Origin of the sequence: Kribbella sp. NPDC006257 (genome assembly GCF_040613535.1) — a bacterium.
In the GTDB taxonomy this organism is placed as follows: Bacteria; Actinomycetota; Actinomycetes; order Propionibacteriales; family Kribbellaceae; genus Kribbella.
In genome coordinates this window covers 55,940-110,397 of the sequence record NZ_JBEXSJ010000008.1, presented here as the reverse complement: position 1 = coordinate 110,397, position 54,458 = coordinate 55,940, and the positions used below count along the sequence as shown (strand labels likewise).

Annotated in this window: 57 protein-coding genes (2 of these 57 running past the window's edge); 36 read left to right on the top strand and 21 right to left on the bottom strand. The window is 67.5% G+C overall.

What is annotated here, in order from left to right:
* Window positions 1-523 carry the 3' portion of a YdcF family protein gene (locus ABZ004_RS12335; RefSeq protein ID WP_355679886.1) on the top strand. It extends 62 nt beyond the left edge of the window, so the window shows 523 of its 585 coding nt (coding positions 63-585); its start codon lies beyond the left edge, outside the window; the stop codon is at window positions 521-523.
* Here the strand turns inward: ABZ004_RS12335 and ABZ004_RS12330 are convergent.
* The gene (locus tag ABZ004_RS12330) at window positions 516-1,577 is read right to left on the bottom strand and encodes a type IV toxin-antitoxin system AbiEi family antitoxin domain-containing protein (RefSeq protein WP_355679885.1); all 1,062 of its coding nucleotides are present in this window, start codon (window positions 1,575-1,577) and stop codon (window positions 516-518) included. The two genes, ABZ004_RS12335 and ABZ004_RS12330, sit on opposite strands and share 8 nt — an antisense overlap.
* A gap of 79 nt (window positions 1,578-1,656) precedes the next feature.
* The gene (locus ABZ004_RS12325) at window positions 1,657-2,106 is read right to left on the bottom strand and encodes an HNH endonuclease (protein ID WP_355679884.1); all 450 of its coding nucleotides are present in this window, start codon (window positions 2,104-2,106) and stop codon (window positions 1,657-1,659) included.
* 145 nt (window positions 2,107-2,251) lie between these two features.
* On the opposite strand from ABZ004_RS12325, the gene ABZ004_RS12320 reads away from it, so the two are divergent.
* The 3 genes from ABZ004_RS12320 (at window position 2,252) to ABZ004_RS12310 (ending at window position 4,828) form a co-directional block, all read left to right on the top strand.
* Window positions 2,252-2,659, top strand: a complete 408-nt coding sequence (locus tag ABZ004_RS12320) for a DUF3151 domain-containing protein (protein WP_355679883.1) — start codon at window positions 2,252-2,254, stop codon at window positions 2,657-2,659.
* A gap of 42 nt (window positions 2,660-2,701) precedes the next feature.
* A complete protein-coding gene (locus ABZ004_RS12315; RefSeq protein WP_355679882.1) occupies window positions 2,702-3,448 on the top strand; it encodes a 2-phosphosulfolactate phosphatase in 747 nt (248 codons plus the stop codon).
* A 165-nt stretch (window positions 3,449-3,613) separates the two neighbouring features.
* Complete coding sequence (locus tag ABZ004_RS12310) at window positions 3,614-4,828, top strand: MFS transporter (protein ID WP_355679881.1); 1,215 nt, start codon at window positions 3,614-3,616, stop codon at window positions 4,826-4,828.
* Here ABZ004_RS12310 and ABZ004_RS12305 read toward each other — a convergent pair.
* On the bottom strand, window positions 4,819-5,658 hold the full coding sequence (locus tag ABZ004_RS12305) for a helix-turn-helix domain-containing protein (RefSeq protein ID WP_355679880.1): 840 nt from the start codon (window positions 5,656-5,658) through the stop codon (window positions 4,819-4,821). The two genes, ABZ004_RS12310 and ABZ004_RS12305, sit on opposite strands and share 10 nt — an antisense overlap.
* A gap of 61 nt (window positions 5,659-5,719) precedes the next feature.
* Here ABZ004_RS12305 and pdxY point away from each other — a divergent pair, with 61 nt between their 5' ends.
* The 4 genes from pdxY to ABZ004_RS12285 all read left to right on the top strand — a co-directional run bounded on the left by pdxY (window position 5,720) and on the right by ABZ004_RS12285 (window position 9,413).
* A complete protein-coding gene (gene pdxY / locus ABZ004_RS12300; protein ID WP_355679879.1) occupies window positions 5,720-6,571 on the top strand; it encodes a pyridoxal kinase PdxY in 852 nt (283 codons plus the stop codon).
* Window positions 6,572-6,629: 58 nt separating this feature from the next.
* On the top strand, window positions 6,630-7,115 hold the full coding sequence (locus ABZ004_RS12295; protein WP_355679878.1) for a VOC family protein: 486 nt from the start codon (window positions 6,630-6,632) through the stop codon (window positions 7,113-7,115).
* Window positions 7,116-7,214: 99 nt separating this feature from the next.
* Window positions 7,215-7,817: a class I SAM-dependent methyltransferase gene (locus tag ABZ004_RS12290; protein WP_355679877.1), complete on the top strand. Its 603-nt coding sequence runs from the start codon at window positions 7,215-7,217 to the stop codon at window positions 7,815-7,817.
* Between the two features lie 303 nt (window positions 7,818-8,120).
* Window positions 8,121-9,413: an adenylosuccinate synthase gene (locus tag ABZ004_RS12285; protein ID WP_355679876.1), complete on the top strand. Its 1,293-nt coding sequence runs from the start codon at window positions 8,121-8,123 to the stop codon at window positions 9,411-9,413.
* Window positions 9,414-9,450: 37 nt separating this feature from the next.
* Here the strand turns inward: ABZ004_RS12285 and ABZ004_RS12280 are convergent, their stop codons facing one another.
* Together ABZ004_RS12280 and ABZ004_RS12275 are read right to left on the bottom strand one after the other, a co-directional pair.
* Window positions 9,451-11,379 (bottom strand): serine/threonine-protein kinase, encoded by a 1,929-nt coding sequence (locus ABZ004_RS12280; RefSeq protein ID WP_355679875.1) that lies wholly within the window; start codon window positions 11,377-11,379, stop codon window positions 9,451-9,453.
* A gap of 116 nt (window positions 11,380-11,495) precedes the next feature.
* Window positions 11,496-13,571: a sialate O-acetylesterase gene (locus ABZ004_RS12275; RefSeq protein WP_355679874.1), complete on the bottom strand. Its 2,076-nt coding sequence runs from the start codon at window positions 13,569-13,571 to the stop codon at window positions 11,496-11,498.
* A 176-nt stretch (window positions 13,572-13,747) separates the two neighbouring features.
* Here ABZ004_RS12275 and ABZ004_RS12270 point away from each other — a divergent pair, with 176 nt between their 5' ends.
* On the top strand, window positions 13,748-14,347 hold the full coding sequence (locus tag ABZ004_RS12270) for a DJ-1/PfpI family protein (protein ID WP_355679873.1): 600 nt from the start codon (window positions 13,748-13,750) through the stop codon (window positions 14,345-14,347).
* Here ABZ004_RS12270 and ABZ004_RS12265 read toward each other — a convergent pair.
* Complete coding sequence (locus ABZ004_RS12265) at window positions 14,330-15,439, bottom strand: hypothetical protein (RefSeq protein ID WP_355679872.1); 1,110 nt, start codon at window positions 15,437-15,439, stop codon at window positions 14,330-14,332. The genes ABZ004_RS12270 and ABZ004_RS12265 overlap by 18 nt on opposite strands.
* A gap of 123 nt (window positions 15,440-15,562) precedes the next feature.
* On the opposite strand from ABZ004_RS12265, the gene ABZ004_RS12260 reads away from it, so the two are divergent.
* Window positions 15,563-16,117 (top strand): DUF4232 domain-containing protein, encoded by a 555-nt coding sequence (locus ABZ004_RS12260; protein WP_355679871.1) that lies wholly within the window; start codon window positions 15,563-15,565, stop codon window positions 16,115-16,117.
* Here ABZ004_RS12260 and ABZ004_RS12255 read toward each other — a convergent pair.
* Complete coding sequence (locus ABZ004_RS12255; RefSeq protein ID WP_355679870.1) at window positions 16,114-16,815, bottom strand: SDR family oxidoreductase; 702 nt, start codon at window positions 16,813-16,815, stop codon at window positions 16,114-16,116. The genes ABZ004_RS12260 and ABZ004_RS12255 overlap by 4 nt on opposite strands.
* Before the next feature lie 96 nt (window positions 16,816-16,911).
* On the opposite strand from ABZ004_RS12255, the gene ABZ004_RS12250 reads away from it, so the two are divergent.
* Entirely contained in the window at window positions 16,912-17,502 is a 591-nt protein-coding gene (locus ABZ004_RS12250; protein WP_355679869.1) for a TetR/AcrR family transcriptional regulator, read from the top strand.
* On the opposite strand, the gene ABZ004_RS12245 is transcribed toward ABZ004_RS12250, so the two are convergent.
* Window positions 17,482-18,588, bottom strand: a complete 1,107-nt coding sequence (locus ABZ004_RS12245; protein WP_355679868.1) for a glycoside hydrolase family 88 protein — start codon at window positions 18,586-18,588, stop codon at window positions 17,482-17,484. The genes ABZ004_RS12250 and ABZ004_RS12245 overlap by 21 nt on opposite strands.
* 179 nt (window positions 18,589-18,767) lie before the next feature.
* Between ABZ004_RS12245 and ABZ004_RS12240 the strand changes: the two genes are divergently transcribed.
* The gene (locus ABZ004_RS12240) at window positions 18,768-19,991 is read left to right on the top strand and encodes an alginate lyase family protein (protein ID WP_355679867.1); all 1,224 of its coding nucleotides are present in this window, start codon (window positions 18,768-18,770) and stop codon (window positions 19,989-19,991) included.
* Between the two features lie 44 nt (window positions 19,992-20,035).
* Here ABZ004_RS12240 and ABZ004_RS12235 read toward each other — a convergent pair whose 3' ends face one another.
* Window positions 20,036-20,854, bottom strand: a complete 819-nt coding sequence (locus tag ABZ004_RS12235; protein ID WP_355679866.1) for a siderophore-interacting protein — start codon at window positions 20,852-20,854, stop codon at window positions 20,036-20,038.
* A gap of 116 nt (window positions 20,855-20,970) precedes the next feature.
* Between ABZ004_RS12235 and ABZ004_RS12230 the strand changes: the two genes are divergently transcribed.
* From ABZ004_RS12230 to ABZ004_RS12205, 6 genes are all read left to right on the top strand, one after another.
* Window positions 20,971-22,035, top strand: coding sequence for an iron chelate uptake ABC transporter family permease subunit (locus tag ABZ004_RS12230; protein WP_355679865.1), 1,065 nt, complete (start codon window positions 20,971-20,973; stop codon window positions 22,033-22,035).
* Window positions 22,035-23,087, top strand: coding sequence for an iron chelate uptake ABC transporter family permease subunit (locus ABZ004_RS12225; protein WP_355679864.1), 1,053 nt, complete (start codon window positions 22,035-22,037; stop codon window positions 23,085-23,087). Before ABZ004_RS12230 ends, ABZ004_RS12225 begins: the two co-directional genes overlap by 1 nt.
* A gap of 13 nt (window positions 23,088-23,100) precedes the next feature.
* Entirely contained in the window at window positions 23,101-23,997 is an 897-nt protein-coding gene (locus ABZ004_RS12220; RefSeq protein WP_355679863.1) for an ABC transporter ATP-binding protein, read from the top strand.
* A gap of 237 nt (window positions 23,998-24,234) precedes the next feature.
* Window positions 24,235-25,848, top strand: a complete 1,614-nt coding sequence (locus ABZ004_RS12215; protein WP_355679862.1) for a discoidin domain-containing protein — start codon at window positions 24,235-24,237, stop codon at window positions 25,846-25,848.
* A gap of 1 nt (window position 25,849) precedes the next feature.
* Window positions 25,850-27,106, top strand: coding sequence for an MFS transporter (locus ABZ004_RS12210; protein WP_355679861.1), 1,257 nt, complete (start codon window positions 25,850-25,852; stop codon window positions 27,104-27,106).
* Window positions 27,103-28,086 carry a hypothetical protein gene (locus ABZ004_RS12205; protein WP_355679860.1) on the top strand — a complete coding sequence of 328 codons (984 nt, stop codon included), beginning with the start codon at window positions 27,103-27,105 and terminating at the stop codon, window positions 28,084-28,086. The genes ABZ004_RS12210 and ABZ004_RS12205 overlap by 4 nt, the downstream gene beginning before the upstream one ends.
* An 84-nt stretch (window positions 28,087-28,170) precedes the next feature.
* Here ABZ004_RS12205 and ABZ004_RS12200 read toward each other — a convergent pair whose 3' ends face one another.
* The 3 genes from ABZ004_RS12200 to ABZ004_RS12190 form a co-directional block, all read right to left on the bottom strand.
* Window positions 28,171-28,785 carry a hypothetical protein gene (locus ABZ004_RS12200; RefSeq protein WP_355679859.1) on the bottom strand — a complete coding sequence of 205 codons (615 nt, stop codon included), beginning with the start codon at window positions 28,783-28,785 and terminating at the stop codon, window positions 28,171-28,173.
* 107 nt (window positions 28,786-28,892) lie between these two features.
* The gene (locus ABZ004_RS12195) at window positions 28,893-29,264 is read right to left on the bottom strand and encodes an FKBP-type peptidyl-prolyl cis-trans isomerase (protein ID WP_355679858.1); all 372 of its coding nucleotides are present in this window, start codon (window positions 29,262-29,264) and stop codon (window positions 28,893-28,895) included.
* Between the two features lie 45 nt (window positions 29,265-29,309).
* Window positions 29,310-30,179, bottom strand: a complete 870-nt coding sequence (locus tag ABZ004_RS12190) for an alpha/beta hydrolase (protein WP_355679857.1) — start codon at window positions 30,177-30,179, stop codon at window positions 29,310-29,312.
* A 65-nt stretch (window positions 30,180-30,244) separates the two neighbouring features.
* On the opposite strand from ABZ004_RS12190, the gene ABZ004_RS12185 reads away from it, so the two are divergent.
* Entirely contained in the window at window positions 30,245-30,979 is a 735-nt protein-coding gene (locus ABZ004_RS12185; RefSeq protein ID WP_355679856.1) for a hypothetical protein, read from the top strand.
* 99 nt (window positions 30,980-31,078) lie between these two features.
* Window positions 31,079-31,447: a hypothetical protein gene (locus ABZ004_RS12180; RefSeq protein WP_355679855.1), complete on the top strand. Its 369-nt coding sequence runs from the start codon at window positions 31,079-31,081 to the stop codon at window positions 31,445-31,447.
* Between the two features lie 320 nt (window positions 31,448-31,767).
* Here the strand turns inward: ABZ004_RS12180 and ABZ004_RS12175 are convergent, their stop codons facing one another.
* The 3 genes from ABZ004_RS12175 to ABZ004_RS12165 are packed head-to-tail and all read right to left on the bottom strand — an operon-like array spanning window position 31,768 to window position 34,960.
* Entirely contained in the window at window positions 31,768-33,174 is a 1,407-nt protein-coding gene (locus tag ABZ004_RS12175; protein ID WP_355679854.1) for an ABC transporter substrate-binding protein, read from the bottom strand.
* 20 nt (window positions 33,175-33,194) lie between these two features.
* Complete coding sequence (locus ABZ004_RS12170; RefSeq protein ID WP_355679853.1) at window positions 33,195-34,046, bottom strand: carbohydrate ABC transporter permease; 852 nt, start codon at window positions 34,044-34,046, stop codon at window positions 33,195-33,197.
* Window positions 34,043-34,960 (bottom strand): sugar ABC transporter permease, encoded by a 918-nt coding sequence (locus ABZ004_RS12165; RefSeq protein ID WP_355679852.1) that lies wholly within the window; start codon window positions 34,958-34,960, stop codon window positions 34,043-34,045. The genes ABZ004_RS12170 and ABZ004_RS12165 overlap by 4 nt, the downstream gene beginning before the upstream one ends.
* Window positions 34,961-35,069: 109 nt before the next feature.
* Between ABZ004_RS12165 and purD the strand changes: the two genes are divergently transcribed.
* A complete protein-coding gene (gene purD, locus ABZ004_RS12160; protein WP_355679851.1) occupies window positions 35,070-36,353 on the top strand; it encodes a phosphoribosylamine--glycine ligase in 1,284 nt (427 codons plus the stop codon).
* Between the two features lie 8 nt (window positions 36,354-36,361).
* Here purD and ABZ004_RS12155 read toward each other — a convergent pair whose 3' ends face one another.
* Entirely contained in the window at window positions 36,362-37,027 is a 666-nt protein-coding gene (locus ABZ004_RS12155) for a TetR/AcrR family transcriptional regulator (RefSeq protein ID WP_355679850.1), read from the bottom strand.
* A gap of 154 nt (window positions 37,028-37,181) precedes the next feature.
* On the opposite strand from ABZ004_RS12155, the gene ABZ004_RS12150 reads away from it, so the two are divergent.
* From ABZ004_RS12150 to ABZ004_RS12105, 10 genes are all read left to right on the top strand, one after another.
* Window positions 37,182-38,159: an NAD(P)-dependent alcohol dehydrogenase gene (locus tag ABZ004_RS12150; RefSeq protein WP_355679849.1), complete on the top strand. Its 978-nt coding sequence runs from the start codon at window positions 37,182-37,184 to the stop codon at window positions 38,157-38,159.
* An 85-nt stretch (window positions 38,160-38,244) separates the two neighbouring features.
* Window positions 38,245-38,754 (top strand): SigE family RNA polymerase sigma factor, encoded by a 510-nt coding sequence (locus tag ABZ004_RS12145; protein WP_355679848.1) that lies wholly within the window; start codon window positions 38,245-38,247, stop codon window positions 38,752-38,754.
* Between the two features lie 11 nt (window positions 38,755-38,765).
* Window positions 38,766-39,623 (top strand): hypothetical protein, encoded by an 858-nt coding sequence (locus tag ABZ004_RS12140; RefSeq protein ID WP_355679847.1) that lies wholly within the window; start codon window positions 38,766-38,768, stop codon window positions 39,621-39,623.
* Window positions 39,624-39,674: 51 nt separating this feature from the next.
* Window positions 39,675-41,111 (top strand): adenylosuccinate lyase, encoded by a 1,437-nt coding sequence (purB, locus tag ABZ004_RS12135; RefSeq protein WP_355679846.1) that lies wholly within the window; start codon window positions 39,675-39,677, stop codon window positions 41,109-41,111.
* Between the two features lie 3 nt (window positions 41,112-41,114).
* The gene (locus ABZ004_RS12130; RefSeq protein ID WP_355679845.1) at window positions 41,115-41,471 is read left to right on the top strand and encodes a hypothetical protein; all 357 of its coding nucleotides are present in this window, start codon (window positions 41,115-41,117) and stop codon (window positions 41,469-41,471) included.
* A gap of 1 nt (window position 41,472) precedes the next feature.
* A complete protein-coding gene (locus tag ABZ004_RS12125; protein WP_355679844.1) occupies window positions 41,473-41,871 on the top strand; it encodes a hypothetical protein in 399 nt (132 codons plus the stop codon).
* A 63-nt stretch (window positions 41,872-41,934) separates the two neighbouring features.
* Window positions 41,935-43,155, top strand: coding sequence for a bifunctional glycosyltransferase family 2/GtrA family protein (locus tag ABZ004_RS12120; RefSeq protein WP_355679843.1), 1,221 nt, complete (start codon window positions 41,935-41,937; stop codon window positions 43,153-43,155).
* On the top strand, window positions 43,155-45,188 hold the full coding sequence (locus ABZ004_RS12115; RefSeq protein ID WP_355679842.1) for a glycosyltransferase family 39 protein: 2,034 nt from the start codon (window positions 43,155-43,157) through the stop codon (window positions 45,186-45,188). The genes ABZ004_RS12120 and ABZ004_RS12115 overlap by 1 nt, the downstream gene beginning before the upstream one ends.
* A gap of 99 nt (window positions 45,189-45,287) precedes the next feature.
* The gene (locus ABZ004_RS12110; protein ID WP_355679841.1) at window positions 45,288-45,905 is read left to right on the top strand and encodes a hypothetical protein; all 618 of its coding nucleotides are present in this window, start codon (window positions 45,288-45,290) and stop codon (window positions 45,903-45,905) included.
* A 312-nt stretch (window positions 45,906-46,217) separates the two neighbouring features.
* Window positions 46,218-46,637 carry a hypothetical protein gene (locus ABZ004_RS12105; protein WP_355679840.1) on the top strand — a complete coding sequence of 140 codons (420 nt, stop codon included), beginning with the start codon at window positions 46,218-46,220 and terminating at the stop codon, window positions 46,635-46,637.
* Here the strand turns inward: ABZ004_RS12105 and ABZ004_RS12100 are convergent.
* Complete coding sequence (locus tag ABZ004_RS12100; RefSeq protein WP_355679839.1) at window positions 46,621-47,199, bottom strand: TetR family transcriptional regulator C-terminal domain-containing protein; 579 nt, start codon at window positions 47,197-47,199, stop codon at window positions 46,621-46,623. The genes ABZ004_RS12105 and ABZ004_RS12100 overlap by 17 nt on opposite strands.
* A 47-nt stretch (window positions 47,200-47,246) precedes the next feature.
* On the opposite strand from ABZ004_RS12100, the gene ABZ004_RS12095 reads away from it, so the two are divergent.
* Together ABZ004_RS12095 and ABZ004_RS12090 are read left to right on the top strand one after the other, a co-directional pair.
* Entirely contained in the window at window positions 47,247-48,365 is a 1,119-nt protein-coding gene (locus ABZ004_RS12095) for an FAD-dependent monooxygenase (RefSeq protein ID WP_355679838.1), read from the top strand.
* Window positions 48,362-49,234 (top strand): phosphoribosylaminoimidazolesuccinocarboxamide synthase, encoded by an 873-nt coding sequence (locus ABZ004_RS12090; RefSeq protein WP_355679837.1) that lies wholly within the window; start codon window positions 48,362-48,364, stop codon window positions 49,232-49,234. Before ABZ004_RS12095 ends, ABZ004_RS12090 begins: the two co-directional genes overlap by 4 nt.
* Here ABZ004_RS12090 and ABZ004_RS12085 read toward each other — a convergent pair.
* The 4 genes from ABZ004_RS12085 to ABZ004_RS12070 all read right to left on the bottom strand — a co-directional run bounded on the left by ABZ004_RS12085 (window position 49,231) and on the right by ABZ004_RS12070 (window position 52,333).
* Window positions 49,231-49,719, bottom strand: a complete 489-nt coding sequence (locus ABZ004_RS12085) for a hypothetical protein (protein WP_355679836.1) — start codon at window positions 49,717-49,719, stop codon at window positions 49,231-49,233. The genes ABZ004_RS12090 and ABZ004_RS12085 overlap by 4 nt on opposite strands.
* Window positions 49,720-49,794: 75 nt before the next feature.
* On the bottom strand, window positions 49,795-51,132 hold the full coding sequence (locus ABZ004_RS12080) for a hypothetical protein (RefSeq protein WP_355679835.1): 1,338 nt from the start codon (window positions 51,130-51,132) through the stop codon (window positions 49,795-49,797).
* Window positions 51,129-51,809, bottom strand: a complete 681-nt coding sequence (locus ABZ004_RS12075; RefSeq protein ID WP_355679834.1) for an ABC transporter ATP-binding protein — start codon at window positions 51,807-51,809, stop codon at window positions 51,129-51,131. Before ABZ004_RS12075 ends, ABZ004_RS12080 begins: the two co-directional genes overlap by 4 nt.
* A complete protein-coding gene (locus ABZ004_RS12070) occupies window positions 51,806-52,333 on the bottom strand; it encodes a PadR family transcriptional regulator (protein WP_355679833.1) in 528 nt (175 codons plus the stop codon). Before ABZ004_RS12070 ends, ABZ004_RS12075 begins: the two co-directional genes overlap by 4 nt.
* A 115-nt stretch (window positions 52,334-52,448) precedes the next feature.
* Between ABZ004_RS12070 and purS the strand changes: the two genes are divergently transcribed.
* The 3 genes in view from purS to ABZ004_RS12055 are tightly spaced (each overlapping or abutting the next) and all read left to right on the top strand, a layout consistent with a single transcriptional unit that may run on beyond the window.
* Window positions 52,449-52,700, top strand: coding sequence for a phosphoribosylformylglycinamidine synthase subunit PurS (gene purS / locus ABZ004_RS12065; protein WP_355679832.1), 252 nt, complete (start codon window positions 52,449-52,451; stop codon window positions 52,698-52,700).
* Window positions 52,700-53,371 carry a phosphoribosylformylglycinamidine synthase subunit PurQ gene (gene purQ, locus ABZ004_RS12060; protein WP_355679831.1) on the top strand — a complete coding sequence of 224 codons (672 nt, stop codon included), beginning with the start codon at window positions 52,700-52,702 and terminating at the stop codon, window positions 53,369-53,371. The genes purS and purQ overlap by 1 nt, the downstream gene beginning before the upstream one ends.
* A protein-coding gene (locus tag ABZ004_RS12055; protein ID WP_355679830.1) for a hypothetical protein crosses the window boundary here: on the top strand, window positions 53,371-54,458 show its 5' portion. 985 nt of this gene lie beyond the right edge of the window; 1,088 of the gene's 2,073 nt are visible here — the first part of the coding sequence; it begins with the start codon at window positions 53,371-53,373; its stop codon lies beyond the right edge, outside the window. The genes purQ and ABZ004_RS12055 overlap by 1 nt, the downstream gene beginning before the upstream one ends.

Sequence of the window (54,458 nt, the reverse complement as noted above, 5' to 3'; positions counted from 1 at the left end):
ACACTGGCGAGCGTCTCATCGGGGGTTGGGCTCGGGGGATGAGGCGGGGCCGGAAGCTGTTGTGGTGTTGGGGTTTCGGAATGGTGGTGGGCGGGCGAATGGGGTGAACCGGTGGCGGGTTCGGGCTGGGCTGCGGTCTCAGCAGACCGAACTGGGGCCGAGTCGGTTGGTGTTGTGTGGGGGTGCATTGGGCGGACCGGTTTCTGAGGCTGAGTTGATGGCGAGCTATGCGACGGAAGAGCTTGGCTACGAAGGGGAACTCACGCTGGAAACGACCAGCCGCAGCACCTGGGAGAACGTTCGGAATGTGATCCCGCTGATCGAGGACGCGGCGCGGATCAAGGTGGTCTCGCACTCCCTGCATGCCGAAAAGGCGCGCGTCTATCTCCAACAACTTCGCCCCGACCTCGCCACCCGCTTGGTCCGCGGCGAGGACTACCGCTTCGGTGAATGGCTCCTCGCCAAACCACTCCTCGCAGTCCTCGGCAGACGAAACCTCCGCCACGCAGTACGTACTAGCTAGGGAGGTCTTCTTCGGGGGTGGCGGTGGATCGATGAGGTAGGCGCCTTCGGGGGTGACGGCGGCGGGTGGGGTCGAAGGGGCGGATGCCGGTTCGGCGGGTGGCTCGGGTGAAGGTGGTGTGGATGCGGTCCACCACCTCCGCGGGGTTGTCGAGGTCGGGCCAGGAGATCCAGCAGTATTCGAGTGGCTCTGGCTGGGTTCCGTCGTCGGCGGGACCGTAGAGGTCGGCCGGTGAGTCGGCAGGGGTCGCATGGTCGGGCACCTCTTCGGGGTCGTCGTCGGATTGCCAGCAGGGGAAGGGAAAACGGGTCTCGAACTCGACTACGGTGCGTTCGTCGGGGAACCACAGTGCAGAGCTGTCCCAGCTGAGCTCGTCGGCCGGTGGTGGATGGGACGAAGGCGACGGCAGGCCGGCTTCGGACAGGATCAGCCGCAGCCGCGACTCCGCGACCGAGGCCGACTCCGTCCCGGCCAGCGACAGCACCCGGTGCGCTCGCTCGGCACCCTGGGGCAGCTGGTTCACCGCCCGCTTCAGCGCAGCCGGAGTTGCCAACCCGGAGTACAGGGCGGCCTCGGCCAGGGCGACGCTCGGGGCGAGTTCGGCGACGCTGGCGACCTCCGCGACGGCTCGGGCGGGCGAGGCCATTCGCAACTTGTTCCAGGTCAGGACGCCTGGTCCGACCGGGTCGCGGACATGCCGGTGGACGCCGCCGGCATGGCGTCCTGGCCGGCCGTCCCGGGCAGTGACGTGGACCCGGCCGAGGTCGAGTCCCCAGGTCGGCAGGGCATGCAGCGCCGCGGCGGACTGGTGGCTCGCGGCCAGCCCGCTCTCGCCGTACCGGAGGAGTCGGTAGACCCGGCGGAGGTGCACCATCCGCTCGTCCACGAGGGTGAGCTCTTGATAGGGCGCGTAGGTGTCGCGGCGGATCCGGCGCCAGTTGCCGGTGTCCAGGTAGGAGTCGATGTCCGGGTCGGGGTAGCCACACGCACGCGCATCGGCACGGGTGAACACCCCGCCGCGGATGAGGGTCATCACGCTGAGTTGTGGGTTCACACCCTAGAAGATGCTGCGTTCGCCGCCGATCGCGGCGACTACTTCAAAGCTGTGGAAAAGAGGGCATGAAAAAAGCCCGTCATGTCTGTATGACGAGCTCGGCGCGGGTCGGTACCCAAGGTTGCCAGAGGAGCGGCATGTTGGCCTCGGACGGGGTCCGGTTGCCTTTGCGCTCGTTGCACGAGGCATGGGCGGCCACCGCGTTCAGCCATTCGGTCCGGCCGCCCCTGGATCTGGGTTGGACATGATCCATGGTGTCGGCGTTGTCCAGGCCGCAGTAGGCACAGCGGAACTTGTCCCGCCGGAGTACGCCGTGCTTGCTGTACTTCATCCGGCCGGCCGCGTAGCGCCAGTGGGTGACCACATACCGGACCAGGCGGAGCACCCGGGGGACGGGGAAGGGGCCGATGGTTCGCTCGCCGTGCGCCTCTTCGACCACCGCGACCTCGCGGACCAGCATCCGGATGGCATGCTGGATCGACACGGTGTGCAGCGGCTCATATGACGCGTTCAGGACGATGACACTCATCCGATGCCTCCTTCCGGCCGTAGCTGGGAACCACGGCGGTCTCGACGCAGGGTCTCAAGCATCCGTGGCCGTCCGGTGAACGGTCAACGGATTTCGCCAGACGGTCACGTGCCGGAACGGCTGCGGCATCGGCGAAGATGTGCCTATGGAATTGAACAATCTGCTCTCAGGTCCTCCCGAGACACTACTCCCCGTCGACCCGGCCGCGGCGGAACTCGCCGCCGGGGCCGCTGCGGTGGACCTCGCCGCCAAGTACCCGACCTCCTCGCTCGCCTGGTCGGTGCTCGCCGAGGCCGCGTTCGAGGACGGCCGCACCATCGAGGCGTACGCCTACGCGCGGACCGGTTACCACCGTGGCCTGGACGCGCTCCGGCGCAACGGCTGGAAGGGCCACGGCCCGGTTCCGTGGGAGCACGAGCCGAACCGCGGCTTCCTCCGCTGTCTGGCAGTGCTCGGCAAGGCCGCCGCTGTCATCGACGAGAAGGACGAGGCCGAGCGCTGCGCCACCTTCCTGCGCGACTCGTCCCCCACGGCCGCAGACGTCCTGAGCTGAAAGCAGTTGTGACGGCTGGTGCCGACGGACGATGATCCGTCGGTGACCAGCCCCAACTCGCAGTACGGATATCGCGTCGGCTTCGACTGGGGTCCGGTCGGCGCGGCCGAGGTTCGTGGTGACCTGGTCGCTGTGGTGGACGTTCTGTCGTTCACCACAGCTGTCACAGTCGCCGTGGACAACGGCATCGAAGTCCTGCCCTATCGCTGGCGGGACGAGTCGGCCGCAGACTTCGCCAAGCAGCACAACGCGGCACTGGCCGTTGGTAGAGGCCAAGCCGGTGCCGACGGCATCAGCCTGTCGCCGGCGACCATCCGGCGAGCACAGAACATCAAGCGGCTCGTACTGCCGTCGCCCAACGGCTCGACCATCTCCCAGCAACTCCAAGAGAGCGGATCGACGGTACTGGCCGTCTCGCTGCGCAACGCGGCCGCTGCTGCGAGCTACGTAGCCACCCAGCTAACAGCCGACCAGACGGTAGTCGCCATTGCTGCCGGTGAGAGATGGAAGGACGGCTCGCTGCGTCCCGCGGTGGAAGACCTGTGGGGCGCCGGCGCGTTCCTGGCCGCATTGGCCGACAGCGGCATCGGTCCCTTGTCTCCAGAGGCGAGGGCGGCCGCAGCGGCGTACAGGGATGTCGCCGACGAGCTGCCCGAGCTGCTTCAGAACAGCGCGGGTGGACGCGAGCTCACGGCGTACGGATTCGCAGAGGACGTCGCGATTGCGGCTGAGGTGGGCACGAGTCAGGCAGTGCCGGTACTACGGGGTGGCGTGTTCCGCGTAGACTGAGGGCATCACCAGAATCTAGAAGTACTGCCCGGTGATAGAGCCGGTAGGCGGCGTGCGTCCCCGCTTCCTACCGAAAATGGACGGTTGTAGGCGGCAACGACGGACCGGATGGACTGGACGCCCACGGTCAGGTCACCGCCCCGCCGGGCAGCGGAAGGTACTACCGTGCCGGTTCTCTCCGGACGGATCCGCACGCCCGAAAGGCAGCAGAGCGGCTACAGCGCGGCTCTGCGAACGCCTGGAGCGTGGAAGTTCTATCTAGCCGCTGCACCCGCTCGCATCGGCATCGCCATGACCGGCCTGGGCATCGTCTGGCTGGTCCACGGATCAACAGGCTCGTACGCCGCGGCAGGGACCGTGACTGGCGGGTTCGCCGTTGCGGAAGCGATCGGTGGACCGCAGGTCGCCAGACTGATCGACAGGTACGGACAGAGCCGCATGCTGCCGATCACCCTGTCGCTGCACGCATCCGCTGTCGCTCTACTCATCACCCTGACCCTCTCCATCTCACCCCTGTGGATGCTGGTCCTGGCCGGAGTACTTGCCGGGGGATCCCTACCCCAAGTAGGCGCCCAAACAGCCGCCCGCTGGTCCCACGCCCTCCGAGGCAGTCCAGTCATCTCATCGGCCTTCGCCCTTGAATCACTCGGCACCGGCATGGCTTTCCTGGTCGGCCCAGCGTTGATCGGGACTGTGAGCGCTCTGGTGTCCCCGGTGGCAGGCTCTGGGTTGGCCACGAGCTTGGTGCTGGGCGGGGGCTTCACGCTCGCCGCACAACGCAGTACTGCGCCACCGTCGGCGGCAGCTGGTTCGCAGGAGGGCTCAAATCGCCTGCTACGCAAGGGCTTCCTTGCGCTGGTCGGTACCAACGTCGGGGTCGGCTTGTTCTTCGGCAGCATGCAGGTGTCGGTGACGGCCTTCGCTGTCGGCAGAGGCTCTGCATTACTGGCAGGGCCGCTCTACAGCATCACCAGCCTGATCAGCCTGGCCGCGGGAATCGCCTACGGAGCCAGACGTTGGCGACTCCAGGCAAGAGTTCAGTTCGTCGCAGCGATGGCTGTGCTGGCCGTTACCTGCGTGCCCTTGCTGGTTGTGGATTCGCCGCTGGCATTGGCTCTTGCACTGACTTTGCCGGGTCTTGCGCTTGCGCCGATCCAGGTCCTCTCGTCAGTGCTCGCCGAGTCGGAGGTAGAGCCCGCCGTACTGACTCAAGCCTTCACCTGGCTGAACTCCGGCAGCGCGGCCGGGATAGCTCTCGGTGCTGCTATCGCTGGGCGGGCGGTGGATGCTCACGGGCCTCATCAAGGTTTCGCGCTGGCTCTAGCTGCCACTCTGTTGGCTACAGCTCTGGCAGTAGTGGTTGCCAGGACTCACCGGTAGGAGGATTGGCGTTCGGCTTGGGCTCTGGCTGCGTAGTCGGCGGGGGTCAGACCGATCTGTTCTTTGAACTCGTGGGAGAAGTGGGCCTGGTCGAAGTAACCGAGGGCGACGGCCAGGTCTGCTAGTTCGGCGGTTTGGCCGCCGGCGAGGAGGTCGGCGCCGTCGTGCAGCCGGTAGCGGCGGAGAACCCACTTCGGGCCGACGCCGACGTAGCGGCGGAACAGGCGCTGGAGTTTGCGGATCGGGAGGTTGAAGCGTTCGGTGACCTGGTCGACGCGGGTCAGTGTGCGGTCCTCGCTCATCGCGGCGATGACGGTCCGGACCAGCTCGTACTGCGGGTCGGCGGCGACCAGGTGGTCGGAGAGGAACGCCTCGAAGACCGCACGCCGTCGTACGTCGGAATCCTCCGCGAAGATCAGGTCCGCCAGCCGGTCGGCGTCGGCGAACACGTCGCGCAGCGGCCAGACCTCGTCGCGGAACGAACCCACGTCGAGGCCGGTCACCGCCCCGAACCCGCCGGCCCAGAACTTCACCCCGAAGCACCGGCCACGACCGGTCAGCTCGCGCTCCCACTTGCGGGTGCAGACCCCGTTCACGAACGCGCCGCCCGGCTGCTCGAAGGTGACGTTCACGCTCGGGTAGGGCAGGATCTCGGCCAGATACGGCTCGCGGAGATCCCACTCGACCATCCAGTACCACTCGACGAACCGGTCGATCCCCGGTCCGGCGGCGAGCCGGTTCAGGCTGCGGTGCCGGGCCTGCTCGCGGGGATGCAGGATCCCCTTCTCGCTGTTGACAGACAGTTCGCTGTCGGTCGGTTCACTTGGCACACGGCAAACCTATGACAGCCCGCCGACAATCCGGCGAAGACGGCGGTGCGATGATCGGCCGGTGAAGATTCTCTCGATCCAGTCCGCGGTCGCTTATGGTCACGTGGGCAATTCGGCGGCCGTCTTCCCGCTCCAGCGGATCGGTGTCGAGGTGCTGCCGGTGTACACGGTGAACTTCTCGAACCACACCGGGTACGGCGCCTGGCGTGGGCCGATGATCAGCCCGGACGACGTCCGCGAGGTTCTCCTCGGCATCGAGGACCGCGGCGTCCTTCCGCAGATCGACGTGGTTCTTTCCGGCTACCAGGGTGGCGAGGGGATCGCCGACGTGATCCTGGAGACGGTGAAGCGGGTGAAGGCGGCAAATCCCGCGGCGGTGTACTCCTGCGACCCGGTGATGGGGAACGCGAAGTCCGGCTGCTTCGTCGCGCCGGCCATCCCGGTGCTGCTGCGCGACCGGGTGGTGCCGGCCGCCGACATCATCACCCCGAACCAATTCGAGCTGGGCTTCCTGACCAACACCGAGCCGGACACTTTGGAGTCCACACTCAAGTCGGTGGAGCTGGTCCGCGCGACCGGGCCGCGCACGGTGCTCGTCACCAGCGTCGAGCGCCCCGACCGCGAGGACGGCACGATCGAGATGCTCGCCGTCGATGACAGCGGTGCGTGGCTAGTGCAGACGCCGCACATCCCGATGAAGGCGAACGGTTCGGGCGACGTGACCGCCGCGCTCTTCACGGCGCACTACCGGCGTACGGGCGATCTCGCGGACGCTCTCGCCCGGACGACCTCGAGCGTTTTCGACCTGCTCACCCGCACGCACGAGTCGGGCGAGCGCGAGTTGCAGCTTGTCGAGTCCCAGGACGCGTATGCCGATCCGCGGATGCAGTTCAAGCCCCAGCGCGTCGTCTGACCAGGGCTGTCGCGTTCTTACAAGACCCGGCGAGGGCCGGTCGCGAAGACTGACAGCCATGACGACGAACCAGGTGAACCCGATCCCCGACGGCTACCACTCCCTCACGCCGTACCTCGCGGTCAGCGACGGTCCGAAGGCCATCGAGTTCTATCAGCAGGTCTTCGGGGCCGAGGTGATCAGCAGGCAGGACATGCCGGACGGCCGGGTCGGCCAGGCGGAACTGAAGTTCGGGAACTCGATGCTGCAACTGAGCGACGAGATGCCGCAGCTCGGGCTGCGGGCTCCGAACGGCGAGTGGGTGCACTCGTCGCTCGTGCACTACACGCCGGATGTGGACGCGACCTTCGCCCGGGCGATCGAGGCCGGGGCGCGCCAGGTCGAGCCGGTCCAGACGTTCATGACCGGTGACCGGTTCGGCACCGTGATCGACCCGTTCGGTCACCGCTGGGCGATCATGACGAAGGTCGAGGACGTCTCCCGCGAAGAGGCCGACCGGCGGATCAAGGAGTGGCTGGCCACCAACCCGGAGGGCCTGGAGTAATTCCCTTTGAGGCAAAGCCGGTCAGGGTCCGGTACGCCGTCAGTATTCTCGTCCGCAGGCCCGTGACCGCGGTGGTCCGGGCAGCGGTTCGGGGGAATCATGATCACTGACTGGTCCAGGTCGGACGTGGCCGACAGCTACGAGACCTACGACCCGATCCGGGAGCGGACGCTGGCCCACCCGGTGATGTTCGAGCAGCTCCGGCTGGCCGAACCGGGGGTCCGGACCGTGCTGGACTACGGCTGCGGGACCGGCCGGACGGCGATCCGGATGGTTCGCGAGCACGGGATGTCGGTGATCGCGGCCGACCCGTCGCCGGGGATGCTGAAGGTCGCCGAGGAACGCCGGCTGCATCCGAAGATCTCGTACCAGATGATCGGCGACGACGGCCGGGTCGACGTCTCGGAGAACTCCGTCGACGCGGCGATCTCCTGCTTCCTCTACGTCTGGATCCCCGAGGTGGAACGGGTCCGGACGATTCTCGCCGAGATCCACCGGACGCTGCGGCCGGGAGCCCGGTACGCGATGCTCGAGCTCCATCCGGACGGGCCGGCGCCGATGATGATCAGCGAGGCGCGCTGGCCGAAGGAGGCGCAGCACGGGTTCCTGCGGTCGGCCGGCTTCGGGAACATCCGCTGCTTCGAGCCGACCGAAGCGGCCGGCGCCAACCCGCCGTACGCGATCTATCTGGCCGAGAAATAGGGCCTGGACGCAGGTCAGCGGCCCGCCGGAACCGTCCCCTGCGGCAGTTTCGGCGGGCCGCTGACTAAGAGTGTGCACGTGATCACGGAAAACTGCAAGCCGTCGTGACGAATTGCGTGCTTCGTGACCCCACACTGTCACGTGTCGCCCGTCACGTCTGCCTTCGGCGTGGTAATACGCAGTTCCGGTAGACTCCTGTCGCAAGAGCCTGGAAGCCTCACCGAGTGAACTCTCGATGAACGCGTCCGGGCTTCACCGTTTTCTCAAGCGGCCAAGAGATCAGCGGCCAAGAGGAGGGCTGAGATGCCCGCAATCGTGCTCGTCGGCGCCCAGTGGGGCGATGAGGGCAAAGGCAAGGCGACCGACCTGCTCGGCAACACCGGAGCCGAGATCGACTACGTGGTGAAGTTCAACGGCGGCAACAACGCCGGCCACACGGTGGTGATCGGCACCGAGAAGTACGCGCTGCACCTGCTGCCGAGCGGGATCTTGACCCCCGGGGTGATCCCGGTGATCGGCAACGGGGTGGTAGTCGACCTCAGCGTGCTGTTCGAGGAGCTGGATGCCCTCGAGGCCCGCGGCGTCGACACCAGCCGGCTGGTGGTGAGTGCCAGCGCGCACTTGATCCCGCCGTACAACCGGACGTTGGACAAGGTGGCCGAGCGGTTCCTCGGCAGCCGCAAGATCGGCACCACCGGGCGCGGCATCGGCCCGACGTACGCGGACAAGATGAACCGGATCGGCATCCGGGTGCAGGACCTGTACGACGAGAAGATCCTCGAGCAGAAGGTCACCGGCGCGCTGGAGCAGAAGAACCAGCTGCTGGTGAAGGTCTACAACCGCCGCGCGGTCGAGATCGCCGAGGTGATGGAGGAACTGCTCGGGTACGCCGAACGTCTGCGCCCGATGGTCGCGGACACACCGCTGCTGCTCGGCCGGGCACTGGACGCGGGCAAGACCGTCTTGATGGAGGCCGGCCAGGCGACGCTGCTCGACGTCGACCACGGCACCTACCCGTTCGTCACCTCGTCGAACGCGATCTCGGCCGGCGCGTGCACCGGGTCCGGCATCCCGCCGACCCGGATCGACCGGGTGATGGCCGTCATCAAGGCGTACACCACCCGGGTCGGCGAGGGTCCGTTCCCGACCGAGCTGCTGGACGCGGACGGTGAATGGCTGCGTCAGCAGGGCTTCGAGTTCGGGACGACGACCGGTCGGCCGCGGCGTTGCGGCTGGTACGACGCGGTGATCGCCCGGTACGCCGCGCGGGTGAACGGGGTGAGCGACTTCGTGCTGACCAAGCTGGACACGTTGACCGGCCGCGACAAGATCCCGGTCTGCGTCGCGTACGACGTGAACGGGGTCCGGCACGACGAGATGCCGATGACGCAGACCGACTTCCACCACGCGACGCCTGTTTACGAGGAGTTCGACGGCTGGGACGAGGACATCACCGGCTGCCGGACCTTCGAGGACCTGCCGAAGAACGCGCAGACCTACGTCAAGGCGGTCGAGGCGATCAGTGGCGCCCCGATCTCCGCGGTCGGGGTCGGCCCGGAGCGTTCTCAGATGGTGATTCTCGACAACCGGATCTGATGCTGCACACCACCTCCGGGGTTTCCCGGGGGTGGTGTCAGTTGTGGCCGATATAGGGGATGTCGCGGATCAGCGGATAGCCGCGGACGTCGGTGAGTGCCGAGACCGACGGGACGTGGATGGTTTCGCGAGCCCAGGTCGAACCGGAGCCGTTGGAGGCTCCGATGAAGGCGGCTACAGCGCCGACCAGCAGGAGTACGGCGACCAGCAGGCTGAGCCAGGCCGGCCGGATCGCCGAGCGGAGACCGACCTTGGCTCCGCGCCGCAGGGAGCTGCCGCCGGGACCCCACCAGAGGGCGATGAGGCCGGCGACGCCGCCGGTACCGAAGCCGATCGCGGACAGCGGCTCCCAGTCCAGTCCTCGCGCGCTGGCGGCCATCGCTGTCACGCTGCCACCGACGATGAAGCCCACGATCACCGGCAGGATCAGGCAGAACAAGGTGGTCATCGATGCTGCCAGCAGGTGGACCGGGCTGGCGGCGATGGCGATGACGCCGTCTGACTTGCCCTTGCCGCCGCGCACCTGGCGGCGGCGCATCAGGGCCGTGCTGGCACGGTCGACGGTTCTGGCGAACGCGACGAGCAGTGCGGTGACAACCAGGCCGAGCATCGGGTAGAGCGCCATCAGGCCGGCCAGGGCCAGCATCAGCGACACCAGCAGGAAAGAGCGAGCTGCTTGCTGGTTCGCTGGCGCAGCGGCGTCGCTGGGAGGTTTTGCCGAAGCTACTGGCTGGCCTTGGTACGGCGCAGGCCGGTACGTCGGTTGCGGCTGTGGCTGAGGTTGGTAGAACGGCTGCGGGTAGGCAGGCTGGTACGGCAGGGGCATCGCTGCTGGAGCAGCGGCGTTCGGAGCCGGGCTGTAGTTGGCAGGGTGCACCGGAGCAGCAGCTGCCTTCGCCTTGTGCTGGGCAGCTACGTCTCGGACCTTGTCGCGCAGTGGGGCGAAGGCGGACAACGGTGGAATGACCGCCGGCACCAGGTTGGCGACCTCGGCTGGGTCGTGGCCGGCGACAGCAGTGGCGTCTGCCGGCATCACCCGGGTCATCAACGCGGTAGGTGGGTTGACCTGAGCGGTTTCCTGGGAGTCCGGCGTGCTTGCGGGATCGGGGATCAGTGCGTCCCGGCCCTCGGCGTACCGGTTGAGGCCGGTCATGATCTCGAGCTGGGTCGGGCGGTCCCGGCGATCCGGTGAGAGTGCTGCGGCGAGCAGCGGCTTCAGGCGCGGGTCGAGGCCTTCCAGGTCGGCCTTGCCGGTGTGTACGCGATGCAGCACGACCTCGAACGGTCCCTTGCCGAACGGGCGCCGGCCAGTGGCGGCGTACGCGACAGTGGCGGCCCAGCCCCACCAGTCAGCGGACTCGGAGACCATCTCGCCTTCGATCAGCTCCGGTGCGAGGTAGCCCGGCGTACCGATCACCAGGCCGGTCTGGGTGAGCCGGAGGTCATCGGCGGCCTGGGCGATACCGAAGTCGATCATCACCGGCTTGCCGTTGAGCATCATCACGTTGCCCGGCTTCAGGTCGCGGTGGATCACACCAGCCTGGTGGATCGCCTGCAGGGACTCGGCGAGGCAGCCGGCGAGTGGGAGCCAGCGCTGCGGAGTCAGCGGACCGCGGTCGTCCACCTGCTCGTCCAGTGGACGGCCAGGGATGAAGCGGGTGACCAGGTAGGGCCTGTCGTTGCGTAGGTCGTGGTCGAGGATGCCGGCGACACCAGGGTGGTTGACCTTCTGCAGCGTGGTCGCCTCGCGTTCCAGGCGCGCGCGAGCGGTCGGGTCGTGGGCGACGTGCGGCCGCAGGACCTTCAACGCCACCTCTTTGTGCACCGGGCCTTCGGCCAGGTACACGACCCCCATACCGCCCTGGCCGAGCCGGCGGACCAGCTTGTACGGCCCGATCTGCTCGTCCATCACGGTGGCGGCATCCACGTCTACCGGTGCGGTAGGACGGCCCCCTGTCACTGACATGGAATCTAAGGTACGTCGGCGCAAGCCCACCCGCGCAGTCCGTGACCTACTGCGTTCGGACGATTTCAGCACTGCGGCCGGTGCCCTGGGGCGGTGGGCACCGGCCGCCTCCGTCGTCAAGGAGTCAAGGGCAGCCGGAAGGCCAGCAATCCGGTACCGATCGGGTTGCTGATCCACGGACCCGCACCGAGGTGGCCCTGGTACACGAGTCCCGTCGCGCCAGCAGCTGGGCCTGACAGCGTCAGTACGAGCCTGCCGCCTGCTTGGTACGCCACCGAGCTGACAGTGACTGTCGAGCCTTCCAGCCGGAAGTCCGCAGCAGCTCCGGAGTCCACAGTGAGGGGGTCAGCAGACCGCAGCTGTACTACGAGTTGCGACCCGCTCGCCGTCACACCGGACGGGTTCGGCGGAGCCACGCCCGCCGACGGACCGCCGTACAGGTCTCTGGCCAGTACTGCGAACGTGTGGTCGCCCATGTCTCGGTAGCCGCCGAGGTACGCGTAGTGGCAACGGTCGTGGCCCGACAACCCGTTCGTGGAAAGCAGGGTGACGCCTAGCGTGTCTCCGAACTCACGCTGCGCCTCACGAAGGTTCATGGCCGTGGTGTTGCCACAAGGCGAGGTCCGGACTTGGTAGACGTAGTACCGCGTGCTGGTGCCGAAGTCGGAGCGCCAGTCCTCGATCAGTGACGTGAAGCCGGCAACGTGAACCGCCGCGTTGTCGTTGTCGGATTCGCCTTGGTAGAAGAGCACTCCACGCACGTGGCTGATCACACCGGCCGCTTCCAGTCGCTGCCGGAGCCGGCCGTAGTTGGTAGCCAGGTCGTCAGGGTTGGCGTCGTTGCGCTGGAAGAATGCGATCGGCTGACCACCGTGCGCGCCGTTGAAGAGAGCCACTGGAACCTTGTACGTGTCGACGAGACGGCGGCCCATCCGGATCGCCCACTGGCCCACTGAACCCGGCTGCACAGTCACGTCACCGGTGGCGTAGTTCCAGACCCGGTCGGCGCCGGAGATCGCGGGATCGGAAGTCGAGGTCCCGAGGCTCCGCAGATAAGGCGATTCCTCGCCGTTGGCAGCACCGTTGTACTTCGCTGCCTCGGAGTTCGACTGACCTTGTACTACGTACACGTCGCCCGACACCACGCCCTCGCGACGAGCCACCATGCGATCGATCCCGCTCCCGGAAGCACGCAGCTCGAACGTGTACTCGTGCAGCCCAGCTGTGATGCGTGGTGTGAAGCGGAAGGTGTCGCCGGAGGAGGTGAAGGTCTGTGTCCGGCCGTCGCCGATCACTCGGAGCTGGACTCGTCGGATTCGCGGATCGGTGATTCGGCCGGCAACCGGTACGACGGCGCCTCCGGTGCTGTCTCGCGGTACGAGCTGCCTGTCTTGGGGTGACTCGGTCAAGGTGACCAATGACGGCCGGACGAAAGCCGTCAGCGTGCGCTGTGTGTAGCGGCTCGCGTTGTTGGCGAAGGTCCAGTCGGGCTGACCGGCCAGATTGGTGCCGATGCCGAGCGACAGCACGCTGTTGGTTGACTCGGTAAAAGTATTGACCGAGAAAACCTGCTTGGCGGCGACGTTCGACGGCCGGGCGGCACCGATCTGCGAGACCTGGAACGAGCCGTAGCCAAGGTTCGAGGTGGGGTTGTCGTCAGCGTCGTAGGTGATCGGCGAGGCGTTCGCGACCTGGGTGCTGGCGCTCTCCTGGTACTGGTTCGGCCACATCTCCAGGTAGCCGGTCTGGCCTGTCCCGGTCGTCACGCCCGGCACATTCGACTGGACATCGAGGTCACCGACACGTTGCCGGACCAGCTCACCTGGATGCGTCGGCAGTCCGAGCCTCCGAGCGTCGTCGGTGAACGGCTCCATCGCGGTCCACACCCACTGCGGTCCGTCGGGACCGTTCAGCTCGAGGCAGTAGCCGACGCGGTCGAAGTTCGAACCGACATCGGCGGTGCGGTCGAGGCTGTACGGCGGTGTGGTGTTCAGGTAGTTGGCCCGCTCGGGCAGGTCGAGTTGCAGGACTGGGATGAAGCCGGTGGCGGCCGCGTCGCACGAGGTGGAGGCGTCGGGAGCGGCAGCGGCAGGAGTGACCACAGCGGTGAGGGCGGCGGCGGTCGCACTGACCGTGGTGACGATGGTGACGATCGACCCGAGGTGTGCGCGGACGGGCGCAGGACGAGGCATGGCGGACCTCCGGAGGGCGGGATGTCTCCACCATGGGTAGCGAACCGATCACGCTTCGTCGAGCAGTATGCGCCGAGCGGTCAGATCGGCGCGCCCAGCGGTCCTGGCCGGAATCTGTCGATAGCCGTCTTCTCAGTCACTGTCCAGAGCGAAGCCGGTCCTGTTGGCTAGGTGCCATGCGGATCGAGATTCTGGTGTTCGACGGTGTGGACGAGATGGACGTGATGGGGCCGTTCGAGGTGTGGAGCTCGGCGTCCCGGCGTACGGAGCTGGAGTTGGCGTTGGTCGGTCTGGACGGGCCGGTCGAGGTCGAGGGGATGAACGGGCTGCGGTTCAAGGCGCCGGAGGGCCTCGGTACGCCGGACGCTTTGTTCGTCCCCGGCGGCGGCTGGATGAACCGGGCCGAGCGGGGCGCCTGGGCCGAAGCCCGCCGCGGGGTCATGCCGGGCAAGATCGCGGAACTCGCGCCGAGCCTGGCGTGGATCGGCTCGGTCTGCACCGGCGCGATGCTGCTCGCCGAAGCCGGCTTGGTGAAGGGCCGCCCGACGACCACCAACCGGAACGCGTGGGCGGAGCTGGAGGCGTTCGGTGCGGACCTGAAGAAGAACCGGGTCGTCGACGACGGCACCCTCGTCACCGCGGGCGGGATCACCGCCGGTATCGACCTGGCGCTGCACATCGTCGAACGCGAGTTCTCCGCCGAGACAGCCGACCGCATCGCGGCCTCGATGGAATACACCCGAGACCGAGACCTCTATCTATCGGCGGCGGAGTAGCAGGCCGCGGCTGCCGGGTTTGCGGAGGTAGGCGCGGCCGCCGGCGATCGGTTCGACGCGGGGGAGGACCAGGTCCACCTCCTCCTCGACCGACCAGGCGATCGGCCAGACGAGTCGCTCCAGCGCAGTCGGTTCGAGCGCGACGAACAATCGGTCGGTCGGGAAACGGCTGAGCAGTCCGAGGTCCTGCCCGCCGTACAGGAGCTCGATCAGCAGGTACGCCGATCCGGTCAGCCGCCGCGTCGTACCGAGCTCCTCGAAGCTGTGCGGATGAACCCGCAGCTCACCGGCGCCCGGACCGAGCAAGCGCAAACGCTCCAAGTACAAGGGATTCGGCTCGGTCGCATCAACGGTGTACTCCGCCTCGAGCAACCGTCGTGTCAACGCACCTTCGCAGGCGCCGACCTCGATCACGTGCCCTGCCGCCGGATCCAGCTGCGCTCGCACCCAGGCGGCCGTTGCGTCCAGCCGTTCCAGCTCGTACTGCGAGGTCCTCAGCTCCCAGGGATCCGCATCCCCACTGCCGGCCGCGAACAGCCGGCCTCGTTCGTCCGGCGTGGAGCTGAAAAATCGTTCCACAGCAGGGATTCGGTGCGTGGGCAATGCGTCATCGTCTCCGGCGTCGAGCTGCAGCAACTCAGCGCAGTACAGGTTGACGAAATCCAGCTTGGCCTCGACCAACGGCGGATCCAGCGGCCGATGAAGATCGGTCGTCCACTGGAACCGCTCGGCATCACCGACCGCGTGCAGCACCGGCGCACGGACCAGGCCGGCCAGCTCGTAGCCCCACCGGCGCCGGCGTTCCCGTGCGTCGGCCGGATTATGTGTCCAGATCGTGGCGGCTACATCGCCCGTCTCCAGCGCGATCGCATCCGCCGCGGCGCCCGGCGAGAACGGCTTCGCCCCGGCGCCATCACCTTGCAAGAGTGTGGAGAGTGCCGCCAGCCGCCCCGCCAACGGCACTCCCCCCGGCATCTTCAGATAGACGCCGCGATCGGCGACGACGAGGTGGACCTCGCGCCCGGGGTCGAGGACCGACAAGAAGCCGGCCACAACATCTTCCGGACGCACCACCGCGACGACATCGATCACTCGCAGAAGTTTATGCAAACTCTCTACGAAAAGATGACTACGGCGTGTCGCCGAAACAACTGTCAGCTACTCCTCAGGCAAACCGACGGCCAGACCGACCCTGTGGCGGCATAGGTTCGACTGATGATCTGGAGGGTGTCGCTCGGAGCGCTGCTTTTGCTGGTGGCCGGCTGCGGGACCGAGGCGGCGCCGCGTTCGTCGGAGTACGAGATTCCGCCGCCGGCACGGCAGACCGTCACGCCGATCCCGACGCTGACTCCGACGACCTGTCCACCCTCCGGGGCGGCCGTCACGGTCAGCGTTGTCGATCCCGCTCTCGGGCACCGGGCCGTCACCGTCACGCTGACCAACTGCGGGTCGAAGACCCTCACGGTCGAGGGCTACCCCGAAGTCGCCGTACTGAATGAGAAGCGCAAAGCGTTCAAGCTGACGGTCGCCCACGGATCTTCCTATCTGGCGACCGATCCAGGGCCGAGCAGGATCCGCCTCGCGAAGGGCAACGCGGTCCTGGCGACAGTTGCCTGGAGCAACACTGTGACCTACGGCGACAACAACAAGGGTTCGTACTTCGCGATCTCCTGGCGCAAGGGAGTCGCGCCGGTGATCTGGCCGGAGTACGTCGACATCGGTACCACCGGCAAGATCACCCTGACCGCCTGGAATCCCAAGGCTGCTTAGCCGTTGAGCTGCGGGTAGAGTGCGGTGAGGTCGGCGGAGAGGCCGCTCTTGACGTTCCTGCTGACCTCGTCAGCGATCACCTCGTGGGCACCGGACTCGATCCCGTCCAGGGCCTGCTTGGCGATGTCTTCCGGCTTGGACTTCGGGTCGGTGACACTGGCGGTCATGTCCGTGTCGACGTAGCCGACGTGAAGGCCGGTGACGCCGATGCCGCGGCCGAGCAGTTCCAGTCGCAGTCCGTTGCTGACGCTCCAGAGTGCTGCCTTGCTGGCCGGGTAGGCGCCGCCGAAGCTTATCCAGGACAGCACCGAGTGCATGTTCAGGATGTGTCCGCCGCCGTTGCGCTCGATCACCGGCGCGAAGGCGCGCACGATGTTCAGCGGGCCGAACAGGTTCACCTCGAACACGCTACGAATCTCGTCCTCCGGCGACTCGAGCAGGCTGCGGCCACCGGTGATCCCGGCGTTGTTGATCAGCACGGTGACGTCGGGGGCCGCGGCGACCAAGGCGTCGATCGAGGCCGGGTCGGTGACCTCCAGCGGCAGTGTGACGACGCGCGGGTCGGTGCTCGGCTCGGGCTTGCGGGCGGTGGCGTAGACCTTCTTCGCGCCGCGGGTCAGCAGGTCTTCGACGAACGCCTTGCCGAGGCCGCGGTTGCCGCCGGTGACGAGGACGACGGCGCCTTCGAGGGTGGTCATTGCATGCTCCAGGGGTGAGATGATGGAAACCGATCTGTTTCCACAGACTAAACCGATCGGTTTCCAAACGCAAACCCAGCCGGTACGCTCGATCTCATGAACACCCAGGCGACACCCCGCGAGCGGCTGCTGGACGCCGCGGGCGAACTCTTCTACCGAGACGGCGTGAACATCGGCGTGGACGCGCTCTGCAAGGCGGCCGGCGTCTCGAAGAAGTCGATGTACCAGCTGTTCCGCTCGAAGGACGAACTGATCGCCGAGAGCCTCGCCAATGTGGGGCCGGCCTATCAGCAGACGCTGGAGCCGGGCGTCGAGGACGGGGATACGCCGCGGGAGCGGATCCTGGCGGTCTTCCGCAACCTGGACCGGGCGACGGCCGGTCAGGAGTTCCAGGGCTGCCCGTTCGTCAGTACGGCGCTGGAGTTGAAGAACCCGGAGCACCCGGGCAGCGTCGTCGCCCGGCACTTCAAGCAGCGGCTGACTGATTTCTTCCTCGGCGAGCTGGTGGCCGCGGGCGCCGATGACCCCGAGGGTATGGCGATCCAGCTGACGATGGCCTTCGACGGCGCGAGCGCCCGGGCCGTCGTACGGGCCCAGGCGCTCGGCGGGGTCGGGATCAGGATGGCCGAGACCCTGCTGGACGCGGCCGGAGTCCGCGCCCCGGAGCTAGCCGGCCAGGCCCGCTAGTTCGGAGCCGGCGAGGAGGAAGCCGCCGACGCCGAAGTCGGCGGTGGAGTCGTAGGTGATCGGCTGGCTCGATTCGGGCCGGTCGCCGACCTTCTGGACGTAGCCGAGGAAGCCGTCGGTGTGGACCGCCGTCGCGACCATCCCGTTCCAGGCCCGCGCGGCCATCGGCTGGTACGCCGAAGCCGCCACCAGGCCGGTCCTGATCGCGTACGCCGTGGCGAAGGCGAAGAACGCCGTGCCGCTGGTCTCCGGACCCGGCAGGTGCTGCGGATCACCGAGGTTGACGTTCCAGAATCCGTCGGACCGCTGGATCGGCCGCAGCGCACCGATCAACTGGGTCAACGTATCGCGGTATTCGGCGGCGTTCTGGTGATTCGTGGCAAGCGCCTTCAGCGTCTTCGCATGGGCTGCCGCGACCCAGCCGTTGCCGCGTGACCAGAGCACCGGCTTGCCGTTCGGCGAGACGATTTTGCCGGGCAGGAACCGGTCGTCGCGGTACCAGAGCCCGCTGGACGCGACCCAGAGACCGCGGGTTCGCTTGGTGTGGTTGTAGAGCTGGTAGAGCTTCGTCGCGTACGCCGGATCGCCTTGGAGGCGGCCGATCCGGGCGAACGACGGCATCGCCATGTGCAGCGCGTCGTCCCACCACCAGTCGTCGATCTTCGAGCCGGCGACCATCCGGTGCAAGGTGTCGATTGCCGCCGACAACTTGTTCGCGGACGGTTCCACTTCGTAAAGATCGACATAAGCCTGAATGCAATTGTGATTGTCGGCATGCCGGGTGGTGACCCCACCAGGAATTCCGTACGACGCTTTCTCGGCCCAGCTCCTGGTGTAGTCGAGATAGCGTTTCTCGTTGGTCAATCGGTAGGCCGCCATCAGGCCCGAGAAGAAGGTGGACCGGGCCCAGCCGTTGTCCCCGGGATCGGGGTGGGTGGCGATCCATTGGTCGGCCACCCGGCGTACCAGGGTGGTGATCTGGGCCTTGGAGGGAAGGACAGCCGAGGCGGCGGTGGAGGCTACGGAGGGTAGTGCCGGGGCGGCCAGAGCAGCGGTTCCGAGACTCAGGAATGCGCGTCTTCTCATGGGACAGAACCTCGCTTTGTTCCATTGCGGATGGGACAAATCTTTACTTTGTTCCAGCAGGAAATCCTGGTGCTGGGATATTGACGGCTCCCTGCTCCGTCGTCAAACTTCCGAAAAGACTCTTCGGTATGCGGGGGGAATCGAGGAGTCGACCGCCCCCAACACAAGGACATCCGCCCATGAGAAAGAAAGTCCTGGTCCCCGCGATCGCCGCAGTGTGCGCTGCCGTGATCGCTGGTGCCCTCAGTAATCCGGCCAGCGCCGCCCAGCAGACCGCCGTTCAGGCCCCTGTCGCAGTCAATGCCCCGCTGGCGCCGGCCACCTTCACTCACCCGGGTGTCGGCGTCAGCCGCGCGCAGCTGGACTTCGTTCGGGCCAAGGTGCAGGCCGGCGCCCAGCCGTGGACGAACGCCTACAACCAGGCGAAGGGCAGCAACTACGCGTCGCTGAGCCGAACGCCGACCCCGCGCGCCACCGTCGAGTGCGGCCCGTACTCCCAGCCGAACTACGGCTGCACGAACGAACGCGAGGACGCGATCGCGGCGTACACCGATGCCGTGATCTGGTACATCACCCGTGACGACCGCTACGCGCAGAAGGCGATCGCGCTGATGGACGCCTGGTCGAACACGATCCGGGACCACACCAACAGCAACGCGCCGCTGCAGACCGGCTGGGCGGCATCGTCATGGCCGAAGGCCGCCGAGATCATCAAGCACGTCTACGGCAACTGGCCGAACGCCGGCCGGTTCGCCACGATGCTGCGCAACGTCTACGTTCCCGAGATCATCAACGGCTCGAACTCCAACGGGAACTGGGAGTTGACGATCATCGAGGCGCTGCAGGGGATCGGTGTCTTCCTCGAGGACAAGACGATCTACGACAAGGCGATCTCGCTGTTCAGCTACCGGGCGCCGGCGTACGTGTATCTGGAGTCGGACGGCGCGCTGCCGAAGACGGTGCCGAGCCAGAACCTGAACACCCGCGACAAGATCGTCAGCTACTGGCAGGGCCAGGGGACGTTCGTCACCGGGCTGACCCAGGAGACCTGTCGCGATTTCGTGCACACCGGTTACGGCATCTCGGCGATCTCGCACGTCCTGGAGACCGGCCGGATCCAGGGCATCGACATGTACCCGCAGTACGGCGAACGGCTGCGGCAGGCGCTCGGCTTCCAGTCCCGCTGGGAGCGGAATCTGGAGCCGGTCCCGTCCTGGCTCTGCGGTGGCAGCGTCAACCGCGGCCTCGGCCCGATCACCGAGGTCGGCTACAACGCACTGCACACCCGGCTCGGCATCGCGATGGCCAACACCCAGGCCCTGACCGAGTCCAGGCGTCCGGCTGGTTCGAACAACCTGTTCGTCGCTTGGGAGACGCTCACCCACGCGGAGAACCCGAGCTGACCGACCCGTTGCCCGGAGAGCCGCTGGTGGGTTCTCCGGGCGACTCAGATCTGAGGTTCGCCGCGCTTCCAGTAGCCCTGGAAGGAGACGGCGGCCTTGGGCATTCCGATGGTGCTGACGAGATGCCGGCGGACCTGCTTGATCATGCCGGATTCACCGGCCACCCAGGCATAGTCCACATCGAACGGCAGGCTTGCGGCTTTAAGGGCCTCAGGCAATGATCCGTCGCCGCGCGTGATCCAGGTGACGTCCACCTCGCCCGGGCTCGGCAGCGGCCGGATGTCCTTGGCATCGGGAACCTCGACGAAGACGGCGGCCCGTACGCCGGGCGGCAGCTGCTCGATAATCCCGGCCAGCGCGGGCAACGCGGTCTCATCGGCGACCAGGACTCGGCTGACGCTTTCCGCAGGCGGCACGTAGTCGACGCCCGAGTTCAGCATTCCCTTGATGCTGGTGGTGTCGACCGAGAACGGCACGATCAGGCCGACCTCGTCACCCGGCTGGGCGTCGCTCACCCAGGCCGAGGCGGGGCCGTTCACACCGTGCAGGACGAACTCGATGTCGAGCTCGGCGACCGCGGGACGCAGCGCCCGGACCGTGTAGGTGCGCATGATGAAGCGCTCCTCGGCCGGCATCGAGCACCAGTGCGCGTACCACTCGGGGCCGACCGGCAGCCGGAGTTCGCCGCCGTCCGGCGGGGAGAGCAGGACCTTGATCCGTTGATCCGGTCCGGCGATGACCACCTCGGCGAGCCGGGGCGCCACGAAGGTCACCCGGCGCAGGTGCGGGCTGAGGTCCTCGATCGACGCCACGGTGGCGAGGACCGAGTCGAACGCGATCGGGCGCTCGAGCAGTGTCGTCATACCGGTTCTCCGATGTAAGTACTGACAAAGCAGGGACCTCAGGTGCGACCCGATGGCGTGCGGGTTATCCTGTGGCATCTAGAGGTTAGCCTTACCTAAGAGGATATATAAATCCAATGCCCTCGCCGTCCGCAGCCGCCGCCACCCGGCCGGCGACCGCCGTGGTGCCCCGGCACCGCTCCCGCCGCACCGCCCTGCTCCTCGGGCTGGTCGGCTGCGCCGGGCTGCTGTTCGCGGTCTGTCTGCTGAGCGTCGCCGTGGGCTCCAAGCAGATCGCGCTGTCCACCGTCTTCGACGCCATCCGGCACTACGACTCGTCCAACACCGATCAGGTGATCGTGCACTCGCTCAGAGTGCCGCGCACCCTGATCGGTCTGCTGGTAGGCGCCGCGCTCGGGCTGTCCGGAGCGCTGATGCAGGGCGTGACGCGGAACCCGCTGGCCGATCCGGGCATCCTCGGCGTGAACGGCGGCGCGGCGCTTTTCGTTGTCGCGGGCATCTATTGGTTCGGCCTGACCAGCCTCACGGCGTACGTCTGGCTGGCCTTCGCGGGCGCGGCGGCCGCCTCGTTCGCGGTCTACGCGCTCGGTTCCCTCGGCCGCGAGGGCGCGACGCCGGTCAAGCTTGCGCTCGCCGGGGCCGCGCTGACGGCGATGCTCGGTTCGCTCACCACCGCGTTGCTGATCGGGGACGTCAACACCTTCGACCAGTTCCGGTTCTGGGCGGTCGGTTCGCTGGCCGGCCGTGGTTCCGACATCGTCGGCCAGGTCGCGCCGTTCATCTTGGTCGGCATCGTGCTCGCGCTGGTCTCGGGTCGCGTGCTCAATGCGCTGTCGCTCGGTGACGACGTGGCCCGGTCGCTCGGCCAGCGGGTCGGGGTGGCGCGGATCTTCACCGCGGTCACGGTCGTGCTGCTCTGTGGTGCCGCCACCGCCGCGGCGGGACCGATCGGTTTCGTCGGGTTGACCATCCCGCATGTCGCGCGGCTGGTGACGGGGCCCGACTACCGCTGGATCCTGCCGTACTCGATGCTGCTGTCACCGATCCTGCTGCTCGCCTCGGATGTGATCGGCCGCGTCGTCGCCCAGCCGGGCGAGCTCCAGGTCGGCATCGTCACCGCGGCGATCGGTGCTCCCTTCTTCATCGCCCTGGTACGCCGCCGCAAGCTGGCGGATCTCTGATGGCCACGGCGACGACCCAGAACTCACCGGCTCAGGTGATTGCGCATGCCCGGGCTGCCCGGCGGGTCCGGTCGGTGGTCGTGATCGCCGTCCTCGCCGCGGTGGTGTTCGTGATCTTCTGCGTCTCGCTGTCGCTCGGGGACTTCAAGATCCCGGTGATCGACGTGGTGAAGACCTTGTTCGGTGGCGGCGACCGCGCGACCGAGTTCATCGTCAACAAGCTCCGGCTGCCGCGCGCGCTGACCGGCGTACTGGTCGGCCTCGCGCTCGGGTTGTCCGGGGCGATCTTCCAGAGCATCGCGCGCAATCCGCTGGCCAGTCCGGACATCATCGGCGTCACGTACGGCGCGAGCGCGTTCGCCGTGTTCGCGATCGTCACCCTCGGTCTGACCGGCACCGCGGTGGCCGCGCTCGCGATCGTCGGAGCACTGCTGACGGCGATCATCATGTACCTGCTGGCCTGGAAGCAGGGCGTCTCCAGCTACCGGTTGATCCTGGTCGGGATCGGCATCGGTGCGATGGCGACCAGCCTCACGTCGTACCTGCTGACCAAGGCGCGGGTCGAGATCGCCCAGCAGGCACTGATCTGGCTGACCGGCAGCCTGAACGGACGGGATTGGTCCCAGGTCTGGCAACTGTTGATCACGCTAGCCGTCCTCAGTCCGGTCCTGGTCTTCCTGGTGCACCGGTTGCGGATCCTCCAGCTGGGCGACGAGACGGCGTACGGGCTGGGTCTGCGGGTGGAGCTTTCGCGGCTGGGGCTGATCGTGGTCGGTGTCCTGCTGGCCGCGATGGCGACCGCCGCGGCCGGACCGATCGGGTTCGTCGCTTTCGTGGCGCCACCGATCGCGCGCCGGCTGACCCGGTCGCCGGGGCCGGCGCTGATCGCGTCGGCGCTGCTCGGCGCCTTCGTGGTGTCGCTGTCCGACCTGATCGCGCAGCACGCCCTGGGCCACACCCAGTTCCCGGTCGGCGTTATCACCGGCGTCGTCGGCGCGCCGTACCTGATGTTCCTGCTGGCCCGGGCCAACCGGGTGGGCAGTGGTGGCTGAATTGGAGACCCCGATGGATCACAGTCTGTCCGCCGAGAACCTCGCGGTCGGCTACGACCAGCGCGAGATCATCCACGACCTGTCCGTGCGGATCCCGGCCGGCAAGATCTCGGTGATCGTCGGCGCCAACGCTTGCGGCAAGTCCACACTGCTCAAGACGCTGGCCCGGCTGCTCAAGCCCAGCAGGGGAACCGTGCTGCTCGACGGCAAGAGCATCCATCAGATCCCGACCCGCGAGGTCGCGACCCGGCTCGGATTGTTGCCTCAGTCACCGACCGCGCCGGAGGGCATCACGGTCGCGGATCTGGTCGGCCGGGGGCGGTATCCGCGGCAGGGCTGGATCCGGCAGTGGACGTCGGCCGACGATGCGGCGATCGCGGACGCGATGACGTCCACCGACGTGCTGGAGATCGCCGACCGGCCGATCGACGAACTCTCCGGCGGTCAGCGCCAGCGGGTCTGGATCGCGATGGCGCTCGCCCAGGAGACCGGCATCCTGCTGCTCGACGAGCCGACCACCTTCCTCGACCTGACCCACCAGTTCGAGGTGCTCGACCTGCTCGTCGACCTGAACAAGCGCGACGGCCGGACCATCGTGCTGGTGCTGCACGACCTGAACCAGGCGTGCCGGTTCGGTGACCACCTGATCGCGATGAAGGACGGCGCGATCGTTGCCGAAGGCAACCCCGACGAGGTGATCACCGAACAACTCGTCCAGGACGTCTTCGGCCTGCCGGTCAAGGTGATCCCGGACCCGGTCGCCGGTACGCCGATGGTCGTCCCCCTCGGCCGCCACTCCCACCGCACCGACACCACCTCGCCCGAGTCCGCCGCGCCCAAAAACCTGGCTGCGAAGGCGCTTGCTGCCAGTTCGGCTGTGAACGGGATTTGCCGGCCTGTTGATCGGTGAGCTGTGCCAATGGACAGGTAATAGTGGGCCGCAACTAGTGCACCTGAGCGTGAATCTGCGGCGGGTGTACAGCGTTTCGAGGTGCACTACCTGTCCGTCGGGACGTCAAGCGCTCAACAACCAGCGTCAACCAACGAGGCATTGACGCTCCAGGAATTGTTAGTTAACTTTCCTGTCAGTTGATGTCAGGTAAACCCGCCTGACAAAAATACTCCCGATCGCCCCTCAGGAGTGCTGATGCCTCGAAACCGCCGGTTGTTCCTCGCGCTACCACCGTTCCTCGCCGCCGCGATAGTGGCCGGGATCGGGCTGAATTCCAGTGCCGAAGCAGTGACCGATTCGCTGCTGTCCCGGCAGAAGCCCGTGCTGGTCTCCAGCACCGAGACCAGCTCCCTGAGCGGCGACCGTGCCGTCGACGGGAGTACGACCACCCGCTGGGCCAGCGCGGAAGGTTCGGATCCGCAGTGGATCCGGGTCGACCTCGGTCAGGCCTCGGCCGTCCATCGCGTCAAGCTGAACTGGGAGGCGGCGTACGGGAAGGACTACCGGATCGAGACCTCCGACGACGGCTCCACCTTCACCACCATCAAGAGTGTTGTCGGTGGCAACGGTGCGACCGACGACCTGACCGGCCTGACCGGGCACGGCCGGTTCGTCCGCCTGGTCGGCACGAAGCGTGGCACCAGCTACGGCTATTCCCTGTGGGAGTTGGAGGTCTACGGGACCGCGGACTCGACCGGCGACACCCAGGCGCCCACCGCACCGACCGGGCTGGCCGCCTCCGGGGTCACGGCGACCACCTCGACCCTCAACTGGACCGCCTCGACCGACAACGTCGGCGTCAGCTCGTACGACGTATTCCGCGACGGCGCCCTGATCGCCAACGTCGTCCAGTCGCCGTACACCGACACCGGTCTGAGCGCGAGTACGACGTACAAGTACACGGTAAAGGCACGCGATCTGGCCGGGAACGTCTCGGCTGCGAGCAACGAGGTGACCGTGCAGACGCCGACCGGGGGTGGCGGCGGCAATCCGTTCGTCATCGCAGCCGCCGGTGACATCGCCGAGCAGTGCACTGCGTCGAGCTCCAGCTGCGCGCATCCGAAGACGGCCGCGCTGGTGCAGGCGATGAATCCGGCCAACGTGATCACGATGGGCGACAACCAGTACGACGACGCGCATCTCTCGGACTTCCAGAACTACTACGACAAGACCTGGGGCAAGTTCAAGAGCATCACCAAGCCGATCCCGGGCAACCACGAGACGTACGACGACATTCCGTTCGACGGCTACCACAAGTACTTCGGGTCGATCGCGACGCCGCAGGGCAAGAACTACTACAGCTGGGAACGCGGCAACTGGCACTTCATCGCGCTGGACTCCAACGACTTCGTGAAGGAGGAAGGTACGCCGGCCGCGGACCCGCCGCAGCTCGCATGGCTGAAGCAGGACCTCGCCGCCAACACCAAGGGCTGCATCGCCGCCTACTACCATCACCCGCGCTTCAGCTCGGGTGACCATGGCGACAACCCCGACGCCGCCCAGCTCTGGCAGACGCTGGTCGACGCCAAGGTCGACCTGGTCCTGAACGGTCACGATCACCACTACGAGCGCTTCCTGCCGCAGAACGGCAGCGGCGCGAAGGACCCGAACGGTCCGGTCCAGATCATCGGTGGCACCGGCGGCGCCAGCTTCTACCCGGTGCATGCGGCCCACCCGGCCACGGCCAAGCTGATCCACGACAAGAACGGCGTGCTGAAGCTCTCGATGACGGACACCACCTTCACCGAGCAACTGATCGGGACCGACAACACGGTGCTCGACAGCAGCCCGACCTACACCTGCCACTGACATGTATCTCGCTACAAGCCGGGCCGCCGACAGCGGTGGCCCGGCCACGCGCCCATCCGACCGCAGTACCGGGCTCCGCTGGCGCCGGGTCTCCGGCAATGTCGTCGCCCTCGGCCTGGTCAGCCTCGTCACCGACATCTCCTCGGAGATGGTCACCGCTGTTCTCCCGCTCTACCTGGTCCTCGGTCTCGGCCTGAATCCCTTGCAGTTCGGGCTTCTGGACGGCCTGTACGCCGGTGCGACTGCTGTCCTGCGGCTCGTCGGCGGCTACGCGGCCGATCGCTGGCACCGGCTCAAGACCGTCGCCGGCGTCGGCTATGGATTGTCCGCGATCTGCAAGCTCGGGCTGATCCTGGCCGGTTCGTCGGTGGCCGGGATCGGTGCCGTGCTGGCCGTGGACCGGGCGGGGAAGGGCATCCGGACCGCCCCTCGGGATGCCCTGATCTCGTTGAGCAGCAGGCCGGAGACGCTCGGCCGGTCGTTCGGCGTCCATCGGACGCTGGACACGGCCGGTGCGTTTCTCGGTCCGCTGGTCGCTATGGGGGTGCTGTGGGTCAGTCTCGGCGACTACAGCTCCGTCTTCGTGACCAGCTTCTGTATCGCCGGGTTCGGCGTGCTGCTGTTGCTGGTGGCGGTGCGCGACAAGGTCCGGAAACACCGGGCGACGGGGATTCCGTTGCGGGCGATGTTTTCCTTGCTGGGACGGAAAAGTTTCCGCCGGATGTGCGGCTGGGCGGCTCTGCTCGGCCTGGTGACGATCACGGATTCCTTTGTTTACTTGGCTTTGCAGCGTCGTTGGGACATCAGCAGCACATTGTTTCCGTTGTTGCCGCTGGGTACTACGGGTGTTTTCCTCCTGCTTGCTGTTCCGCTCGGCCGGCTCGCTGATCGAGTCGGCCGCTGGAGGGTCTTCGTCGGCGGGCATCTCGCGTTGGTCGTCTGCCTGGTACTGGTGTGCGGGCCGGTCGGTGGGGTCTGGCCGGCCGTCGGTGCGCTCGCTCTGCACGGCACGTTCTACGCAGCCACCGACGGAGTGCTACCCGCCGCTGCCGGCCCGCTACTTCCCGAAGGCCTGAGAGCGAGCGGTCTTGCCCTGCTGCAGACCGGTCAGGCGCTGGCGCGGATGGCGTCGGCGGTGCTCTTCGGTCTCGCCTGGACCTTGTGGGATCTCGGTCCCTCCTTGCTCGTGACGTCCGGGCTGCTGCTGGCCGTCACGATCGCGGCCGCTGTCGTCAAACCCTGGGAGGCAAGAGGATGAAGAAGGTACTGATCGGACTGGCCGGCTTCGTCGTCTTCGCGGGGGTGGCGGTCACGTACGTCGTGTCGGCGCGCGGAGGTGGGCCGGACGTCAACGCGGTCGCGGTGGTCACGGGGCAACCGCTGCCGCTGGACGGGCACACTTTGTTCTTCCGGAATGTTGCCAAGGGCCCAGATTTCGGCAAGCTGGCCGCGGTTCCCCGAGGCGAACCGACCGCGGCGCGGAAGGTCGGAGATCTGCGGTGTGATCGCTATGCAGCCGCCCGCAGTACGGCGATCTGTCTTCGGGTGCAGCAAGGTTCGTTGCCGCCGGTGACGGACATGCTCGTGCTTGGTCCGGATCTGTCGGTCCGGCACCAGGAGTCGTTGCCTGGTACGCCGAGCCGGGCGCGCGTGTCGCCGGACGGGCGGATCGTCTACTGGACATTGTTCGTGAGCGGAGATTCCTATTCCGCGACCGGGTTCTCCACCCGTAGCGGCCTGTACGAGGTGCAGACCGGGCGGCTGGTGAAGACGATCGAGGAGCTGGCGGTCTTCGTGCACGGGAAGCGGTACTACGCCCGCGACGTCAACTTCTGGGGGATCACCTTCGGTGCTGACGGCAACCGTTTCTATGCGACCCTTGGTAGTAAGGGGAAGACCTATCTCGTTGAGGCGGACTACCGTGAGTATCGCGGCGAGGCGATTCTGGAGAACGTCGAATGTCCGTCGCTCTCGCCGGATGGTCGCCGGATCGCTTTCAAACAAAAGGTTTCCGAGGGTGTTTGGCGTCTGGCCGTGGTCGATCTGGCGACGCGACGGGTGACTCGGTTGGCCGAGACCCGGAGTGTCGACGACCAGCCTCTGTGGCGGGACGACTCGACGATTCTCTACTCGTTGCGGCGCGACGGCGATGCGTCCGACGTGTGGTCGGTGCCTGCCGACGGCGGTGGTGCGGCGACGCTGCTGGTCCACGATGCAAGCAGCCCTGCGGTCGGGTAGGGTTGGACGAGGCACGGAAGGTCTTCGGGGACAGGCGTCGTACGGAAGGTTCTTGGTCGTGCTCCGCTGTCCTATCGGCAGTGGTTATCGACCACTTCGCGCAGGCCTGACCTGGTAGATGACCAGGCCGGCCAGGAGGGCGCCGAGGCTGCCGAGGGCCAGATCGCCGAGGGTGTCGGTGTAGGCGGTCTGGAGCTCGGGGGAGTGCCGGACGAAGGCGACGTACTCGCCGAGCTCCCAGATCACGGCGGCGGTGGCGCCGAAGCCGAGGGCGACGAAGACGGTCAGGGCGCGGCTGAGCGAGCGCGGTGCGAAGGCGGTCAGTACGCCGGCGGTCAGGAACGCCCAGAGGAGGAAGTGCATCGCGTCGTCCCACCAGGTGATGGTGTCGAAGAGGTTCAGCCGGTTGCCGATCAGGTCGACCAGCCAGGGCAGCGTCATCAGCAGGTCGGCCGGCCACGGGAACGCCTGGTGCAGCTTGCTCTTCGCGCGGCCGTAGGCGAACCACCAGAGCGGCAGCACGAGCGCCCCGATCGGATAGACGACCAGCCGGGCGGTCGAGGCCTTGCCTTTGATGCCGCTCAGATCGGGCCAGATGAGGGCCGAGAGCAACAACAGGAGCAAGGCCAGCTTCGCCGCGAGGGCGGCGTACCGGATCACTGCCGGCCTGGCGGTCACGGGGGCCGTCATCGTCGTCATACCTCCAGTGAAGCTGCCCGGGCCGCCTCGCGGATGAGTAGATCTACTGGAAAACCCCCGGTCTGCGTCATTGTGACGCAGCCGGGGGCTTCCTGGTTGGAGGTTGGTCAGCTGACGCTGATCAGGTCGACCACGAAGATCAGGGTCTCGCCGGGCTTGATCGCTGCGCCTGCGCCGCGGTCGCCGTAGCCCAGGTGCGGCGGGATGACCAGCTTGCGCCGGCCGCCGACCTTCATCCCCTGGACGCCGGTGTCCCAGCCCTGGATGACCTGTCCGACGCCGAGCTGGAAGGCCAGCGGGGCACCGCGGTTGTAGGAGGCGTCGAACTCCTCACCGGTCGAGTGGGCCACGCCCACGTAGTGCACGTTGACGCGGGAGCCGGCCTTGGCCTCGTCGCCGTCGCCCTCGGTGATGTCGGTGATCTCCAGATCCGCCGGCGGCGGGCCGTCCGGAAAGTCGATCTCAGGCTTGTCAGTCATACCTCAAGCTAACCAGATGTCCGGTCCCGGGCATTCCCAGCCCTGCTAGTTCGCCAGGGCCTCACGGAGGGTGACGGCGAACTCGGCCGGTTTGCCGGGCTGGCCGTACTCGTCGCCGAGGAAGCCGCCGTGGTTGCTCGGGAACAGCACCGGCGTGAGCCCGAGCCGCTCGGCGATCGCCTCGCCACCGCGGCGGGCGAGCTGCCCTTCGGACTCCTCGCCGCTGCCGATCACGATCTTGTCCTTGACCTTGCTCAGTGCCTCGAGGTCCGGCTGGTACGACGTACAGCCGCGCAGGTTCTGCCCGAGCAGAGCGTCGTCGCGGGAACCGTCGTCGGTGGTCGGCAGGCCGAACATCGCCGGGTCAGGGGCCGGCTGCTCGGTGTAGTCGGCCGGGATCTCACCGGCATAGCTGACGAAGGCGATGAACTTGGCCATCCCAGCGCCCATCCCGTCGCGCTGGTAGGTCTGGTACATGTCCTCGACCACCTTGAGCGCGTTCTCGTGATCGGAGACCAGGCTGGCCAGCGGCGGCTCGTGGGCGACCAACCGGCGTACGAGCTCAGGCCGTTGCGCCATCAACGCGAGCGCGTTCACCGCACCGCCGCTGCTCGCGAACAGGTCGACCGGACCCGTCCCCAGTGCCTCGATCAGCGCGGCGAGATCCCCGGCGTGGTCGTTCGGGGAGAGTTCACCGCCGTCGTCGGTGCGCTTGCTGCGCTCGACGCCGCGCGGGTCGTAGGTCACCACCGTCCGGTCGGTGAAATGCGACGCGAGGGTGGGGAAGCCGCTCGCGCCCATCGGGGAACCGATCATCAGCAGCACCGGCTGCTCGGTTGTGGTGAGGTCCCCGCGTACGTCGTACGTGAGGACTGCGCCTGGTACGTCGATGGTGGCGGTGACGGGATCCGGCATGTGAACTCCTCTACTCGATGTCTGGATGCTATTCATGCACCCCGAGGGGGTTAGCGTCGATCCCCATGTGGAAGAAAGTTGCCTTCTTGACCACGGCTGCCGCGTTGCTGGCCACCGTCGGGGCTGTCACGGCCTCGCGTTCGTCGGACGCGAGCGTCGCAGCAGCCGAGAACTACGGCCAGTACTCGCTGATGTTCGAGAGGTCGGCCGGCCAGTACTGGGCGGGCGGCTCGGCGGCCGGGCAGTGGGCGTGGACGCCGCTCTCCGCGACCGAGTCGGACATCTCCTGGGGCGACCCGAAGACCTGGCCGCCGAAATCGGCCGAGCACTTCATCCACTCCGGCGACTGGGTGCTGCTCGACGGCTACAACGACGGTGCCGGCCGGCCGCTGACCCAGATCCAGCGGGTCACCTCGGAGAAGATCGGCAACGCGACGTGCGGCGCGATGACTCCGCTCGCGTCGGCCGGTGGCAAGCAGCACTACGTGAAGTGGACGATTCCGTCGACCGGCTACTGCCTCGACGCGGTCGGCACGATCAAGCCCCCGAACGGCTCGACCACGGTCAACTTCCGGCACCTGCAGAAGTGGTCGCCGCCGCACGCCTGCGCCAACGCGTACTTCACCGGCCGGACGTGCATCACCCAGTTCGAGCAGTGGTGGGACGACAACAACCACGCCTACGGCCTGCAACTCTCCCGCACCCTGGAAATCGCCCGCGGCCTCGGCCCCGCCTTCACCAACCGCACCACCGTCCCCGTCACCTGGAACGCCGACGCCCGCTACTACTGGCACTACTGATTCCGTTTCGAGAATTCCCGAATTGTCGCTGCTGTAAATCATTCCAGGATTGTTGAATTGCTGGTACTGGTGGTCGGCTTGCTATTAGTTTTGCGGGCGATGAAGACTTCTGGAAACGCCCTCAAGAAGCTTGTCCGTACGGCGGCCCCGGTCCTCGCCGGAGCCGCCCTCGCCCTGACCGGCGCCGCCGCCACGGCCGACGCCGCACCCGCTCCCCAGCCGACGGCGGTGTCAGCCTTCGGCCCGCAGGTCTCCTCCTGCTTCGCCGCCCGCAACGACGTCCCGTTCTACTCCTACCTGGCTTGGGCGAACTACCGCGAGATCATCTACTCCGGCAAGATCGGCCAGGGCCAAGGCCTCTACTGGACCGGCGTCACCACGGTCAACGGCTACACCTACGTAGTAGGCAACCTCTGGGGCGGCCCCAGAGACGTAATGATCCCCAAAATGTACATGAACTGCCCCTGATCACGCCTGTCCCGCGGAGCCTCCCCAAGGGTTCCGCGGGACAATCCCGCTTAGGTGGAAACTAACAACTCGCATTTGCAAATTAGTTTCCACCGAGCGTTGGAAAAGTCGCCTGGGGACCGGGAGTGGTGTCCCGATCGACAGGAAATAGTCGGGTCGGGTGGCGGGGGGCGCGCTCAGGAGGGTCGCTCCTGGAGGCGTTTGGGCGGATATTTCCTGTCGGTCGGGACAGTCTTGGGTCTCGGGCCGCAGATCTGCTCTGGTAGAGCGCGGTTCGGGCCGCGATGCGGAGGTGCGGCTGGTGGCCGCACCTCCGGGGGTTACTTCTTGACTGTTTTGTTGTACTGGTCGATTTGGGGCTGGATGGATGTCGCGGCGTCGGTCATGGCTTTTTGGGGGTCGGTGCCTAGGACTGCTTTTTCGATGCCGTCTTCGGCTGCTTTGCGGGCCTGGGGCATGACGCCGAGGATGCAGCCGGAGGAGGCGTTCGACGGCTTGGTGTTGTGGAGTTGGGTGATCGCGGTGGTGAACTGCGGGTACTGCGCCACCCAGGCTTTGTCGGCGGGCAGATCCAGTGCCTTCGAGTTGATCGGGAAGTAGCCGGTGCCGGTGTGCCACGCGGCCTGCTGCTCAGGCGACGAGGCGAACTTCACGAACTCCCAGGAGGCGCGCTTCTCGGCGTCGGAGTGACCGGGACCGTCGACCCACAACGAAGCACCACCGATGATCGGACCGCCGGTGTCAGAGGCACCGAGCTTGGGGAACGGCGCGGTCAGCACGGTGAACTTGCCCTTGGCGGCGTCGAGGTAGCCGCGCAGTACGCCGGTCGACTCCAGGTGCATCGCCGACGTGCCGGACTTGAAGACGGCCTGTGCATCGTCGGTCTTCTTGCCCGTGTTCGGCGCATAGCCCAGCTTCACCATCTGCTGGTACCAGGTCGCGATCTTCACGCCCTGCTCGCCGTCGAACAGAACCTTCGTGGCAAGGTCCTTGCGGCCGTTCTCGTTGTCGCAGTACGCCGTACCGGACTCCGCGATCAGCTGCTCCACGAACCACCCGTAGATGGCGGCGTTGAAGCCGTACTGGACCGTCTTCCCACCCTGCTTGATGGTGAGCTTCTTCGCCGCGGCCATGATCTCGTCGAGGTTCGACGGCGGCTTCGAAGGATCGAGGCCGGCCTTCACGAAGGCTTCCTTGTTGATGTACAGCAACGGCATCGACGTGTTGAACGGCATCGAGTTGAGCTTGCCGTCGATCGAGTAGTAGTTCGCGATGTTCGGCTCGATCGAGTCCAGCGTGTAGCCGTCCTTGTCGGCGAAGCTCTGCACCGGCACGGTCTGCTTGGAGTCGATCATGAACCGCGAGCCGATGTCGTAGATCTGTACGACGGAAGGCGTGGTGCCCTGCTGCACCGACGTCTTGTACTTCGTGATCGTGTCGTCGTAGTCGCCCTGGTAGACCGCGGTAACCTCGATCTTGCCGGTGTTGGCCGCGTTGAACGCCTTCACCAGCTTGGTCACGGCCTCGCCGTTGGCACCCTTCATGCCGTGCCAGAAGGTGATCTTGGTGACGCCGCTCGCCTTGTCCAGCGCGTCGGCGCCGGGCGCCTCCTGGCTGCCGGACGACTTGCCGCCGGAGTCACTGCTACCGCAGCCGGCGACCACGAGTGCCGCCACCGCCAGCAGTGCCATCGCGGATGCCGTACGCCGTTGTCGGACTGATCGCATCGCTGTGCCTTTCTTCTGCATTACCGGATCGCGCCCGCGGTCAGCCCGCGGACGATGAAACGCTGGCCGAAGATCACGATGGCCAGCGTCGGGAGGATGGACAAGGTGACGCCGGCGAGGATCAGGCCGGGGTCGGCCGCCTCGGCGTCGTTGAGCTGGCTGATGCCGATCTGCAGCGTGCGGCGGCCGGCCGAGTCGCCGATCAGCAGCGGCCAGAAGAACTGGTTCCAGGCGGACAGGAAGACGTACAGGCCGACCGCCATCAGGGCCGGCTTGTTCAGCGGGATCAGGATCTGGCGGATGAACCGCCAGTGCCCGCAGCCGTCGATGGTGGCCGCGTCGCGCAGCTCGGTGGGGAACTGCAGGAACGACTGCCGGAGCAGGAACACCCCGAACGCGTTGGCCAGGAACGGCAGCACCAGGGCGAGCATCGTTCCGGCGTACGACGCGGTCAGCCGCTCGCCGCCGATCGACCAGCCGGTGATGGTCAGGTAGTTCGGCAGCACGATCGACTCCCACGGCACCATCAAGGTGGCCAGGAAGAGCCCGAACAGCACGGTCCGGCCCCACATCTTCATGAAGACGAACGCGTACGCCGCCAGCACGCTGGTGACCAGCTGGCTGAGGGTGATCACCGAGGTCTGCAGGATCGAGTTCAGATACTGCTGCCCGATCGGGGTCCCGGAGGTCGCCGCATCGTGGTAGTTCCCGGTGAAGAATCCGTGCGGAAAGAGGTCGGGCGGGTACGCCGAGATCTGTCCCGGCGACATGATCGAGCCCGCGATCACGTAGTACACGGGGAAGATCACTGCGATCGCGGCCAGGATCAGTACGGCGTACGTGATCACCCGGCCGACGGTCAGGTTCCTCACTTGTAGTGCACCCGCCTCTCGAGGACGCCGAACTGGATCGCGGTGCAGGCGAGCAGGATCACCAGGAGCACGATCGCCTGCGCGGATGCGGCGCCGAAATCGCTGGCGTTGTTCGCGAACGCGGTGTGGTAGATCGAGTAGACGAGCGTCTTGGTCGACTGCTCCGGGCCGCCTTCGGGCGTCAGGATCTTGATCTGGCCGAAGCCCTGCAGCGACTGGATCGTCGAGATCACCACCAGGAAGAACAGCTGTGGGCCGAGCATCGGCACCGTGATGAACCGCGCCGCCCGCCAGCCGCCCGCGCCGTCCAGCGTGGCCGCCTCGTTGATCTCGGCCGGGATCGCGCCGATTCCCGCGGAGAGCACGAGCACGTTGTAGCCGATGCTCATCCAGACCGTGGTGATCGCGACGCTGATCAGCGCCCAGGACGGGTCCGTCAGCCAGCCGATCCGGTCCACGCCGAACTTGCCGAGCATGCCGTTGGCCAGCCCGATCGCCGGGTTGTAGATGGTCGCGAAGATCACCGACGCGCTGGCGACCGAGAACGCGAACGGCAGCGCGAAGGCGGTCCGGAAGATCCGGATGCCCTTGATGTGCTGCTCGAGCAGCAACACGATCGCGAGCCCGCCCAGGACGCCGGGGATCACGGTCAGCAGCACGAAGGCGAACGTCACCCACAGGATGTGCCGGAACTCGGACGAGCCGAGCATGTCCCGGTAGTGCTGCAACCCGACGAAGGCGTCCGGACGGCCGAACAGGTCGGAGCCGTGCAGCGAGAGCGAGACCGACTTTCCCAACGGCCAGACGATGAACAAGGCGAAGACGACGACACAGGGAGCCAGCATCAGCCAGGACGCCAGCGAGGCAGGGGTCGGCCGGCGACGCGGGCTCGCCGGTACGGAACTAGTAGTCAATCGAATACCTCCAGTAAGGCGCAGTCTTACACCGCCCAGGGCCGTACCGACCCAGCACGCGCCCAGCGGAGTCCCTGCACCGGACGCGAGTGCACTAGGCTCGTGGCCCGTGAAGGTATTGGTCATCGGCTCAGGCGGCCGGGAACACGCACTGGTCTGGGCGTTGAGCTCCGATCCTGATGTCGAGCAGGTCGTCGCGGCCCCGGGTAACCCTGGCATCGCCGCGTTGCAACCGGCGTACGACGGGCAAACGATCGTTTGCCGTCCGGTGGACATCTCGGACCACGACGCGGTCGTCGCGCTGGCGATCGAGGTCGGTGCCGACCTGGTGGTGGTCGGCCCCGAGGCGCCGCTGGTCGCCGGGCTGGCCGATCCGCTCCGCGCGGCCGGCATCGCCGTCTTCGGCCCGTCCAAGCAGGCCGCCCAGATCGAGGGATCGAAGGCGTTCGCCAAGGACGTGATGGCCGCGGCAAGTGTGCCGACCGGCCGGGCCTACGTCTGTACGACGCCGGAGCAGGCCGCCGAGGCGATCGATGCCTTCGGCCCCCCGTATGTGGTGAAGGACGATGCGCTTGCCGCCGGCAAGGGAGTTGTCGTCACCTCCGATCGCGCCGAGGCGCTGGCCCACGCGGCCGAGTGCGACCAGGTGCTGATCGAGGAATTCCTCGACGGGCCTGAGGTTTCGCTGTTCGCGATCACCGACGGCACCACGGTGCTGCCGATGCAGCCGGCCCAGGACTTCAAGCGACTCGGCGACAACGACGAAGGTCCCAACACCGGCGGTATGGGCGCCTACACTCCGTTGCCCTGGGCACCGGAAGGACTGGTCGGGGAGATCACCGAGAAGGTCCTCCAGCCGACCGTCGACGAACTCCGCCGGCGCGGTACGCCGTTCAGCGGCCTCCTGTACGCCGGTCTCGCACTCACCTCGCGCGGCCTCCGGGTGATCGAGTTCAACTGCCGGTTCGGCGACCCGGAGACCCAGGCACTGCTGCCGCTCCTCAAGACTCCGCTCGGCGGCCTGCTGTACGCCGCGGCGAAGGGCAAGCTGGCGGACCTCGAACCGCTCTCCTGGAAGTCGGGTGCTTCGGTCGCGGTGGTCGTGGCGGCCAAGAAGTATCCGTCGAAGCCGCGCAACGGTGACGTGATCACCGGCATCGACCAGGCCGAGGCGGGCGGCGTCCGCGTCTTCCACGCCGGCACCGCGGTCGAGGACGGCGAGGTCGTCACGGCCGGCGGCCGGGTGCTGGCGGTCAGCGGTACCGGCAAGGACCTCGACGAGGCCCGGCAGCGCGCGTACGCCGGGGTCGGCCAGATCCGGATCAAGGGTTCGCAGCACCGGACCGACATCGCTTTGAAGGCGGCGCAGGGCGCCATTCACCTGGTTGGCTAGCCACCTCGTCAGCTAGGGAGCTGTCGAGCCAGGCCGTCCAGGATCAGGGTGAGACCGAACTCGAACTCGTCGCCGAAGTCGTAGCCGGGCTGCAGCACATGCTCGGTCGCGATCTCGACCATGTACGGATACTCCCCGGTCGCGAACAGCTCCATGATCGGTCCTGCCACCTCGGCCGCACTGTCCCGGCCTTCGAACGGCAGCGCCGCTTCCTGCACGGCGAAACCGTAGATGTAGCTGTCGATCAGCGCGTACGCGTGCGCGGTCATCGCGACGGAGAAGCCGGCCGCGCGCCAGGTCGCGAGGTTGGCGTTGTGGTGTTTCAGCGTCGCCGGACCGGGGTTGGTCCGCGACTCCATCAAGGCGATCGCCCACGAGTGCTGCCGGAGTACGGCGCGGGCCGAGTGCGCCCGGCGGCGGATCTCTGCCATCCACTCCCCGTCGGGTGATGGCAGCTCGATCTGGCTGAAGACCAGGTCGACGATGCCGTCCAGGATCTCCGCCTTGTTGGCGAAGTAGTGGTAGACCGACATCGGTTTGACGCCGAGTTCGTCGGCCAGCGACCGGATCGTCAGGCCGGCGATCCCGCCCTTGTCCGCGACCGCGACGGCGCTGCGCAGTACCCGCTCCCGGTTGAGAGGAGCACGTTCCGGAGCTGCTGCTGACCTGGGCATCGTCCTGGACCCTAGCAGTTTCGTACTTAGTACGATAGCGTCCCGTACTAAGTACGGCAGGACTGAACCTGCCGGCCCGGGGAGGGAAGTCATGGGATCGCGCGGAAGTCACGCAACGAGCGAGGTCAGCAGGTCGTCGGCTGGGGGAGCCACGATGCAGGCGGTGTTGCAGGACCGGTACGGCCCGGCCGACGTACTGCGGCTGGAGCAGATCGCCCGGCCCCAGGCAGCGCCGGGCGAGGTGCTGTTGCGGGTTCGGGCGGCCGGCCTCGATCGGGGTGTGTGGCACCTGATGACCGGCCGGCCGTACTTGCTCCGCCTCGCGTTCGGTCTGCGCGGGCCGAAGATCCGGGTCCGCGGCAGCGAGGTCGCCGGCACGGTCGTCGCGGTCGGCTCGGCGGTGACGAGGTTCGCGGTGGGCGACGAGGTGTTCGGGATCGGCATCGGGACCTTCGCCGAGTACGCCGTTGCGCGCGAGGACAAGGTGGCGCTGAAGCCACCGGGTCTCAGCTTCGAGCAGGCCTCAGTGGTGGCGATCTCCGCACTGACCGCGTTGCAGGCCCTTCGGGATGCAGGGAAGATCCAGGCGGGGCAGAAGGTGTTGATCAACGGCGCTTCCGGAGGCGTCGGGACGTACGCCGTACAGCTGGCCAAGGCTTTTGGCGCCGAGGTCACCGGGGTTTGCAGTGCTGCGAAAGCTGACCTGGTCCGGGAGCTCGGGGCTGACCACGTCATCGACTACCGGACGGAAGACTTCGCAGACGGCGTTCACCACTACGACCTGATCGTCGACGTCGGCGGGAACCCGTCGCCCACCCGGCTCCGGCGAGCGCTGACCGCGCGCGGTAGGGCCGTCATCGCCGGTGGCGAGGAAGGCGGCGACCTCACCGGCGGCATGGACCGTCAGTTGCGAGCCTTGCTCCTTTCACTCTTCGTCCGCCAGCGGCTGACCGGCCTTCTCTGCAAGGAGAACGCCGCCGACCTCGAAGTACTCAGGACGATGATCGAAGAGGGTCGCCTGACGCCGTACGTCGAAAGCACCTGCTCGCTCACCGAAGTCCCGGACGCCCTCCGCCGCCTCGAAGCCGGCACCATCCGAGGCAAACTCGCCGTACTACCAGCCACCTCATGACAACTGGCTGCTGGTGAAGGGGTGTAGGCAACCCTGGGGGTGGGGCTTTCCGTATTGAGGGGGACAACGGAGAGTGGGAGGCGCGATGGGTGACCGGGACCGGGAGTACGTCGAGTTCGTCGAGGCGGCGAGCGCGTCGCTGCGGCGGACGGCGTACCTGGTGTGTGGGGACTGGCATCGGGCCGACGACGTGGTCCAGGACGCGCTGTACAAGCTGTACCTGTCCTGGTCGAAGGTGGATCGCAGCGGAAACCCGTTCGCGTACGCCCGCCGCGTCGTCGTGAACGCGGCGCTGGACACCGGCCGCCGCCCCTGGCGCCGCGAAGTACCGACAGACGCACCACCGGACAAGGTTCAGGCCGGCGATCCGGTCGGCGCGCAGGCGGACCGCGACGAAGTCCGTACGGCGCTGGCCGTGCTCGCGCCGCGCCAACGGGCTTGTGTGGTGCTCCGGTACTACGAGGACCTGTCGATCGAGCAGACCGCAGAGATCCTCGGCTGCACCCCCGGCACGGTCAAAAGCCAGGCAGCCCGCGGTCTGGAGACTCTCCGCCACGCGATCAACGAGGCCCGGTCGATCGGCCCGGTCCAGTGAAGGAGAACGAGATGAAAGACCTCCAGGAGCTCGGCGCCGAACTCCACCGGCTGGCGGACGACGATCCGCTGGGCCCGGTCGACGCGGAAGCTTTGCTCCAACGCGGCAAGCGCGGCCGACGACGCCGCAGGGTCGCAGCGATCGGCGGGGTAACGGCAGGCGTGGCTGTGATCGCCACCGCCGCGACCTACCTCCCACATCTCAGCACAACCTCCGGCCAACCCGCCGGCACCAGTCCATCACCGACCACCAGCTTCAGTGAGTCGAGGATCATCAAGGGGCAGAACTCGCGGCCGGTGGATGCTGCGGGAGTCAGCGACTCCACTCTGCTCAGTGCCTGTACTGCGAAGTTGGCTCAGGGCGGGCCGGCCAGATGGCATTCCGCGGCCGGGGTGGATCTCACCGGCTGGCGGGTGATCACGAAGATGACGGCGCCGAGGATCGGGACGGCATTCGTCGCCGCGTCGCCGGACGGCCGGAAGGTCGCGACCTGTGACGTGTACGGGCGATCGATCCCGGCCGGGCAGGGACAGAGCTCCTTCACCCAGGTTCATCCGCCGCGCTCGGCTCCGGCGACCGTGGACCCGAACATGATGGGCCAGGGCAGCACTTGCGCGACAGCGGTTCCGCTTCCGTGCAAGGGATGGCTGCTCCTCGAGGCCGGGCTGGCGCCGAAGGAGGCGGTGAAGCTCCGGATCGACGCCAAGAACGGCCACACCCTGGTCGTACCGATCAAGGACGGCTGGTGGCTCGCACTCTGGCCTACCGGGGCGAACGGACAGATGCCGGCCGACTACCGCTTCTACGACGCGAAGGGTAAAGCCTTGCCGCAAGGCCCGGCCGCGATGGAGAAGATCAGAATCCCCTGATCGGGACACCCGTCGTACGGGGCCTTCCGCTGGGGGAGGGAGAATGGGGGCGTGCCGAACTCCAGTAAGCCCCGGATTCCCAATGTTCTGGCTGCGCGTTATGCCAGTTTGTCGATGGCCGAGTTGTGGTCGCCGGAGCACAAGATCGTGCTCGAGCGGCAGCTGTGGCTGGCGGTGCTGAGTGCGCAGAAGGACTTCGGGGTGGCGGTGCCGGACGGGGTGCTCGAGGACTACCGGCGGGTGCTGAACCAGGTCGATCTGGAGTCGATCGCCGCTCGGGAGCGGGTCACCCGGCACGACGTGAAGGCGCGGATCGAGGAGTTCAACGCCCTCGCCGGTCATGAGCACGTGCACAAGGGGCTGACCAGCCGGGATCTGACCGAGAACGTCGAGCAGCTGCAGATCCGCGCCGGGCTGGAGCTGGTTCGCGACCGGGCTGTGGCGACGGCGGTGCAGCTTGGTCAGAAGGCTGCCGAGCACGCGGCGCTGGTGATGACCGGGCGGTCGCACAACGTCGCGGCTCAGGCGACCACGCTGGGTAAGCGGTTCGCCTCGGCAGCGGACGAGCTGCTGGTCGCGATCGCCCGGCTCGAGGAGCTGATCGAGCGGTACCCGTTGCGCGGCATCAAGGGCCCGGTCGGTACTTCGCAGGACATGCTGGACCTGTTCGGCGGTCAGGAGAAGCAGCTGGCCGGCCTCGAGGCCGAGGTCGCTCAGCACCTCGGCTTCCGGCGTACGTTGACCAGCGTCGGCCAGGTCTACCCGCGCTCGCTGGACTACGAGGTCGTCACCGCACTCGTCCAGCTCGCGGCCGGCCCGTCGAGCCTGGCGACCACGATCCGCTTGATGGCCGGGCACGAGCTCGTCACCGAGGGCTTCAAGGACGGCCAGGTCGGCTCGTCGGCGATGCCGCACAAGATGAACACCCGGTCCTGTGAGCGGGTCAACGGCCTCGCGGTGATCCTGCGCGGCTACGCCTCGATGGCCGGCGAGCTGGCCGGCAACCAGTGGAACGAGGGCGATGTCTTCTGTTCCGTCGTACGGCGGGTTGCTCTGCCCGACGCGTTCTTCGCGCTCGACGGGTTGTTCGAGACCTTCCTGACCGTGCTGGACGAGTTCGGCGTCTACCCGGCCGTGGTGGCTCGCGAGCTCGAGCGGTACCTGCCCTTCCTCACCACCACCAAGGTGCTGATGGCGGCCGTGAAGAACGGCGTCGGCCGGGAGACCGCTCACGAGGTGATCAAGGAGCACGCCGTCGCGATGGCGCTCGACCTGCGCAAGGGATCGTCGGAGAACGACCTGTTCCGCCGGCTCGGCGAGGACGGCCGGCTCGGGCTGACCGAGGCGCAGATCGTCGGCATCGTCGGCGAGCCGCTGTCGTTCACCGGCGCGGCCGTCGCGCAGGTCGCCACCGTGGTCGCCGCGATCGACACGCTGGCCAAGCGGTACCCCGAGGCGGCGGCCTATTCGCCCGGTGACATCCTCTGACTCGTGTACGAACCGCTCACCTGGGTGCTGGTCGCCCTCTCGCTGGCCGCGATGGCCTTCGCGCTGGTGCTGGCCGCGTTGGACCGGCGGATCAACTGGCCGTTGCTCGGTGTCGTCGGGGCGGTCGAGGTCGCCCTGGTGGCTCAGCTCGTGGTCGGCATTGTCCAGCTGGTGGGCAGTGACCGGGATGTGTCCGGCGTGCTGTTCATCGGCTATCTGGTCGCTTCACTGATCGTGTTGCCGATCGGCGCCCTCTGGGCGCTCGCGGAGAGCAGCCGATGGGGAGCGGGAGCGCTGGCGATCGCCTGCCTGGTGATCCCGGCGCTGGAGCTCCGGATCTACGAAGTCTGGACCGGCTGAGATGGCCGATGCCGAGGCGACCAGGCACGGGCCCGGGCGGATCTTGATCCTGGTCTACGGGATCTTCGCGCTGGCGGCGACGGCGCGGGCCGGCGTACAGATCGCCACGCAGTACTCCGAGGCGCCGCTCGCTTATCTCCTGTCGGCCGTTGCCGCGGTCATCTATTGCGCCGCGACCTTCGCGCTCGCGCGCGCGACCGTTGTGTCGCGCAAGGTGGCGACGGTTGCGATCGTCGTCGAGCTGGCCGGCGTGCTCGGGATCGGCGCCTTCAGCTACGCCGCTCCGGACGACTTCCCGGACCAGACAGTCTGGTCGCACTTCGGTCAGGGCTACGGGTTCGTCCCACTGGTGTTGCCGATTCTCGGGTTGCTCTGGCTGCGCCGTACCGCCAAGAACTGACTCCCAGCGAACTGCCAGCTCGGCACAGGGAGTGACTCAGGTTCACCGGACAGCATCGGTTACATGCAGAATTCAGGTCATCCTCGGGTCGAGATCGTCGTACCCGTCAAGAACGAGGAGTACGACCTCGGCCCCAACATCCGCCGGTTGCGGGAGTTTCTGGACACCGCGTTCCCGTTCGCGGCCGAGGTCTGCATCGCTGACAACGGCAGTACGGACGCCACCTACGAGATAGCGGCTTTGCTGGCCACCGAACTGCCCGGCGTCCGGGTGGTCCGGATCGAGCAGCCGGGACGCGGCCGGGCGCTGAAGCAGGTCTGGTCGACCAGTGACGCGGAAGTCCTCGCGTACATGGACGTTGACTTGTCGACAAATCTCAACGCCCTGCTGCCACTGGTCGCACCGCTGGTCGCCGGGCACAGTGATGTTGCCATCGGCACCCGGTTGGCGCGTGGCTCGCGCGTCGTCCGGCGGCCCCTGCGGGAGGCGATCTCGCGCGGCTACAACCTGTTGCTCAGGGCAACTCTCGCGACCGGCTTCTCCGATGCGCAGTGTGGGTTCAAGGCGATCCGCCGCGACGTCGCGGTCGAGCTGCTGCCGCTGGTCGAGGACACCAGCTGGTTCTTCGACACCGAGTTGCTGGTGCTGGCCGAACGGGCCGGCCTGCGGATCCACGAGGTCCCGGTCGACTGGGTCGACGACCTGGACTCGCGGGTCAAGATCGCGAAAACGGTTGCCGAGGATCTGCGGGGGATCGCCCGGATGAGCCGCAGCCGGGTCGACCTCGAGCCGGTACGCCGTACGTTCGGCCGCCCGTCGATCGCCGACCCCAAGACCGCGCTCGCCGCTCGGGTCCTGCGATTCTGCGTCGTCGGGGCGCTGAGCACCCTCGCGTACGTCCTCCTCTACCTCGTACTGCGGCACGCGATGCCCGCCCAGGTTGCCAATCTCCTGGCCCTGCTGGTGACCGCTGTCGGAAACACCGCGCTCAATCGCCGGGTCACCTTCGGCGTACGCGGAGGGCGGAACGGCGTACGGCATCAACTGCGTGGCCTGGTCACCTTCGCCATCGGCTGGAGCTTGACCGCGTCGTCGTTGTGGTTGCTGCACACCGCGGTCGCCGTACCGGCCCGCGGGCTGGAGATCTTCGTGCTCACGGCCGCGAACCTGGCCGCGACGCTGGTCCGCTTCAGCCTCTTCCAGAGCTGGGTCTTCAACGACGAGGCGCCCACTCTTCCCTCCTTCGAAACCTCTGCACTGATCGACAACACCCGGAGTCACTGATGAGTACCCTGACCGAACCGAGAACCATCGCGCCACCACGGCGCGCCCTGACCACCTCACTGGCGATCAGCCGGGAGAAGGCGGTGTTCGGCGCCCTTTTGTTGCTGACAGCAATCGCCTACTTGTGGGGATTGTCCAAGAACGGCTACGCCAACGAGTACTACGCGGCGGCCGTGCAGGCCGGCTCGACCAGCTGGAAGGCCTGGTTCTTCGGGTCGTTCGATTCGTCGAGTTTCATCACCGTCGACAAGACCCCGGCCTCGTTGTGGGTGATGGGATTGTCCGGCCGGATCTTCGGCTTCGGCGTCTGGAGCATGCTGATCCCGCAGGCCCTGATGGGTGTCGCCAGCGTCGGGATTCTCTACGTGTCCGTACGCCGGTGGTTCTCAGCCAACGCCGCCTTGCTCGCCGGAGCCGTGCTCGCGTTGACGCCGGTCGCCGTACTGATGTTCCGCTTCAACAACCCGGATGCGTTGCTGATCCTGTTGCTGGTTGGTGGTGCTTGGGCGGTGACGCGGGCGATCGACTCGGTCGACCATGCCGGGCGCTGGATGGCGCTGGCCGGGATGTTCGTCGGGTTCGGATTCCTCACCAAGATGCTGCAGGCGTTCCTGGTGCTGCCTGCTTTCGGGCTGGCGTACTTGATCGCCGGCAAGCCCGCGCTCGGGAAGCGGGTTGTGCACAGCGTGATCGCTCTGGGCGCGATGATCGTCAGCGCGGGGTGGTGGGTCGCGATCGTCGAGCTGCTGCCGGCGTCGGCGCGGCCGTATGTCGGTGGGTCGTCGACGAACAGCATTCTCGAGCTGACGCTGGGCTACAACGGGCTCGGGCGGTTGACGGGCGACGAGACCGGGTCGGTCGGCGGTGGGGTCGGCAATCCTGGGTGGGGTGGTGCGACTGGGTTGCAGCGGTTGTTCGGTGGGGAATTCGGTAGTCAGATTGCTTGGTTGTTGCCTGCGGCATTGTTGTCGCTTGTTGTGCTGCTGGTTGCTCCTGGGCGCGCTGGGCGTACGGACAAGACGCGTGCGTTCGCGGTGTTGTGGGGCGGCTGGTTGGTCGTTACCTTTCTGGTCTTCAGTTATATGCAGGGGATCATCCATCCGTATTACATGATTGCGCTGGCTCCGGCGATGGCGGCGTTGGTCGGTGCTGCTGCTTCGATTCTTTGGCAGCGACGGACCGAGTGGTTGCCTCGGGCAGCTCTTGCCGGAGGCGCCATCTTGACTGCTGGTTGGAGCTTCTCGTTGCTCAACGCAACGCCGACTTGGCAGCCCTGGTTGCGGTGGACCGTGCTGCTGGCTGGCGTGGTTGGTGCTGGAGCGGTGTTGCTGCTGCCGGAACTGCAGTTGCGTCGTACTGCGGTGCGCCGGGCTGGGTTGTTCGCCGGAGCACTGCTGGCTTTGACGGCACTCGCCGGGCCTGCGGCGTACTCGGTGCAGACCATCAGCACCGCACACGCTGGAGCGATCCCGACAGCTGGTCCGGCCGGCGCCGGTGGGTTCGGCGGACGCGGCGGCTTCGGCGGACGAATGGGCACGCCGCCCGGTGGGACCACTGGCCAGCCCCCCGGCACCACGACCGGGCAGGGTGGCACGACCGGCCAAGGCGCGACCGGGCAGGGTGCAACTGGTGCTCCGACTCAGGGTGGTGGCGGTGGGATGGGCGGCTTCCTTGGTGGGGGCGGGACCAGCGGCGTCTCGAGTGAGCTGATCACGCTGCTGCAGCAAGGCGCCAAGGGTTACACCTGGGCTGCGGCGGCCGTGACGGCGAACGGTGCGGCGCCGGTACAGATCGCGGCCGAGGTGCCGGTGATGGCGATCGGCGGGTTCAACGGGACCGACCCGGCGCCGTCGCTCGCCGAGTTCCAGCAATTGGTTGCCCAGGGCAAGGTGCACTACTTCATCGGCAGCGGTGGTGGCGGCTTCGGCGGCGGTCGCGGTGGCACCTCGAGTGAGATCAGCACCTGGGTCGCCCAGAACTTCCAGGCGCAGACCATCGGCAACACCACCATCTACGACCTCACCACCAACTGACCGCCCCAACCTTCCTCGGAGTACGCAATGACACAAAACCCCAACACCCCGCAAATGCCCCAGTGGATGGCTGGAAGCCAGCCCCCAGCAGGTCAACACGTGGCAGCCCAGCAACTCGGCGCGCAGGCACCAGGCCAGCAACCCGGCGCACAGGCACCAGGCCGGCAACCCGGCGCACAGGCAGCAGGCCAGCAGGCGTACGCCGGTGAGCAGCCGGCCGCCGCGACGCACGTGCCGGGGGCGACCGCGCCTTTGCCGGGCGGAGCCGTTGGGGCTCCGGGTGGGCAGATGGCTTCTGCGGCGGGGAAGGCGCGGTGGCGGTCGTCCGACGGGAAGCCGACTGGTCTGGCGTTGGCCGGAGCGGGATCGCTGCTCGCAGTACTGGCGTTCCTTGGTGGGACGGCTGTCGGACATGCGTGGGGCAGTGGCACCTCGCCTACTGACCAGACGCAGTTCGGTGGACCAGGCGGCGGTCGCTTCCGCCAGCTCCCCGGCCAGCAGGGCGGCACCGGCACCCTCCCCGGCCAAGGCACCGTGCCCGGCCAAGGACAAAGTCAAGGCCAGCGGCAGAGCCAAGGGCAAGGTCAGAGCCAAGGGCAAGGTCAGGGGCAAGGGACCGACCCGAACCAGCAACCGGCAACCCCGCCGAGCACCGGGACCCAGGACTCGGGTCTCCCCAGCCAGACCCACCCCGACGGCCAGACCCGTACCACCTAACCCGACCGGACCGCGCCCCAGGCGACGAACAGGCGGGTCACCTCCTCGTCTGATGCTTAGCCCCCTGCTATAGCAGGGGGCTAAGCACGCCACGGGGAGTGAACCCCGCAAGGCAGAGGCGTCGGGGCAGAGGTGCGGGGGAGGGGGAGAGGGGAGATGCATTCGGTGGGATGGGCGGGGGTGCGGGGGTTGAGTCGACGCAGGGTTGTCGGGTGAAGGCATGGTGGGGTAGACCAGCGCTAGGGGTGGTCCAGTGGGTGGGACGACACGCTAGGGGTTCCGCTGGGCGGGTTGTGGGGTAAGGATCGGGGCGTGGAATGGTCGAACGTCACCTGGTTCCTGACTGCCCTGGGCGCCGTCGTCGTACTTCTGACGCGTATCCGGCTCGGCGGCGACACCGGCGATGGCCACCGGGCCAGCGGTGTTTCGAGCTTTTCGTCTGCCCTGGTGAGGATCCACACCACGGTCGGCGTACTGACCCTGCTCGGCTGGATCGTTGCCCTCGTCACCGGTCAGCGGCTGCTCGCGCTCGGCGCGCTCGCCGGGTGGTGGCTGCTGGCAATCGTCGGTTTGTTGCTGCTGGCCCGTTGGCTGCCCAGCGCGAGCAAACACGCGAAGGGTGCGGCCGCCGACGCCTGGGGCTCCGGGGCTGGTCTGTCCGTCCTCGGGCACGTCGGAATGGTGGTCGGCGTCGCCTACTTCACCTTCGTCGCTGTCACCGAGCGTCTCTGAGACCTGCGAGCAGAGCAGAGAGAGTACGCCGTACTGCGTGCTCGTACGCCTCCGTCGACAACGTGGTGCCGGCGCCGGCGAGGCGGTCGTAGAGGAGACCGTCCATCATCGCGGCGACCGGCCAGGCGACCTCGGCGGCGTCCGGGATACCCAGGGCGTCGAGCATCCCCGCGAGACCGTCGCGGAGTTGCCGCCCGCCTTGGACGATCGCATCCTGGAGCTCCGGTTGCCGTCGCGCCTCCAAGGACAGCTCGTACCGCGCCGCGAGGTCGTCCGCCCGCTCCTGCGCAAGCCCGACCACCATCATCACGAGGAACTCCTCCAACGGACCCTCCGGCGACGGGGTGGTGGCGGTGAGGTCGCGGGTGAGCATGCGGTGGACGCAGGCGGTGAGGAGGGCGTTGCGAGTGCGGAGGTAGTACGAGGTGGAGCCGGGTGGGAGGCCGGCTTCGGCGTCGACGGCGCGGTGGGTGAGTCCGCGGAGTCCCCGGGTGGCGACCAGGTGGATGGCCGCGTCGGCGATCGCGTCCTGGCGGTCCTCGCCCAGTGGCAGTTTCGGCACGGCGTGAAGTCTACCCATCACGACTCTACAGCTGTAGAGTCACGAGCATGAGGACAGCAATCGTGGTGGGGGCGGGGATCGGTGGGGTGACGGCGGCCGTCGCGCTGGAGCGGTGCGGCTGGCAGGTCACGGTGCTCGAACGGGCGCCCGAACTCGGCGAGGTCGGCGCGGGGATCTCGGTCTGGCCGGGCGCGGCCGGTGTGCTGGCGGAGTTCGGCGTCGACGGCGTACGGAAGGATGCGGCGGCGGGCGCCGCGGTCGGGATGCGACGACCGGACGGCCGCCTGGTGGTCGAGGGTCTGGACCTCGGCGTCGAGATGCCGGTGATGATCCACCGGGCCCGGCTGCACGAGTTGATCGTTGACGCGCTGGGGGACGCGGTGACGATCCGCACCGGGATCACCGTCGCCGAGGTGAGCCAGAACGTCGCGGGAGTCACAGTCAGGGGCATCCCGCGAGATGCGGCCGGCGGTTCGCAGTACGAGGAATTCACGGCGGATCTGGTGGTGGCTGCGGATGGGATCCGGAGCATCATGCGCGCGACGCAGCCGCGGTACTCGGGCTATACGGCGTACCGGGGGATTGCTGACGTCGAGGTCACCGAGGGCGGGGGCGAGACGTGGGGGCGCGGGCAGCGGTTCGGGTTCGCGCGGCTGATCGACGGGCGGATCTACTGGTACGCCACGCTCAACCGCCCGGCCGGTCAACCGGGTGATCCTCGTGCCGACGTCATCGCGGCGTTCAGCAATTGGCACGACCCGATCCCGCTGCTCCTCGACAAGACCGAGAAAGTCCTGCAGAACGACATCTACGACCTGAAGACGCCGCTGACCCCGTTCGTCGACGGCCGGATCGTGTTGCTCGGCGACGCGGCGCACGCGATGACGCCGAACCTCGGCCGCGGTGCCTGCTCCGCCATCGAGGACGCCGGCGCCCTCGCCAGACACCTCCGCGAAGCACCGGATCTGGACACCGCACTCAGCCGGTACGACGGGGAGCGGCGACCCGTCACGACCAAGCTGGTGAAACGCTCGCGGGCCATCGGCACGCTCGGCCAACTCGACAACGCCCTGCTCTGCGCAGCCCGGGACGGGCTCCTCGGACTGGCGGGCAAGGCGGCCTCGTTGCGGGGGAAGCGACGCCGGGTGGAACAATCCCGGGTGTGACCACTCTTCCGCAGGCCGCCGAGATCCCTGGTGCGAAGCATCTCCACTCCGGCAAGGTCCGGGACCTGTACGAGCTGGAGTCCGGCGAGCTGCTGATGGTCGCCAGCGACCGGATGAGCGCGTTCGACTGGATCCTCAGCACGCCGATCCCGGACAAGGGCAAGGTGCTCACGGCGATGAGCCTGTGGTGGTTCGAGCAGCTGGGCGTGCCGAACCACATCGTCTCGACCGACGTACCGGCCGAGCTGGCCGGCCGCGCAGTGATCTGCGAGAAGCTCGAGATGTTCCCGGTCGAGTGCGTGGCCCGCGGATACCTCAGCGGCAGCGGTCTTCTCGACTACAACGCGACCGGCGAGGTCTGCGGTATCCCGCTGCGCTCCGGCCTGGTCGAGGGCTCCCGGCTGGACGAGCCGATCTTCACCCCGGCCAGCAAGGCCGACCTGGGCGAGCACGACGAGAACGTCTCGTACGACGCGGTCGTGGCGACCGTCGGCGCGGAGACCGCCGAAGCGCTGCGGACGCTGACTCTCGACCTCTACACCCAGGCGCACGGGATCGCCGAGCAGCGCGGGATCATCCTGGCCGACACCAAGTTCGAGTTCGGCGCCCGCGCGGACGGCACGATCGTGCTCGCCGACGAGGTGCTCACGCCGGACTCGAGCCGGTTCTGGCCGGCCGACCAGTGGGAGCCGGGCAAGCAGCAGCCGTCGTACGACAAGCAGATCGTCCGGGACTGGCTGCAGTTCGAGTCGGGCTGGGACCGGCACTCGGGCGAGGCGCCGCCGCCGCTGTCCGACGAGGTGATCGAGCGCACCCGCTCGTCGTACATCAACGCCTACGAGCAGCTCACCGGGCGCACCTTCAGTTAGAAGAGGCCGACGCCCAGCGCCAGGGTGATGAAGCGGGCGAGCCGGCCGACCAAGGTCGAGAGGCTGAAGGTCAGCACACCCATCCGGCTGGCACCGCCGATCAGCGCCACGCCGTACAGGGGTGGGATGCCGACCGACGCGCTGAGCAGCGTCACCGGGATGCCCCAGCGGCGGTCGCTCATCGCGTCGAGCAGCCGCTTGCTGACGCCCCGGTTCCACTGGACGAACCGGCCCCAGCGGGTGCCGAGGTCCACCGGCTTGGGCTCTTTCGACTTCTTCGCCGCGTAGCCGGGCCGGTACCGGACGGCCAGGAACATCGCCACCTTGCCGAGCGTCTGACCGACCGAGACACCGATCGCGGCGACCACCGGATCCAGCGCGCCGGAGCCGCCCCCGACCAGGACGTAAGCCTCCGCGTTCATCACAGGGATGACGGCGGACCCGATCCCGAAGCCCACCGCCAGCGCCAGTTGCCAGACCCACATGCCCTAGAGGTTATGCGGCGATGCCTTCCCGATCAGGGAGGCCAGCACCACTTCGGGGTGAACTCAGCGCCACCCTCAGCTCGACCGGAGGTTCTCCGGGGCGACGGCTTCGTGCACATGCCCACGCAGCAGGTACGCGGCCAGGCCCGCGATCAGCCAGGCCAGCCCGGCGCCCACGACGGCGACTGCCAGGGTCGCGAGCAGCCCGGGAGTCTGGTCGGGCCCGAACCGGTCCCGCGACGTGAGGTCGGCGTACAGCAGGCCACCGATCAGCAGGCCGGAGCCGGTGGCCCAGGTGATGCTCGATGTGAGCTGGTAGCGCACCGAGGCGCGGAGCTGCCGCTCGCCGACACCGAGGACGTTTAATGCGGCCAGCTGCCGCCGCTGGTCGAGGAGGTCATCAGCGGTGCCCGCCAGCAGCGAGACGCTCGCGATCACGGCGATGAACACCGCCGCTCCCGCCGCGAAGATCAGTCCGGGCACATGGAAGCTGATGTCGTACGCGTCGTTGGGCCGGAGGAGTTCGATCGTCATCGAGACCACGAAGCCGACCGCCGCACCGGCCAGCACCAGCACTGAAAGAGTGCGCCCGTGCGGCCGGACCGTCCGGAGCAGGCGTCCTCCCGCGAGCACCTTCAGCGGGTTGCTCGAGCGTTCCAGCCGGCTGCCCTGCCAGGCGACCAGCAAGGTGGGCAACGCCAGACAGATGACGAGGAGGCCGAGACCGAAGGGCACCAGTACGGCGATGAACTGCCTATTGATGAGATGACTGAGCAGGATCAGCCCGACACCGGCAGCGCCGGCTACGGCCGCCCGGATGACGTTGAGCCCTTTCGCCTGCCGCACCGGTGGCTCCGCGATCACCCCACGTCCGAGCAGAGCTCCGACCCCGGCCGCGGTGGCAGTCAGGACTGCGGCCACGATCGGCCAGGCCGCCAGATCCATCGTGTTGACCGGCGGCAGCACCCGGCCGGTCCGGGGCAGCGCCTGGATCGCCAGCGCGAGCAGGAGATAGAGCGGACCGGCCAGGATGCCGCCGATCAGGCCGCCGATCCCGGCATCGACGGCGCCGAGGCCGCGAACCTGGCCGGGAGTCGCACCGGCCAGCCGGAACGCGGCAAGTCGGCGGTCGCGAGCCGCAGTACCGAGCTTCAAGGCCTGGAAGGCCAGCAGGCAGCATGAGGCAGCCAGCAGAACAGCAGCGAAGGCGACGCCGGTGCGGAGACCGTCCTCCTGGAGGTAGTCGCTCAGCTTGTCCGAGGAGTAGTACCCGCGGTAGCCGAGGCGCTTGATGCGCCAGGCAGCGATCAGGAAGGCGCCGGCGATCGCGATGGTGGCTACCAGGAGCCGGAAGCGGCTGCGGTCGGTGGCAGAGCGCGGGCGGGCCAGCTCGAAGAGTGTGGCGGGGCTCATGACAGCGCCACCTCATGCTGTACGACGCCGTCGCGCAGGCGGACCTCGCGGTCGGCGTACGCGGCGACCATGTTGTCGTGGGTGACGAGCACCAGCGCAGCGCCGCCGACGCGGACGGAGGAGAGCAGCAGTTCCATCATCTGCTCGCCGGCCAGGCTGTCCAGACTGCCGGTGGGCTCGTCGGCGAACACGATCGCCGGCCCGGTCACCAGAGCCCGTGCCACGGCCGCCCGCTGGTTCTGACCGCCTGAAAGCTCGCCCGGTACGGCGGTGGCGTCCGCTCCGACTCCGACTCGCTCCAGCCACTCCTGCGCGGCCCGGCGGGCTCCGGCGCGGTCATGGCCCTCCAGGAGCAACGGCAGCGCAACGTTGTCGATCAGCGTGAGGTCAGGGACCAGCTGGCCGAACTGGAGCACGATGCCGGCCTGCGTACGCCGTAGTCGCGTCCGCACGGTCTCGGAGAGGTCCGCGAGGTTCTGCCCGGCCAGCTGGACCGTGCCCGCGTGCGGCCGGAGGATGCCGGCGGCGCAGTGCAGCAAGGTCGACTTGCCACAGCCGCTCGGACCGGTGATGGCCACGACTTCGCCGGGTTCGACCTTGAGCGAGACTCCGCGCAGGGCCACATCACGACGGTAGGCGTACTCCACCCGGAGCAGCTCCAGGGCGAGGTCGGTCATCGACGGGTCTCCTTCAGTTCGGTGATTCGGTCCATCGCGCCGTCGAGCCAGCGCAGATCGGCATCGAGGTGGACGGCCACGAAATCCCGGACCAGCCGGGCCGGGGTGTCGTCGGTCTGGTCATGGTTGGCGGCCCGCAGTTCGCGGATCCGGCGTAGGTGGCTTGATCGCTGCCGGGCCAGGAAGGCGGTCGCGTCCTCGCCGGTGTGGATGGTCGCGACCACCTTCCGGACCATCTCGTCGACCGCGCCGAGCGCAGGCTGGATCGGCTCGGCCAGCCAGTCGGCCAGGTGCCGCCGGCCCTTCTCGGTGAGTCCGTACACGGTGCGTTCGGGGCCACCCTCCGAGCCACGATCCACCACCTCGACCAGCTCGTCACGCTCCAGCCGGGACAGCGTCGTGTACACCTGCCCGAAGGCCAGCGGGCGGCTGTCCGGGAACCAGGCGTCATGCCCGCGTTTGACGTCGTACCCGTGGGCGGGACCGCTGTGCAGCAGTCCCAGAACGAGTTCAGCAGTTGCCATGGGGAGGACTATACACACGATGTATGTACTCAGTGAATAGTCGTCGATGCGGGAGTTCCAGGCGTCGGTCGGTAGGATTCAGCCCGTCAGCGCCGCATCGAAACCAGGAGTGTCAGTGGCCCGCGTTGTCGTGGACGTCATGCTCAAGCCCGAGATTCTCGACCCGCAGGGCAAGGCGGTGCACGGTGCGTTCGGCCGGCTCGGCTTCGACGGCGTGGCCGATGTCCGTCAGGGCAAGCGGTTCGAGATCACCCTGGACGGTGAGGCGACCGAGGAGAAGGTCGCCGAGATCCGCAAGGCAGCGGACACGCTGCTGGCCAACCCGGTGATCGAGGACTACACCCTGCACGTGGAGGCCGACGCCTGATGAAGATCGGGGTCGTCACCTTCCCGGGCTCACTCGACGACGCGGACGCCCGCCGCGCGGCCGCGGTCGCCGGTGCCGAGGCGGTCGCGCTCTGGCACGGCGACGCCGACCTGCACGGCGTCGACGCGGTGGTGCTGCCGGGCGGCTTCTCGTACGGCGACTATCTCCGGGCCGGCGCCATCTCCCGGTTCGCCCCGGTGATGGAGACCATCATCAAGAAGGCCGGTGAAGGGCTGCCGGTGCTCGGGATCTGCAACGGCTTCCAGGTGCTCTGCGAGTCGCACCTGCTGCCCGGCGCGCTGATCAAGAACAACCACCGCAAGTTCATCTGCAAGGACCAGCCGCTGCGGATCGAGAACAACCGCACCGCCTGGACCAGCGACTACGACGCGAACCACGAGATCACCATCGTGCTGAAGAACCAGGACGGCGGCTACGTCGCCGACGAGGCCACCCTGGACCGGCTCGATGGCGAAGGCCTGGTCGTCGCGCGCTACCTGGAAGACAATCCGAACGGGTCGTACCGCGACATCGCCGGGATCAGCAACGAGCGCGGCAACGTGGTCGGCCTGATGCCGCACCCGGAGCACTGCGTCGAGACCCTGACGGGTCCGAGTACGGACGGCCTGGGCTTCTTCACCTCGGTGCTCAAGGCCGTCGTCTCCTCCTGATGACGTTGCGTGGAGTGCGGCGGCTGCTGGTGTGCGCCGCCGCCCTCCTGACCCTGAGTGCAACAGCCGGTACTGCGTACGCCGCGTCGCCCGAATCCGATTCCGCACCGGTGATCGTGATCGGCGTGCCCGGGCTCAGCTGGAACGACCTGTCGGCGTCGCCCGAGCTGGCCCGGTTGATCGACTACGCGAACGTCGGCTCGATCACCGTGAAGACCGCCGGGCCGCATACCTGCCCGATCGACGGCTGGCTGACGATCAGCGCCGGGACCCGGGCCTGGGGAAGTGTTCCGGACCAGGCCTGCGGTGACCTTCCAGCTGTTGCCGACGGCAAGATCGCTGACTGGCAGACGTACCTGAACCGCCAGGCCGATCACCACACCGGCGCCCCTCTAGGTCGCCTCGCGGAGAGTCGAGCGGGCGTCTGCGGCTTCGGTCCCGGCGGCGCCATCGCGACCGCCAACAGCGACGGCACCGTCGCCAACTGGAAGCCGGCCTTCGACCCGGCCACGCTGGATGCGAACTGCAGCGACGCGATCATCGACGCCGGCGCACTGCCGTTGCGTGAGGGCCGCGACGAGGCACGCAAGAACCTCGCCAACCTCGTCGGCCAAGCGAAGTCGGCCATGCCGGACGCCTCGGTGCTGTTGGTCGGGGTCAGCCAGGAGATAGCCATTGCTCACCAAGAGCCGCTGGTCGCCCTGCAGATCCCGGCAGACGAGCCCGGTTCCCGGTGGCTCACCAGTGAATCCACTCGGCGGCCCGGCCTGATCCAGCTCACCGACGTGACCGCGACCGTACTGCGCGGCGAGGCGACCGAGCTGGACCCTGCTGGATCAGAGCAGCCTGGTCCGCTCGACGGCAACCAGATCTCTGTCGGTGGTGGCAAGCACGGCACCGCTGCCGCGGTGATCGAGGATCGGCTCGACACGAACGAGCGGTTCGAACACCCGCGGCCGATGTTGATCGCCGTCGCGATGACGTTGCTGGCGGCACAGCTGCTGGCACTCGGCTGGTTCCTGGTCACTCGCAGCAGGCGGGCGCGTAGTACGAGTGAGTTCACTATGTTGGCGCAGGGCGGGTTCTT

What these genes read in the sequence shown, in the direction of transcription:
- ABZ004_RS12180 (WP_355679855.1), top strand. Translation starts at nt 31,079, where the DNA reads ATGAAGACTTCTGGAAACGCCCTCAAGAAGCTTGTCCGTACGGCGGCC.
- ABZ004_RS12115 (WP_355679842.1), top strand. Translation starts at nt 43,155, where the DNA reads ATGAGTACCCTGACCGAACCGAGAACCATCGCGCCACCACGGCGCGCC.
- ABZ004_RS12255 (WP_355679870.1), bottom strand. Translation starts at nt 16,815, where the DNA reads ATGACCACCCTCGAAGGCGCCGTCGTCCTCGTCACCGGCGGCAACCGC.
- ABZ004_RS12185 (WP_355679856.1), top strand. Translation starts at nt 30,245, where the DNA reads ATGTGGAAGAAAGTTGCCTTCTTGACCACGGCTGCCGCGTTGCTGGCC.
- ABZ004_RS12095 (WP_355679838.1), top strand. Translation starts at nt 47,247, where the DNA reads ATGAGGACAGCAATCGTGGTGGGGGCGGGGATCGGTGGGGTGACGGCG.
- ABZ004_RS12070 (WP_355679833.1), bottom strand. Translation starts at nt 52,333, where the DNA reads ATGGCAACTGCTGAACTCGTTCTGGGACTGCTGCACAGCGGTCCCGCC.
- ABZ004_RS12230 (WP_355679865.1), top strand. Translation starts at nt 20,971, where the DNA reads ATGCCCTCGCCGTCCGCAGCCGCCGCCACCCGGCCGGCGACCGCCGTG.
- ABZ004_RS12195 (WP_355679858.1), bottom strand. Translation starts at nt 29,264, where the DNA reads ATGACTGACAAGCCTGAGATCGACTTTCCGGACGGCCCGCCGCCGGCG.
- ABZ004_RS12155 (WP_355679850.1), bottom strand. Translation starts at nt 37,027, where the DNA reads ATGCCCAGGTCAGCAGCAGCTCCGGAACGTGCTCCTCTCAACCGGGAG.
- ABZ004_RS12200 (WP_355679859.1), bottom strand. Translation starts at nt 28,785, where the DNA reads ATGACGACGATGACGGCCCCCGTGACCGCCAGGCCGGCAGTGATCCGG.
- ABZ004_RS12285 (WP_355679876.1), top strand. Translation starts at nt 8,121, where the DNA reads ATGCCCGCAATCGTGCTCGTCGGCGCCCAGTGGGGCGATGAGGGCAAA.
- ABZ004_RS12125 (WP_355679844.1), top strand. Translation starts at nt 41,473, where the DNA reads ATGGCCGATGCCGAGGCGACCAGGCACGGGCCCGGGCGGATCTTGATC.
- ABZ004_RS12120 (WP_355679843.1), top strand. Translation starts at nt 41,935, where the DNA reads ATGCAGAATTCAGGTCATCCTCGGGTCGAGATCGTCGTACCCGTCAAG.
- ABZ004_RS12250 (WP_355679869.1), top strand. Translation starts at nt 16,912, where the DNA reads ATGAACACCCAGGCGACACCCCGCGAGCGGCTGCTGGACGCCGCGGGC.
- ABZ004_RS12190 (WP_355679857.1), bottom strand. Translation starts at nt 30,179, where the DNA reads ATGCCGGATCCCGTCACCGCCACCATCGACGTACCAGGCGCAGTCCTC.
- ABZ004_RS12215 (WP_355679862.1), top strand. Translation starts at nt 24,235, where the DNA reads ATGCCTCGAAACCGCCGGTTGTTCCTCGCGCTACCACCGTTCCTCGCC.
- ABZ004_RS12210 (WP_355679861.1), top strand. Translation starts at nt 25,850, where the DNA reads ATGTATCTCGCTACAAGCCGGGCCGCCGACAGCGGTGGCCCGGCCACG.
- ABZ004_RS12150 (WP_355679849.1), top strand. Translation starts at nt 37,182, where the DNA reads ATGCAGGCGGTGTTGCAGGACCGGTACGGCCCGGCCGACGTACTGCGG.
- ABZ004_RS12320 (WP_355679883.1), top strand. Translation starts at nt 2,252, where the DNA reads ATGGAATTGAACAATCTGCTCTCAGGTCCTCCCGAGACACTACTCCCC.
- ABZ004_RS12325 (WP_355679884.1), bottom strand. Translation starts at nt 2,106, where the DNA reads ATGAGTGTCATCGTCCTGAACGCGTCATATGAGCCGCTGCACACCGTG.
- ABZ004_RS12280 (WP_355679875.1), bottom strand. Translation starts at nt 11,379, where the DNA reads ATGTCAGTGACAGGGGGCCGTCCTACCGCACCGGTAGACGTGGATGCC.
- ABZ004_RS12295 (WP_355679878.1), top strand. Translation starts at nt 6,630, where the DNA reads ATGACGACGAACCAGGTGAACCCGATCCCCGACGGCTACCACTCCCTC.
- ABZ004_RS12140 (WP_355679847.1), top strand. Translation starts at nt 38,766, where the DNA reads ATGAAAGACCTCCAGGAGCTCGGCGCCGAACTCCACCGGCTGGCGGAC.
- ABZ004_RS12260 (WP_355679871.1), top strand. Translation starts at nt 15,563, where the DNA reads ATGATCTGGAGGGTGTCGCTCGGAGCGCTGCTTTTGCTGGTGGCCGGC.
- ABZ004_RS12220 (WP_355679863.1), top strand. Translation starts at nt 23,101, where the DNA reads ATGGATCACAGTCTGTCCGCCGAGAACCTCGCGGTCGGCTACGACCAG.
- ABZ004_RS12145 (WP_355679848.1), top strand. Translation starts at nt 38,245, where the DNA reads ATGGGTGACCGGGACCGGGAGTACGTCGAGTTCGTCGAGGCGGCGAGC.
- purQ (WP_355679831.1), top strand. Translation starts at nt 52,700, where the DNA reads ATGAAGATCGGGGTCGTCACCTTCCCGGGCTCACTCGACGACGCGGAC.
- ABZ004_RS12175 (WP_355679854.1), bottom strand. Translation starts at nt 33,174, where the DNA reads ATGCGATCAGTCCGACAACGGCGTACGGCATCCGCGATGGCACTGCTG.
- ABZ004_RS12225 (WP_355679864.1), top strand. Translation starts at nt 22,035, where the DNA reads ATGGCCACGGCGACGACCCAGAACTCACCGGCTCAGGTGATTGCGCAT.
- ABZ004_RS12235 (WP_355679866.1), bottom strand. Translation starts at nt 20,854, where the DNA reads ATGACGACACTGCTCGAGCGCCCGATCGCGTTCGACTCGGTCCTCGCC.
- ABZ004_RS12075 (WP_355679834.1), bottom strand. Translation starts at nt 51,809, where the DNA reads ATGACCGACCTCGCCCTGGAGCTGCTCCGGGTGGAGTACGCCTACCGT.
- ABZ004_RS12085 (WP_355679836.1), bottom strand. Translation starts at nt 49,719, where the DNA reads ATGTGGGTCTGGCAACTGGCGCTGGCGGTGGGCTTCGGGATCGGGTCC.
- ABZ004_RS12080 (WP_355679835.1), bottom strand. Translation starts at nt 51,132, where the DNA reads ATGAGCCCCGCCACACTCTTCGAGCTGGCCCGCCCGCGCTCTGCCACC.
- ABZ004_RS12290 (WP_355679877.1), top strand. Translation starts at nt 7,215, where the DNA reads ATGATCACTGACTGGTCCAGGTCGGACGTGGCCGACAGCTACGAGACC.
- ABZ004_RS12245 (WP_355679868.1), bottom strand. Translation starts at nt 18,588, where the DNA reads ATGAGAAGACGCGCATTCCTGAGTCTCGGAACCGCTGCTCTGGCCGCC.
- ABZ004_RS12205 (WP_355679860.1), top strand. Translation starts at nt 27,103, where the DNA reads ATGAAGAAGGTACTGATCGGACTGGCCGGCTTCGTCGTCTTCGCGGGG.
- ABZ004_RS12270 (WP_355679873.1), top strand. Translation starts at nt 13,748, where the DNA reads ATGCGGATCGAGATTCTGGTGTTCGACGGTGTGGACGAGATGGACGTG.
- ABZ004_RS12275 (WP_355679874.1), bottom strand. Translation starts at nt 13,571, where the DNA reads ATGCCTCGTCCTGCGCCCGTCCGCGCACACCTCGGGTCGATCGTCACC.
- ABZ004_RS12240 (WP_355679867.1), top strand. Translation starts at nt 18,768, where the DNA reads ATGAGAAAGAAAGTCCTGGTCCCCGCGATCGCCGCAGTGTGCGCTGCC.